Consider the following 57,074-nt stretch of genomic DNA (forward strand, 5'->3'; position numbering starts at 1 on the left):
GTGATTCGCGTGGATCGTGTCGCGCTGCGCGGCCTCAAGGCCCGTGGGTACCACGGTGTCTTCCCCCGGGAGCGGGAGGAGGGCCAGACCTTCATCGTGGACCTGGTCCTCGGCCTGGACACCCGCCCCGCGGCAGCCGCCGACGACCTGACGAAGACCGTGCACTACGGCGTGGTCGCGGAAGAGGTCGTCGCCGTCGTCGAGGGTGAACCGGTCGACCTGATAGAGACCCTCGCGGAACGTATCGCGCAGCGGTGCCTCACGCACGACGGGGTCGAAGAGGTCGAGGTCGTCGTGCACAAGCCGGACGCCCCGATCACGGTCCCCTTCGACGACGTGACCATCACCATCACCCGGAGCCGAGCATGAGTGCGTTTCCCGAGGGTCAGAGCGATCCGACCGTCCAGCCGGTTCCCGCCGCCGTGGTCGAGCAGGTGGACGCGGCGGACATCACCCTGTCCAACCCCAAACGGGCCGTGATCTCCCTCGGCTCCAACCTCGGCAACCGGCTGGAGACCCTCCAGGGCGCCATCGACGCCCTGGAGGACACTCCCGGGCTGCGGGTCAAAGCCGTCTCCCCGGTCTACGAGACGGAGCCCTGGGGCGTGACCCCCGGCTCCCAGCCGTCGTACTTCAACGCCGTGGTCGTCGTGAAGACGACCCTGCCCCCGTCCTCCCTCCTGGAACGCGGCCAGGCCATCGAGGAGGCCTTCGACCGGGTCCGTGAGGAGCGTTGGGGCCCCCGCACCCTCGACGTCGACATCGTGGCGTACGCCGACGTGGTCTCCGACGACCCACTGCTCACCCTGCCCCACCCACGCGCCCACGAGCGGGCCTTCGTCCTCGCCCCCTGGCACGACGTGGACCCCGACGCCCAGCTGCCCGGCTCCGGGCCGATCGGTGAACTCCTCGCGGGCGTCGGACGTGACGGGGTGCTTCCCCGGGCCGACCTGGAACTCCGTCTCCCCGAGTAGTCGTTAGGCTCGATGACGAACGAGACGACATGGGCGGCGGAGAAGGGCGGCACTCTCGGTGAAGCAACTACGGCTCGGGCCACTGGCCGGCCTCTTCGCCGGAGCCGGCGTCATCTCCTGGGGCGGATCCCGCCTCTGGGACTCCCTGGGCACCCTGCCGAGCGTGCCGCTCGCCGCACCCGTCGTCCTGGCGGTGATCGCCGTCGTCCTGCTCGCCACCGCCCTGTCGATCCGGGCCCGCCTCCGTGCCCAGCGTGAGCGTCGCCCGGGAGCCAAGGGCGTCGAGCCCCTCATGGCGGCCAGGGCGGTGGTCTTCGGCCAGGCCAGTGCCCTCGTCGCGGCACTGGTCGCCGGGATGTACGGCGGCACGGGAGTCTTCCTGCTCAGCTACCTCGATGTACCGCCCCGGCGTGACCAGGCCATCTACGCCGGCTGCGCGGTGCTGGCCGGGGCGGCGGTGATCGCGGCCGCGATGTTCCTCGAGCGCGTCTGCAAGCTCCCGGAGGACAAGAACGACCGCGGGAACGCCGCCACCGCGGCCTGACGCCCGCCGCTGCCGGCGGACGGCCCCTCCCGCCGCCGTCTGCGGGTGATCCGCGCGCTCAGCGGGCCATGATGAGGCTCATCGCCTCCGCGCGGGTGGCGGGGTCGCGCAGTTGGCCGCGTACGGCGGACGTCAGCGTCTTGGCTCCGGGCTTGCGGATTCCCCGCATCGACATGCACATGTGCTCGCACTCGATGACGACGATGACACCGCGCGGCTCCAGGATCGCCATCAGCGACTCGGCGATCTGCGTGGTGAGCCGCTCCTGCACCTGCGGACGCCGGGCGTAGACGTCGACCAGCCGCGCCAGCTTCGACAGCCCCGTGATCTTGCCGCTGGTCGCCGGGATGTACCCGACGTGCGCGACCCCGCGGAACGGCACCAGGTGGTGCTCGCACGTGCTGTACACCTCGATGTCCTTCACCAGGACCATCTCGTCGTGACCGAGGTCGAAGGTGGTCGTCAGGACGTCCTCGGGCTCCTGGTAGAGGCCCGCGAATATCTCCTTGTAGGCACGCGCCACCCGGCCCGGGGTCTCGCGCAGCCCCTCGCGGTCCGGGTCCTCGCCGACTGCGATGAGGAGCTCCCGTACGGCGGACTCGGCCCGCTTCTGGTCGAACACGCCGATGGACGTCTGTCCGTCGAGCGTTACGGGGTCGGTCATCTGTGCCTCGTTCCTCTGTGCTGTCGCGTGCGCGGGGCCGGCCCGGGAATCGCGGAAAAAGGCAGGTCCGGCGCAGGCGTACGGAAAAGCCGCGCCCCCACAGGCTAGAACCTGGGGGGCGCGGCATCCATTCCGGAACCTGTGGTGTGCCCGTGACGGAGGACACACCGGGCGGGACGGGACGGACCTCAGCTTTCGGGACGCTCCTCCGGGGAGCTGCCGAGGTCCTTCTTCGTGATGTCCGGCGGGGCGATCTCCGGAGAGGTACCCGAACCGTTGGCGGTGTTCGTGCCGTTGGTGAGGGCGAGCTCCTTCGGGGAGAGCACCGGCGGACGGGTCGACGGAGTCCGCCGGGCGGAGCCGGTCCACGCCGGACGGGCCGGACGCTTCACGATCGGGGCGAAGATCTCGGCGATCTGCTCCTTGCCGAGCGTCTCCTTCTCGAGGAGCTCCAGGACCAGGGCGTCGAGGATGTCGCGGTTCTCGACGAGGATCTCCCACGCGTCGTTGTGCGCGGTCTCGATGAGCTTCTTGACCTCCTCGTCGACGAGCGCCGCGACCTCTTCCGAGTAGTCGCGCTGGTGGCCCATCTCCCGGCCCACGAAGGGCTCGGTGTTGTCGCCGCCGAACTTGATCGCACCGAGCCGCTCGGTCATGCCGTACTGCGTGACCATCGCGCGAGCCGTGGCAGTGGCCTTCTCGATGTCGTTCGCCGCACCGGTCGTCGGGTCGTGGAAGACCAGCTCCTCGGCCGCGCGCCCGCCCAGCATGTACGCCAGCTGGTCGAGCATCTCGTTACGCGTCGTGGAGTACTTGTCCTCCTCCGGGAGCACCATCGTGTAACCGAGGGCACGGCCGCGGGAGAGGATAGTGATCTTGTGGACCGGGTCCGACTGGGGGGAAGCAGCCGCGACCAGGGCGTGTCCGCCCTCGTGGTACGCGGTGATCTTCTTCTCCTTCTCGGACATGATCCGGGTCCGCTTCTGCGGGCCCGCCACGACGCGGTCGATGGCCTCGTCGAGCATGTGGTTGTCGATCAGCTTCTTGTTGCTGCGCGCCGTGAGGAGCGCCGCTTCGTTCAGCACGTTCGACAGGTCGGCACCGGTGAAGCCGGGCGTACGACGGGCGACCGCGTTGAGGTCGACGTCGGGGGCCACAGGCTTCCCCTTCTGGTGCACCTTGAGGATCTCCAGGCGGCCCTGCATGTCCGGCCGGTCGACGGCGATCTGCCGGTCGAACCGTCCGGGACGCAGCAGCGCCGGGTCCAGGATGTCCGGCCGGTTGGTGGCGGCGATCAGGATGACGCCGCCCTTCACGTCGAAGCCGTCCATCTCGACGAGGAGCTGGTTGAGCGTCTGCTCGCGCTCGTCGTGACCGCCGCCCATGCCCGCACCGCGGTGCCGGCCCACGGCGTCGATCTCGTCGACGAAGACGATCGCCGGAGCGTTCGCCTTGGCCTGCTCGAAGAGGTCACGGACCCGGGAGGCACCGACACCGACGAACATCTCGACGAAGTCGGAACCGGAGATCGAGTAGAAGGGCACGCCCGCCTCGCCCGCGACGGCGCGGGCGAGCAGGGTCTTGCCCGTACCGGGCGGCCCGTAGAGCAGGACACCCTTCGGAATCTTCGCGCCGACGGCCTGGAACTTCGCCGGCTCCTGGAGGAATTCCTTGATCTCGTACAGTTCCTCGACGGCCTCGTCCGACCCCGCCACGTCGGCGAAGGTCGTCTTCGGCGTGTCCTTGGTGATCAGCTTCGCCTTGGACTTGCCGAACTGCATGACCTTGGAGCCGCCGCCCTGCATCTGATTCATCAGAAACAGGAACACGACCACGATCAGGACGAAGGGCAGCAGGGAGAGGAGGATCGAGACGAACGGGGACTGCTTCGACGGCGAGACGGTGTAACCCTTCTCGATGTCACCGCTCTCGAACTTCTTCTGCAGCGTGTCGGCCAGCTCGACGCCCTGGTTGCCGATGTAACTGGCCTGGAACTTGCTGCCGGACTCGCCCTTGAGCTTTTCCTTGGCCTTCAGCTCGATCTTGAGAATCTGTTCGTCACCGGTGGTGAGCTTGGCCTGCTCCACCTGGTTGTTGCTGATCGCCTGGATCACCTTGCCGGTGTCCACCGTCTTGTAGCCGCCCGACGAGCCGACGACCTGCATCAACACGACCACGGCGAGGACGGCCAGCACGATCCACATGACCGGCCCACGGAAGTATCGCTTCACGTCCATCCATACGGAGCGAAGTCGCCCCGTCCCTCCTGCCCGTAGGTAAATGCTGCTGTGAGAAAAGACTGTTCTTCGGACGGTACCCCAGCATTGTCACCCGCGACCGCAGGGGACGTCTGTCGAACCCGCCTCCGAAGGCTCAACGGCGGGAGAACGGTCAGGGTTCCCCGGAGCCGGCCCCGGTTCGGCGGTTTCCGCCGGGCAGGGTGTCAGCCGCCGTAGACGTGCGGGGCGAGCGTGCCGACGAAGGGGAGGTTGCGATACTTCTCCGCGTAGTCCAGCCCGTAGCCGACGACGAACTCGTTGGGAATGTCGAAGCCGACCCACTTCACGTCGATCGCGACCTTCGCCGCGTCGGGCTTGCGGAGCAGCGTGCAGACCTCCAGGCTGGCGGGTTCCCGGGAGCCGAGGTTGGTCAGCAGCCAGGACAGCGTCAGGCCGGAGTCGATGATGTCCTCGACGATCAGGACATCCCTGCCCTTGATGTCGGTGTCGAGGTCCTTCAGGATCCGGACGACGCCGGAGGACTGGGTGCCCGCTCCGTACGAGGAGACGGCCATCCAGTCCATCGTGACGGGGGTGGACAGCGCGCGCGCCAGGTCCGCCATGACCATCACCGCACCCTTGAGCACGCCGACGATGAGCAGATCCCTGCCCGCGTACTCCGCGTCGATCTTCGCGGCCAGTTCGACGAGCTTCGCGTCGATCTCTTCCTTGGTGAGGAGCACCGACTGGAGGTCGGCGCCCATGTCCTTCTCGTTCACCCGCGTCTCTTTCTCTGCCTGCCGGACCCGGACTCTTCCCCGGGACGGGCCGGCCGTTTCGCCTGCACTTCAGCCGCTTGCGCTTCAGCTCTGCCGAATGACCAGTCTGCCACCCTGCCGCAGCGCCTCGACGCGGCCGGGCAGGTTGATGGCGCCCTGGCCGCGCCAGCCGGTGATGAGCCGGTCGACCTCCTCGATGTGGCGGGCGAAGAGCGATCCGGCGGGGGATCCGGCGTCCATGACGGCACGGCGCAGCACCCGGCGGCGTACCGCGGGCGGCAGGACGGAGAGCTTGGCGCATTCCAGCCGCCCGTCGTCGTCGAACACCGAACGGGCGGCCTCGGCGGCCCAGGTGTCCAGCGCGTCGGCGTCGTCCCGGGACAGCTGTGCCGTACGGGCGAGGGCCTCCACCACACCTTTGCCCAGGGCCTTCTCCAGGGCGGGCAGACCCTCGTGGCGCAGGCGGGAGCGGGTGTAGGCGGGGTCGGCGTTGTGGGGGTCGTCCCAGACGGGGAGCGACTGGACCAGGCAGGCCTTGCGCGCGGTCTGCCGGTCGAGCTGCAGGAAGGGGCGGCGGTAGCGGCCGGCGGGCCCGGAGGCGGCCGCCATCCCGGAGAGCGAGCGGATACCTGACCCGCGGGCGAGGCCCAGCAGGACGGTCTCGGCCTGGTCGTCGCGGGTGTGGCCGAGGAGGACGGCGGCGGCGCCGTGGCGCTCCGCGGCGGCGTCCAGCGCGGCGTACCGCGCCTCCCGGGCCGCGGCCTCGGGCCCGCCCTCGCGGCCGACATGCACGGCGACGGCCTCGACCGGGTCGAGCCGCATGCCGGCGAGGCGGGTGACGACCTCATCGGCGCGGAGACCGGAGCCGGGCTGGAGGTTGTGGTCGACGGTGATGCCGCCGGCCCGGACGGGGAGCTTGCGGGATTCGAAGGCGAGGGCGGAGGCGAGCGCCATGGAGTCGGCGCCTCCCGAGCAGGCCACGAGCACCAGCGGGGTCTCCGGGCGGTCGGGGAGCGGCGCGCGCCGGCCACCCGCCCCGGCTTCCGCGAGCTCGGCACGGCCGGCCTGTCCGGGGTGGCGGTTGTATTCGGTGACGACGTCGTGGAGTACGCGGCGGACCGCCAGGCGTATCGCCGCGACCGCAGGATGGGGACCCATGTCCGGTGCCCTTCGGTGAAGTTGTGGGAAGGTGCCTCGGAGTGCCGGAACCCGGTGGTTCCCTCACTCAGAGTGCGTCGATGGTGACAGAGACGAGCTGTTCACCGAGCATTGCACGCCTTCCCATGCCCCTACGCTCCCTCGGATGGGTGATTGGAGGGGCAATCTTCTGCCGTCGGTGAGGCCGTGATCATGAATCGGTCCTGCGGTGCACACGGGCCACCCAGTCCGCGGGAGCGGCGATCTCCGCCTTCGTGGGGAGGGTGTTGGGCGAGGTCCACACCCGGTTGAAGCCGTCCATACCGACCTCCTCGACCACGGCGCGCACGAACTTCTCGCCGTCGCGGTACTGCCGCAGCTTGGCGTCCAGGCCCAGCAGCTTGCGCAGGGCCAGGTCCAGGCGGCTCGCGCCACGCGCCCTGCGCTGCTGGAACTTCTCCCGGATCTCGGCGACGGAACCCACCACCTCGGGGCCCACCCCGTCCATCACGAAGTCCGCGTGGCCTTCGAGAAGGGACATCACCGCGGTGAGGCGGCCGAGGATCTCGCGCTGGGCGGGCGTCTGGACCACGTCGACGAGGCTGCGCCCGCCGTTCTCACCCTCCTCCCCCTCGGGACGGCTGCCTCCGGCGAAGGTCTGGGCCGCCTCACGGAGGCGTTCCAGAACGGTCATCGGGTCGACGTCCGTCTCGTCGAGGAACGACTGGATCTCGCCCCGCAGGTGGTCGCGGAGCCAGGGGACGCCGGTGAACTGGGTGCGGTGGGTCTCCTCGTGGAGAGCCACCCAGAGCCTGAAGTCGTGAGGTTCGACGTCGAGTTCGCGCTCGACGTGCACGATGTTGGGGGCGACCAGCAGCAGCCTGCCGCCCCCCTCGGCCGACGCGGGGAGTTCCCTGGTCGCGGGCGCGAAGGTCTCGTACTGCCCCAGGACACGGGAGGCCAGGAACGACAGCAGCATGCCCAGCTCCACGCCGGTCACCTTGCCGCCGACCGCGCCGAGCACCATGCCGCCGGGGCCGTTGCCGCGGCGGTCCTGCATCTTGCCCAGGAGAGGGCGCAGCAGTTCGCGGAAGCCGGCCACGTTGGCCCGGACCCAGCCCGCCCGGTCGACCACCAGGACCGGAGTGTCCTCGGGTTCGTGCCCCTCCGGAATCATCCGGGTGAAGGAACGGACGTGTTCCTCCGAGGCCTTGGCATGCCGGCGGAGCTCCGCGACGACGGCGCGGGCCCCCTCGCGGCTGATCTCGGGACCCGGCCGCACGAACCGTGTCGCGGTCGCGACCGCGAGATTCCAGTCGACCATCTCGGCACCACCGATGCTCGTCATGCGTCAACCGTACGTGAGGCCGCCCTCTCGCGGTGGGGTGTCAGCCGCTCACCCGGTGCCCCGGATGAGCGCCGTGGCCAGAGCGTCGAGAGTGGCCTCCGCCTCCTGCGGTGAGGTGGTGCCCGAGGCCAGGAAGGCGAAGGCGAGCAGCCTGCCCCGGGCGTCGACCGCCGTCCCTGCGAGGGCGTTCACCCCGGTGAGCGTGCCGGTCTTGGCCCGGATCAGGCCGGTGCCCCGGGACGTCACGGTGTAGCGGCTGCCGAGTGTCCCGCTGAATCCGGCCACCGGCAGGCCGGTGAGGACCGGACGCAGTTCGGGGTGGTCCGGGCCTGCGGCGAGTGCGAGCAGCCCGGTGAGGAGACCGGCGGTGACCTTGTCCGCCCGGTCGAGGCCGCTACCGTCGGCGAGGTGGGCGCCGGCGACCGGAAGGCCCAGCTTCCTGAGCCGTTCGGTGACGGCGAGCCGGGCTCCGGCGAAGGAGGCCGGCTTGCCCGCCTTCAGGGCGGTCTGCCGGGCCAGGGCCTCGGCGATGTCGTTGTCGCTGTTGGTCAGGGCGCGTTCGACCAGGGCGGAGAGCGGCGGGGACAGATGGGTGGCCACGGTCGTGGAGCCGGCCGCGGCCCGACCGGCGGAGGGGGCCGGACGGGTGGTGACGCCGGCGTCGCCGAGCAGGTCCGCGAAGGTGCGGGCCGCCTCCTTCGCCGGGTCGCCGGTGCGGGGCGCCGGCCCCTTGTCGCTGTCGTCGAGGCGCCCTTCGTCGACCATGAGCGCGCTGACGGGCGCGATGTTCTCGTTGGGGCCGATGCGGTGCAGGGCGGGGCCCGAGTAGCGGGAGGTGTCGTACGTCAGGGCTACGGCGCCGGTGCCGCTCCCGCGCAGGGCGCGTGCGGTGCCGGCGGCGAGGCCGCGCAGGGCGGCCTCGCCGAGGGTGGGGTCGCCGCCGCCGACGAGGGTGAGCGTCTTCGCGTCCTTCGACAGCCGGACGGTGGTGGCGATGCGGTGGCCGGGCCCCAGCGCGGAGAGCGCGGCGGCGGCGGTGGCGAGCTTCACCGTGGAGGCGGGGGTCATGGGCCTGGTGGCGCCGCGCGCGTACACCTGCTTGCCGGTGGCCGTGTCGACGACGGCGGCGGTGCGCAGGGAGCCGAGGCCCGGCCCGTCCAGCAGGGGCGTGAGGGCGGCCTCCAGGCCGCCGCCGCCCACGGGCTCCTTCAGGCCCCGTGCGGCCCCCAGGGCGGTCAGGACCGCGGGGGCACTCGCCGCGGGCTCGGGGCCCCGGGGCGCCGCCGCTTGGTGATGTGCGCCACCTGAGCGCATACCGGCGGCCGCCCGGTGCTGCTCGGCCTTACGCTGACCGGAGTCCCAGGGACCGGCGGCGAGGACGGCCCCGGCGGCGACCACCAGGCCGAGCACCGCGGAGCCTGCGACGAACCGCCGGTCGTCCGGAGCGCCGCCCCGCAGCGGGCGCATCGGTCCTTTCCACCCGCCCCACCGGCTCAACGGTTCGTCCGTCGGTCCATCCACCGGCTCGGCCACCGTTGACCAGCCCCTTTCGCGAGCACTCGTCTGCGTGAGGGACACTTAACCACCAGTCGTATGTGTTGATCATGGAGGAGCCACCCGTGGAGTTCGACGTCACCATCGAGATCCCGAAGGGTTCGCGGAACAAGTACGAGGTGGACCACGAGACCGGTCGGATCCGCCTGGACCGTCGACTCTTCACCTCGACCAGCTACCCGGCCGACTACGGCTTCGTCGAGAACACCCTCGGCGAGGACGGCGACCCGCTGGACGCGCTGGTCATCCTCGACGAGCCGACCTTCCCCGGATGCCTCATCAAGTGCCGCGCCATCGGCATGTTCCGGATGACCGACGAGGCCGGCGGCGACGACAAGCTGCTGTGCGTCCCGGCGTCCGACCCCCGGGTGGAGCACCTGCGCGACATCCACCACGTGTCGGAGTTCGACCGCCTCGAGATCCAGCACTTCTTCGAGGTCTACAAGGACCTGGAGCCGGGCAAGTCCGTCGAGGGCGCCGACTGGGTCGGCCGCGCCGAGGCCGAGGCCGAGATCGAGGCCTCCTACAAGCGCCTCGAGGCCAAGGGCGGCGCACACTGACGTGATCCCGTTCCCTTCCGCTTCCGGGCGGACGGCGCGGGTCGCGGCACTCCGGGCCCATGGGCCCCGCTGACCGTACGCAGGACGGGCGGCGCATCCTCACCGGATGCGCCGCCCTTCGCGCGTGGCGAGCCATGCCCGTGCCCATACTGGGCAGAAGCGCTCCCAGGACGCGTGGTCGAGCAAGGAACGAGGTCGAGTGGTGGCGGAACAGGGCGGTCCGGAGGACCAGAAGCCCCAGTCCGACGAGGCACGCAGCGCGTTCGTCCCACCGGCCGGTGTGGAGCAGCCCGCCGCCCAGTCGGAGGACGACCACCCCACGTCGGAGTTCGCCCTTCCGGCCGGTCTGCACACCGATCCGCCGGCGGCGTCCGGTCCGGGGCAGGGTTCCGCTTCCGGCTCGGGCGGGGGTCAGGGCGGCGAGCCGCTCGCCTCCGCCTTCGTTCCGCCGAGCGGGTACAACGTGCAGCACCAGCCACCCGCCTTCACCCCCGCACAGGGCATTCCCATGGTCCGGCTGACCAAGGAAGCGCCCTGGCAGGACCGGATGCGGACCATGCTGCGCATGCCCGTGTTCGAGCGGCCGGCGCCCGAGAGCATGCAGAAGACCGACGACTCGGGCCCGGCCGTACCGCGCGTGCTCGACCTGACGCTGCGTATCGGGGAACTGCTGCTGGCGGGCGGGGAGGGCGCCGAGGACGTGGAGGCGGCCATGTTCGCGGTGTCGCGCTCCTACGGGCTCGACCGCTGCGAACCGACGGTCACCTTCACGCTGCTGTCCATCTCGCACCAGCCGTCCCTGGTGGACGACCCCGTCACCGCGAGCCGCACCGTACGCCGCCGGGGCACGGACTACACCCGGCTGGCCGCGGTGTTCCGGCTCATCGACGACATCACCAGCATCGAGCACGTCGAGGTTTCCCTGGAGGAGGCCTACCGCCGCCTCGCCGAGATCCGCCGCAACCGGCACCCGTATCCCGGCTGGGCTCTGACGGCAGCCGCCGGACTCCTTGCCGGCTCGGCGTCGGTGCTGGTCGGCGGCGGCGTCCTGGTCTTCATGGTGGCGGCGGCGGGCGCCATGCTCGGGGACCGGCTGGCCTGGCTCTGCGCGGGCCGGGGACTTCCCGAGTTCTACCAGTTCATGGCCGCGGCGATGCCGCCCGCGGCCATAGGCATCGCGCTGACGCTCACCCATTCGACCGATGTCCGGCCGTCCGCGGTCATCACCGGTGGGCTGTTCGCCCTGCTCCCCGGGCGGGCCCTGGTCGCCGGTGTGCAGGACGGACTGACCGGCTACTACATCACCGCGGGGGCCCGGCTCCTGGAAGTCATGTACTTCTTCATCGGCATCGTCGGCGGGGTGCTGCTGATGCTGTACCTGGGGGTACAACTCGGCGCCCAGCTGAACCCGGAGGCACGGTTCGTGGCCAACGACCGGCCGGTGCTGCAGATCCTGGTGTCGATGACGCTGACGCTCGCCTTCGCGGTCCTGCTCCAGCAGGAGCGCTCCACGGTGCTGGCGGTGACGCTCAACGGGGGCGTGGCCTGGGTCGTCTTCGGTGCGATGGCCCGGACGGGGAACATCTCCCCGGTGGCCGCTACGGCGGTGGCGGCCGGCCTGGTGGGCTTGTTCGGCCAGCTGTTCTCGCGTTACCGCTACACCTCGTCGCTGCCCTACATCACGGCGGCGATCGGTCCGCTGCTGCCCGGTTCGGCGACGTACTTCGGTCTGCTGGGTGTGGCACAGAACGAGGTGACCACCGGGCTCGCCTCGCTCAGCACCGCCGTGGCGACGGCACTGGCCATCGCCATCGGGGTGAACCTGGGGAGCGAGATCTCGCGGCTGTTCATGCGAGTGCCGGGCGGTGTCGAGGGCGGCCCGTCCCGCCGGGCGGCCAAGAGGACGCGCGGCTTCTGACACGCGAACGGCGCCCCACCCCCGCGAGCGAGGGGACGGGGCGCCGTCGAGCGGCTGCGCGACTAGGGCGTGTGTCGAAAGTAGCGCCGTCTGCCCGAAGGGCAGGCTCGGCGGTGTCCGGTGCGTGCGATCGCAAGGCGGAGGGTCGCCCCGATACTGGATGTATCGGGGCGATCCCGACAACGCGGCGAGTGTGCGTGCCGGGCGCCGCCGGGCAGGCGGGACTTTCGATACACGCCCTCGGTCAGCGCCTGTCCTGCCAGCCGTACGAGCCGGCGTCGCCCTCCTGGTCGTCGCCGTACGGAGCGGCCTGGCCGTTTCCGTACTGCCCCTGGCCGCCGTGGCCGTTTCCGTACTGCCCCTGGCCGCCGTGGCCGTTTCCGTACTGCTCCTGGCCGTACCGGCCCTGGTCACCGCCGTACTGGCCCTGGCCGCTGCCGTACTGCCCGTGCCCCTGGCCGTTTCCGTACGGGGCCGCCGGGGTGTTGCCGTACGGGTCCTGGCCGTTGCCGTACTGCCCCTGACCCTGGCCGTACTGGCCCTGCGCCTGGCCCTGGGTGTTTCCGTACGCGTTCGGCCCGCCGTTGCCGTACGGGTCCTGCTGGTACTGCCCACCGTTCCCGTACGGCCCCTGCCCACCGCTGCCGTACGGGGGCTGAGCGTTGCCGTACTGCGGGCCCTCGCCGTACGGAGCGGCCTGACCGGCGCCGTACGGTCCTGCCTCCGGGCCGGCCTGGTACGGACCGGCGTCGTACGCCGCGCCCTGCCCGCCGTCGTACGGGTCACCGTCCCGGCCGTGAACGGCGGGGCCGGCGTCCGTCTCCCGCTGCTCCCCGGCGGCCGCCGCCTTCTTCGACCTTCCGCGGGCCCGCAGGAACTCGATCAGGATCGGCACCACCGAGATCAGGACGATCAGGATGAGGATCAGCTCGATGTGCTCGTTCACGAAGGCGATCTTGCCGAGCGCCGCTCCGAGCAGCGTCACGCCGACGCCCCAGAGCACACCACCGATGATGTTGAACGTGATGAACGAGCGGTAGTTCATCCGGCTCACACCGGCGATGATCGGTGTGAACGTCCGGACGATGGGCACGAAGCGGGCCAGCACCAGCGACTTCGGGCCGTACTTCTCGAAGAAATCGTGGGCCTTCTCGACGTTCTCCTGTTTGAAGAGCCGGGAATCAGGGCGCCTGAAGAGGGCCGGGCCCACCTTGCGCCCGAAGAGGTAGCCGACCTGGTCACCGATGATCGCGGCCAGCGCGACCAGGGTGCAGACCAGCCAGAGCGGGTATTTCAGGTCTCCCGTCGTCACCAGGAGGCCCGTGGTGAACAGCAGGGAGTCACCGGGCAGGAAGAAGCCGATCAGCAGTCCGGACTCGGCGAAGACGATGAGCAGCAGGCCGGGAAGCCCGAAGGTGTTGAGCAGGTAATCCGGGTCCAGCCAGCTCGGTCCGAGCGCAAGCGTATTCAAGGGTCCGGGCTCCAGGATCGATCGATGGCGGCTGCGTGGCCGCCCCAAGCTATCAACGCCCAGGAACGGCTCTGGGTTCCAGTGGCGTAGCCAATGATGCGCACGGCCTGAAGCGGGGTGAGGCTGACCCCAGGAGGTGCCACGTCATGGGCATTGAGGATTACGGCGGCGGCCAGCAACCGCAGGCGGACGTGCTGGTCGTCACGACGAACGACATCCCCGGTTACCAGGTGACCCAGGTCATCGGCGAGGTCTTCGGGCTGACCGTACGGTCGCGGCATATCGGCAGCCAGATCGGCGCCGGCCTGAAGTCCATGGTCGGCGGTGAGCTGAAGGGCCTGACCAAGACCCTGGTCGAGACCCGCAACCAGGCCGTGCAGCGGCTCGTCGAGCAGGCCAGGGCGCGCGGCGCCAACGCGGTGCTGATGACGCGCTTCGACGTCAGCGAGGCGGCCGACGTGGGCACGGAGATCTGCGCCTACGGGACGGCGGCCGTCGTCAGCAGGTCCTGACCCTCCCGCGCCTCGGCCCGCCGTCCCCCACCTCGCCCGGAGGCTCCCATGCCCACGTCCGTGAACGTCGCCGTCGTCCACTACTCGTCCACCGGCACCATCTCCCCGATCGCCCACAGCTCACCGACAAGGTGTACAGCGGCTTCACCTCCAGCAGCACGGTGCACGGCGGCCAGGAGTCCACGCCGCTCGCCCTCTCCAACACGGTCCACCACTTCGGCGGCATCCTGGTCACCCCCGGTTACACCGACCCGTCGACGTTCACCGACGGCAACCCCTACGGCACCTCCCACGTCTCGGGTCAGGGCGACGTCCCGGTCGGCGAGGTGACCCTGACCGCCGCCCGCGTCCAGGCCGAGCGGGTCGTGACAATCACCCGGGCCCTCACGGCAGGCCTCACGGCCGGAAACTGAAGGGAACCCTCCGATGCCGCTCCACCAGGGATCGCACGGTCGCGCACGGTCCGAGGAACACCGGAAACTCGCCCTCAACCCCTTCTTCGGGGAGGCGGACCCGACCGCGCCGATGTCCGCGGCTCCGCCCACCCACCGCCTTCCCGACGGCCCCCTGCCGCCCTCTACCGCCTATCGGCTCGTCCACGACGAGCTGATGCTCGACGGCAACGCCCGGCTCAACCTGGCGACGTTCGTCACCACCTGGATGGAGCCGCAGGCCGGTGTGCTGATGGCCGAGTGCCGTGACAAGAACATGATCGACAAGGACGAGTACCCGCGTACCGCCGAGCTGGAACGGCGCTGTGTGGCGATGCTCGCCGACCTCTGGAACGCCCCCGACCCGGCGTCCGCGGTCGGCTGCTCGACCACAGGATCCAGCGAGGCCTGCATGCTGGCGGGCCTGGCGCTCAAGCGGCGCTGGTCGGCCAGGAACGCCGACCGCTACCCGGCGACCGCCCGGCCGAACCTCGTCATGGGCATCAACGTCCAGGTGTGCTGGGACAAGTTCTGCACGTACTGGGAGGTGGAGCCCCGCCAGGTGCCGATGGAGGGTGATCGCTTCCATCTGGACCCGCAGGCGGCCGCCGACCTCTGCGACGAGAACACCATCGGTGTCGTCGGCGTCCTCGGCTCGACCTTCGACGGCTCCTACGAGCCCATCGCCGACCTCTGCGCCGTTCTCGACGAGCTCCAGGAGCGCACCGGGCTCGACATCCCCGTCCATGTGGACGGGGCGTCCGGGGCGATGATCGCCCCCTTCCTCGACGAGGAACTGGCCTGGGACTTCCGGCTCCCCCGGGTCTCCTCGATCAACACGTCGGGCCACAAGTACGGCCTCGTCTACCCGGGCGTGGGGTGGGCCCTGTGGCGCTCACCGGCCGAACTCCCCGAGGAGCTGGTCTTCCGGGTCAACTACCTGGGCGGCGACATGCCGACCTTCGCGCTGAACTTCTCCCGGCCCGGCGCACAGGTGGTGGCGCAGTACTACACGTTCCTGCGACTCGGACGGAACGGCTACCGGGCCGTCCAGCAGGCCTCCCGGGACATCGCGGTCGGACTCGCCCGCAGGATCGAGGCCCTGGGCGACTTCCGGCTGCTGAGCCGGGGCGACGAACTTCCGGTGTTCACCCTGACGACCGACCCCGGCGTCCGGGCCTACGACGTCTTCGACGTGTCGAGGCGGCTGCGAGAACACGGCTGGCTGGTGCCCGCCTACACCTTCCCCGCCAACCGCCAGGACCTCTCGGTCCTGCGGGTGGTGTGCCGCAACGGGTTCTCCTCGGACCTCGCGGAACTCCTGCTGGAGGATCTGGGCAGGCTCCTGCCCGAACTGCGCTCGCAACCCCACCCCATGACGAGCAACCGGTCGGCGCAGACGGCCTTCCACCACTGACCTCCGGCCGACGACGGGGGACGCGGGTCAGCCGTCGTCCCCCGGATCGGGGACACCCGTCGCGTAGGGGTTCTCCCGGCCCTCCGGGAGAACCCCTACGAACGGCTCACCCTCCCCCGCGAACGTGTACGCCCCCGCCTCGATCCGGGCGATCAGGCCCCGGGTCCACTCGGCTCCCGCGTCCGCCGTGTGGACCCACAGGCGCATGATCTCGCCGATGTGCCCGAGCGCCTCCGGGCCGCCGGTGGGCGTGTAGTGCTCCGTGACCGAGGCCCGCCAGCCCTCGATGGCGGCGACCCTCTCCCGGAGCAGGGACACCGACTCGGCGCGCTCCAGGTCGACGATGAACCCGATGCCTGCCGAGAGCACGTCCATGCCCTGGTCGTAGGAGGTCAGGGCCGTGCGCAGCAGGGCAAGGAACTCCTCGTGGCCCTTCCGGGTGATCTCGTACTCCGTGCGGGGCGGGCCCCCGGCCGTGGAAGGGGCGGTCTCGTGCGCCACCAGCAGCCCCTGCCGGGCCATCTGCTTGAGCGCGTGGTAGATCGAACCCGGCTTGGCGTTGGACCACTCGTGGGCGCCCCAGTACTCCAGGTCGTTACGGACCTGGTAGCCGTGCGCACGGCCGTGCTGACGTACGGCGCCGAGGACGAGGAGCCGGATCGCGGACATGCCACCCCCACCCTTGTCAACAAGTGCGCTCAGGGTATCCCGCGTCCTCGGCGACCAGCTCGAAGTCCGTCCTCCCGTCCAGCGACTCGCGGACGACGTCGGCATGCCCCGCGTGCCGGGCGGTCTCCTCGACGAGGTGGACGGGCAGCCGGCATCGAGCGGTTCTCCTCCGGGAACCAGGGCGCTTCGGGCAGGGGGAGGTGTCGTCCATGCTCCGGACGTCCTGACCTCGACGCCGGCTTTCAGAAGGGGAATTCCGTCCGCCCGTGCTGGACCGAGATCCATTGCCGGGTGGTGAAGGCCTCCACGGCGGCCTCGCCGTTCAACCGGCCCATGCCGGACATCTTCTCGCCGCCGAACGCGGCCAGCGGGTCGTCCTGGACGGTGGCGTCGTTGACGTGGAACATCCCGCTCGTGATGCGCCGGGCGAACCGCACACCCCGTTCGGTGTTCGCCGTGTGCACGGCCCCGCTCAGGCCGTAGGGGCTGTCGTTGACGATGCGTACGGCGTCGTCCTCGCCGTCGAACGGCATCAGCAGCGCCACCGGGCCGAATATCTCCTGCGTCAGCAGCGGCGAGCCGTCGGGCAGTCCGGTCAGCACCGTCGGCTCGACGAGACTGCCGCGGGTACGTCCCCGCACGAGTGCGGTGGCGCCCGACGCCAGAGCCTCGTCGACCAGCGCCGTGAGCACGTCGGCCTGGAACTCGCTGATGACCGGGCCGATCCTGGTGTCCGGGTCGCGCGGGTCGCCGGCTTTGAGGGCGGCCACCTCTGCGGTGAACCGCCCGGTGAACTCCTCCTCCACGGAACGGTCCACCAGGATGCGGTTGGCGGCCATGCCGACCTGCCCCTGGCACAGGAAACGGCTGAAGACGGCCGCCCGGACCGCGTAGTCGATGTCGGCGTCCTCCAGCACGACCAGCGCGCTGTTGCCGCTCAGTTCGAGGACGGTCTTCTTGAACAGGCCGGCGGCGGTCGCGGCGATGTGCCGGCCGACCCGGTCCGAACCGGTGAAGGAGATGACCTTGGGTACCGGGTGGGCGATGAACGTGTCACCGATCTCGGCGCTGTCGGTGATCAGGACGTTCAGCAGTCCGGCAGGCAGCCCGGCGTCCTCGAATATCCTGGCGGCCAGCCCGCCGCCGACGACCGGGGCGTTCTGGTGGGGTTTCACCACCACCGCGTTGCCGAGCGCCAGAGCGGGGGCCACGGTCTTCATGGTGACCAGGAAAGGGAAGTTGAAGGCGCTGATGACGCCCACGACACCGACGGGCAACCGGTAGAGCCGGTTCTCCTTTCCGTCCACGGCAGAGGGCAGCAGAAGACCTTCCGGACGGAGTGCCAGCCCGGCCGCGACACGGAGGAATTCCCGGGCGGCCCGCACCTCGTACTCGGCCCGGAAACGGGTACCGCCGAGTTCGTCGATGATCATCTCGACGATCTCCTCCGCACGTTCCCCTACGAGACGCTCGGCGTTCTCGAGGACGCGCCGGCGCCGGTGGGGGGCGACCACGGCCCACTCGCGCTGCGCGCGTTCGGCGGCGCGGTAGGCGAGGTCGGCCTCCGCGGCCGTGGCCACGGTCACGGAGCAGAGCTTTTCCCCATTGTAGGGATTGAAATCGATGATGTCCCACGAGCCGCTACCGTTCAGCCACTCGCCGTCGATGTACTGGTGGGCCAGTTCATTGAAGAAGGACATGCAATCCCTTCAATCCCTCACTGCAGGCACGGACTCCTGTAGGTACGTCATCGTACTGGCGAATCAGCTCAGTTGAAGAAGTCCACGGAGAAGATCCCGGCTCTCTTCGGGGCCGGGGCTGTCTTCGTGGAGCCGGGTCATGGCCTGTTCGTACTGGGCGACTTCCTCCGCCTTGTCCACATAGAGCGCACTTGTCAGCTGCTCCAGATAGACAATGTCCGACAGATCGGATTCCGGAAAACGCAGCATCGTGAATGCCCCGCTCTCTCCCGCATGGCCGCCGAAACTGAAGGGCATCACCTGGAGGACGATGTTGGGGTGCTCCGACATGTCGATGAGATGCCGCAACTGCGCGCGCATCACCGCACGATTCCCGTAAGGGCGGCGCAGGGCGGCCTCGTCGAGCACCGCGTGGAAGCGGGGGGCCCGTTCGGAGACCAGCACCTTCTGGCGCTCCAGCCGCAGCGCGACGCGGCGGTCGATCTCGGCCGCCGGGGCTCCACGCATTCCGCGCTCCACGACGGCATGGGCGTACGCCTCGGTCTGCAACAGGCCGTGGATGAACTGGACTTCGTAGGTCCGGATGAGCGAGGCCGCTCCCTCCAGACCGATGTACGTCTGGAACCAGCCGGGCAGCACGTCGCCGTAACTGTGCCACCAGCCCGCCACGTTGGCCTCACGGGCCAGACCGAGGAGAGACTCCCGCTCCGTCTCGTCCGTGACTCCGTACAGCGTGAGCAGGTCCTCGACGTCCCTGGCCTTGAAACTCACGCGTCCCAACTCCATGCGGCTGATCTTCGATTCGGAGGCACGGATGGAGTAGCCGGCCGCCTCACGCGTGATGCCGCGCGACTCGCGCAGCCGCCTGAGCTGTGAGCCCAGCAGGATGCGCCGCACCACAGATCCACTCGACTCGCCTGCCGGCACTGGTCCCACCCTCCCCATCGCTTCCCGTGCACCGGGGTCCCCCCGAACCCCGGTGCCGGATTCTGCCACCAAAACGCTTCAGCGCGTACTCATTCGATTACGGAAATGGCAAGAGTTCCGGAAAGCTTCCCATACGATCACCGGAATATATGAGTCAGAACCCCACGCTACCGGGCACGTCCGGCGCCTGCACGTGCATCTGCCCTTGCATCTGCTCTGCGCATTCGGAACCATGGCCCTCGCGCACCTGCGTGCTCGATCGTGTTGTGCCGCTGTACCCCCTCGCGGTGCCGCTACCAGCAGTGCCGCCACAGCCGCGATTCCCGGGAGTGCCTCGTATGGGGACGAATGGATCGACGATGCTCGAGCCGTTAAGGCGAGGGCTCCCACCCATCGACCCCTCCGCGGTCGCCGCCTCGGCCACCTGCGCGCTGCCGTCCCGGTACGAAGCGGTGGGCGGTGCCAGGAAGTTCACCCGCGCCACACTGACCTCGTGGGATCTGTGCGACCGCTTCGACGACGTCGCCCTGGTGGTGTCCGAACTGGTCACCAACGCGCTGCGGCACGCCCGGCCGGCCGACCCCGCGCGGGAGCGCCAGGACCGCTCGGTGCGCCTGCATCTGATGCGCTGGACCTCACGGCTCGTATGCGCCGTGCGTGACCCCAGCGAGGACGGCCCGGTGGCCGGCCATGCCGCGGATTCCGCCGAGTCCGGCCGGGGGCTGTTCCTCGTGGAGGCATTCAGCGACTCCTGGGGCTGGCACCCGTCGCCCGCACCGGCCGGGGACGCTTGCGCCACGCCGCGCGGGAAGGTGGTGTGGGCGCTGTTCCGGCTGACGGACGCGGCCGAGGGCGTGAGCGCGGGCGGTCCGGCCGGAGAGCTCGTGCCCTGACGTGATCGTCACCCTCGAGGGTGGAACCGGCTCCGGGAGGCCGACCGTCCGGTCGGCGGCCCGGCGGGGGCGGCCTGGGCACCGCGCCGCCGTACGGGCAGCCGGTACCGCCTGCGCGGTGCGGGCCTGCGGTGCGCGCGCCGCGCGCGAGTGCGGTCAGCCGTCGATGGCCAGGTGGTCGAACTCCCCGTCCTTGACGCCCAGCAGCAGCGCCTCTATCTCCGCCGGCGTATAGACGAGGGCGGGTCCGTCGGGGTGGCGCGAGTTCCTCATCGCCACATTTCCGCCGGGCAGTTTCGCGAACTCCACGCAGGAGCCTTGGGAGTTGCTGTGTCTGCTCTTCTGCCAGACGACTCCGCGAAGCTCTGTGGCCGCCATGCCGTTGTACACGTGGTGCACAGGACGCTCCCCGAGTTGCAAGGTGCAAGTGTCAACTAGCTCGGATCATAGCTGTGTTCATATGCAGATGCAGAAGCAGATGCACGTGCACGCGGGGTGCCCGAATGGTTACAGCTTTTCCGTGATCTGCCCGCCCCTTCCCGGCCCCCATGGAAGAGAGACGAGCGTGACGCCTATTCGGCTCCCGTACAAGGGTGTTATTCCGTCACGCCGGGAGTGCCGTCGGCCTTTCCGCCATGGATCAGGGCACCGGCCGAAGGCGCCACCTCGGCTGTACCGACGGTAACACCGACGGCTTTACCCGGCACCCCGCAGACCGGGCCGGCCGTGACGGTCCCTCAGGACGAGCCGCTCTCCCGCCGGCCCGGGCCCGCCGTGCCCTCCAGTCCGCGGGAGAAGTCCTCCAGCGCCCGGAGGAGCATGCCCGCACCTCTCCGTACGAAGGGATCGGGAACGGGCACCGCGTCCGGGCCGTCTTCCGGCGCATCCCAGTCGGCGATCACCCGGCGGACCGGCTCCCAGTCCGGCACACGGCGCTCCCGCACCGCCTTCGCACCCTGCTCGGTGGCCTTGCGCAGGGCGTCCGCCAGCCCTGCCGCCCCGGGCACGGGGTCGGCGGAGCGGGCGGGCAGGTGGGCCTCCATGAGCATCGCGACGCGGCCGAGCTGGGCGAGCGCCTGCTCGCCGTCGTCGGCCGCCGCTCTGGAGATGCCGCGGTGCCGTACCGGCTCGTGCCGGGCCGTCTCCAGGGCCTCCTGCCAGGCCACCCGGCTCTCGCGGGTGGTGAGCAGGGCGGAGCGCACGTCCTCCAGGTCGGCGGCGGCCGGATCGGCGTAGTGGTCCAGGACCGTGGCCGCGTAACGGCCGTCCGTGGTCAGCCAGTCGGCGAGCCGGTTCCGCAGCCGCGGGGTCTCCCAGGCCGGGTACAGGGCGTACGCCACCATCGCGAGCAGCCCGCCGATCAGGGTGAGGACGACCCGTTCGGGTACGGTCTGCGACCAGTCGTCGCCCGCCATGCCGAGCAGGAACACGACATAGGCGGAGACGCACACCTGACCGACCGCGTACCCGGTGTTCGTCAGCATGTACAGAAGGAAGGCGCAGCCGACCGCGAGGCCCGCGGCGACCGTGACGCCAGGGCTGACCGCCTGGACGACGCCGGTGGCGAGGGCGACCCCGACGACGGTGCCGCCGAACCGGGCCACGGACCGGGAGTAGGTCTGGGAGAAATCCGGGCGCATCACCATGACGGCCGCCATCGGCGCCCAGTAGCCGTGCCCGAACGGCAGCGCGGCGCCCAGGAGATATCCCACGGCGGCGACCGCCGAGACCCGGACTGCATGCCGGAAGATCGGTGACCTGCGGTGCAGCTCCCGCCGCATCTCCGCCAGCACCACGGGGACCATCCGCAGCAGACCGGGGCGGCGGCGGGTCTGCGCGGTGTGGTCCGCCGGGGCACGGGTGCCCGCGCCCTCGGCGATCTCGATGACGTCGGCGAGCAGCACGTTGAGCCGGTCGGCCGCACGCCGGGCGGGTCCGACGAGGATCACCTCGTTGTCGGGGGTCCGCAGGACACCGAGGTCGGTCGCGGCGATGCGCACCGGCTCACCGTGCCGCACCGCGGTGGCCGCCGCGTCCAGCACGGAGCCGGCGGCGGCCAGCATCTCGCGCACCCAGGCACGCTCCAGCCCTTCGGCGGGCACGCCCAGGGCCGGGTCGGCCAGCGAGGCCAGCACCGGCCGCAGGCGTTCGGCGACGCCACGGGCCCCGTGCAGTTCGGCGGGACGCCGGCGGGCCTGGCGGGGGGTGACGGCAGCCGCGCTGCGGGCCGTCATCAGCGGAACGGGATCGAAGTGCACGGTCGGGTCGTGGCGCAGACGGCGGGCGTAGTCGGCCTCGGCGGCCAGGGCGTCGGCGAGCGCGTCGCGCTGGGCGCCCCACCTGCGTACCGGGAAGAGGACGATCAGCGCCGCCTGGACCAGCCCGCCGAGCGCCATCACGGCGCCGTGCACCGCGGCGTCGGCGACGGAGGTGGGGAGGGTGATCGTGACGAGCATGATCGCCACGTTGGAGGCGGCGATGATGCCGCCCGTCGGGCCCGCGGCCCAGCACATCCCGGCGGCGAACGTCCACACCACCAGCACCGCCAGGAACAGCACGGTGTGGGAGACGGTGACGTAACCGACGAACGTCGACACGGCGAGGCTGCTACCGGAGACCAGCGCGAGCACCGGCCGCGGGCGCCAGCTGCGCTGGAAGCCGGCAGTGGCCGCCTGGAACGCGCCGAACGCCGAACCGGCCGCGATGACGGGGCCGAACAAGGCCAGGCTCACCCCGACGACAAGGGCGAGGCCCGCCGCGCCCCGCAGCGCGACGAGCGGTTCCAGCCGCTGCCGCTCGACCGTCAGCCCCGAGCGGGCGGTCTCCTTCAGCGCCCGGACCCAGCCCATGGGCCGAGCGTACGGGCCGGGCCGCCCTCGGCGGGGGATGGGCACGCGGCGCGGGGCCCTGCCCGCGAGGCGAAGGCCGGACCGCCGCCACCGGCCGGGGGCCTCCGTCACGCCGTCGGTCACCGTCCCGCGAAGCGGGCCACCGAACCGCCACCACCGCCGTAGTCCTCCGGGCCCGCACCGCCCGACACCACCCCGCCGATCACGGCACGGCACCGCCGCCCGGGCCGTCGTCCGCCAGCACCCGTCCCCGTAGCCGCGCCGCCAGGACCACGCCCTACCGGCCGATCCGCGGACCCCCACCGCCCATCCGGGCCCGGTCCGCCGCGTCCGTCCCGTGGGCCCAGCCCTGGGCGTCCGTGGCCCCGCGTACCCGGGCGGTGGTGGTCCGCGGGAACATCCGCTCCGCGGTGTCGGTGACGGCGACGTCCCGGGCCGCCAGCACCGGCAGCAGACCGCCGGCGGCTCCGCGCCCGTCCTCACCCCCCGCACCGGCACCGGAGCCGGCCTCCGCGGTGACGCGTGCGGTGTCCGCGGCGAGCCGGCTGCCGAGACGCTGGGCGTACGCCAGCAGGAAGGACTGCCGGAACGTCTTCGTCCTCCTGCGGCCACCGGCCCGCTGACCGGCCTCCGCCTTCGTCATCGCGGCGGTGCCCTGCACCAGCAGGGAGGTGAACAGCAGCTCCACGGCCTCCAGGTCCGGTTCGAAACCGACCACCGTGGTGAAGCCGAGGTCGCTGTTCCACACGGCCCGGCACCGGTTGGCCGAGGCGACCGAGTCGAGCAGGATCGCCTTGGCGCTCTCGTACGGGGCGTCGATCCCGATCCGGCAGGCGCCCGGGGTCTCGGCACTGTGGGTACGGGCGGCGAGCAGGGCCTCGTCGATGCTGTGCCGGGCCATCAGCTCCTGTGCCTTGGTGGTGAGCGCCTCCGCCTCCTCCGGGAAGCCCGTCGCCTCCGCCTTGGCGAGCAGGGCGCGGATCCGGGTGAGCATGCGGGGCTCGCCGTGGGCGGGCGGCCGGTGCCGGTCGTCGGCCGCCGTGCCGGGCGGCGGGCCGACCGGCTCGAGGGCGGGCAGCCGCAGCAGCAGGCGGTACAGCCGCAGCAGCGCGGAGGCGTACGTGAAGCGGTCGGGCCGGTTGCGGGGCGCCGGGGAAGGCAGCTCGGCGAGCTGGCCGGCCCAGCGGGGCGGCAGCTGCCCGTACCGGGCGGTCTCCGCGGTGATCAGCGCGGCGGCGAGCGCGGCCCCGGTCTCGTCCAGCTCGCGCCGGACGATCCGTACGACGTCGGCCGGCTGCCAGCCGCGCGCCCAGGCGCGGCGGACGAACTCCTCACCCCGGCGGTGCAGCTCCTCGTCGGCCGCGGGGTCGGCGGCGAGCAGGGAGGCGCCCGTGTCGAGACCCGCGTCGTCCTCCGTGTAGAGGGCCGCCGCGCATGCCTGGTCGATCACCGGTTCCATCAGGTCAGGGTAGGCGGCGGGCAGCCCGTACCGCGCCCGCCCGAGGCGCCCTGGGTCAGGGGCGTTGTCGGTGCCGGATGCCAGACTCGGACCATGACCGGACGCTGGGCTCTGGCCCCCGCCGAGACGGGCGCCGCACTCCTCGTGCCGCTGGGGCAGGACGGTCTGCCCGGCGGCCCGGTCCTGACCGAGCCCGATCTCGTCGAGTCCGTCCGCTCCCGCCCCGACGTGACCCGCTGGGTCTGGCGGTCGACGGCGGAGGTCTACCCCCGCCTCCTCGCCGCGGGCGTGCGCGTCGAGCGGTGCTACGACATCGAGTGCGCCGAACTCCTGCTGCTCGGCCACGAGGGCCGCCTCGGGGAACCCCGTTCCGCCGCGGCCGCCTGGGCGCGGCTGCGCAACGCGCCGGTACCGGCCGACCCGCCGCCCCGCTCGGCGGAGCCCGGCGCCCAGTCCTCCCTCTTCGAGCCGCCGTCCGGCACGGACCTGCCTTTCGACGCGCTGCTCGACGTCTACGCGGAGCAGCTGCGCCGCCATGACGCGACCACCCACCCGGACAGGATGCGCCTGCTCACGGCGGCCGAGTCGGCCGGAATGCTGGTCGCCGCCGAAATGAACAGGTCGGGCCTGCCGTGGCGGGCCGACGTGCACCGTGAGGTGCTGGACGGTCTGCTGGGCGAGCGGTACGCGGGCGGGGGCGAGCCGCGCAGGCTGGCCGAGGCGGCGGAGGAGGTGTCGGCGGCGTTCGGCAGACGGGTGCGCCCCGATCTGCCCGCCGATGTGGTGAAGGCCTTCGCACAGGCCGGGATCAGGGTGAAATCGACCCGGCGGTGGGAGCTGGAGGGAATCGACCACCCCGCGGTCGAGCCGCTGATCCGCTACAAGAAGCTGTACCGCATATGGACCGCGCACGGCTGGAGCTGGCTCCAGGACTGGGTGCGTGAGGGCCGCTTCCGCCCCGAGTACCTGCCGGGGGGCACCGTCAGCGGCCGCTGGACGACCAACGGCGGCGGCGCCCTGCAGATCCCCAAGGTGATACGGCAGGCGGTCGTCGCCGACGCGGGCTGGCGCCTCGTCGTGGCGGACGCCGACCAGATGGAGCCGCGCGTGCTGGCGGCGATCTCACGCGACCGGGGGCTGATGGAGGTGGCGGGCCATGAGGGCGACCTCTACACCGCCCTGTCGGACCGGGCGTTCCACGGCGACCGCGACCACGCCAAGCTGGCGCTGCTGGGCGCCGTCTACGGGCAGACGTCCGGCGACGGCCTGAAGAACCTCGCGGCGCTGCGGCGGCGCTTCCCACAGGCCGTCGCCTACGTCGACGACGCGGCGAAGGCGGGCGAGGAGGGCCGGCTGGTCCGCACCTGGCTCGGCCGCACCAGCCCGCCCGCGGCCGGGACCGGAGACGACGGGGAAGCGGGCATCCCGCAGGAGAGCGAGGACCCGTCGTCCGGCGAGGGCTCCGGGACGTACGGGTTCACACCTGGCTACGCCTCGACGGACGCCCGGGCCCGCGGCCGCTTCACACGGAACTTCGTCGTCCAGGGCAGCGCGGCCGACTGGGCGCTGCTGCTCCTGGCGGCGCTGCGGCGGACGCTGTTCACCGCGGGGATGCGGGCCGAGCTGGTGTTCTTCCAGCACGACGAGGTGATCGTGCACTGTCCGGCCGAGGAGGCGGAAGCGGTCGTGGAGGCGATCCGGGAGGCGGGGGAGCTGGCGGGGCGGGTGGTGTTCGGGCGGACGCCGGTGCGGTTCCCGTTCACCACAGCGGTCGTCGAGCGCTATGCGGAGGCCACATGACGCCCCCAGCCGCGGGGACGCCTTCCGCGCGGCGCCGTCGGCCTGCGTCCCTCACCGGAGAACCCGGGCGGCATCCGCACGTCCGTCGCCACGACGTCCCGGCCGTGCCGGGTCTGTCCGGACGGGCCCTCCGCCGTACGATCGCACGCGTCGGACGCCGCCGGTCCGAGGCACCGATGCCGGCCCCATCGGGGTGGTCCCGACCATGCGTCGCGTGTGCGTGCCGGGCGTCGCGGGCAGGCGGGACTTTCGAAGCACGCCCCGAACCGCCGGCACACGCCCGCCCGCCCCGCGAGACGCATACCCTTCCGGCACCGTTCGTCGTACCCCCGGGAATCCCGCGCCGCAGCGCCGGGAGACGGCTCGCCGAGCAGGACCGCGACCGGTGGGACACCGCGCTGATCGCCGAGGGCGTCGGGATCCTCCAGGGGCCCTCGCCCGCGACCGGCTGGGCGAATTCCAGGCCCAGGCGGCCATCGCGGCACTCCACGCCGACGCGCCCACCGCCGAGGAGACCGACTGGATCCAGATCGTCGAGTGGTACGACGAACACACGCGCCTGAGCGACAGCGTCGTGGGACGACGTGAACTGATCGGGTACACGGGCCGGGCAGTCGGCGGTCCACCCTGGGACACGGCTGTACCTCGCGCACACGTCGGCCGGTGCGTCGTTCACGGTCAGGGGTGACGACACGCGCCCGCAGGAGGCCTCCGGCCGCAGGACGCCGTGGAAGGATCTCGGCGGGCCGGACGGCCGACGGGGTCGGATCGGTTCGGGCCGGTTCGGGCCGGACGGCCGACCGGGTCGGGTCGGGTCGAATCGGGTCGAGAACACGGTACGTGGGAGAAGAGATGTCCCTTCCGGATCCGGACAGGGAGGCTGAGGCCGCGGCTGCCCTCGGCTTCGACCTCAGCGCATGCGACCAGGAACCCATTCACCTGCTGAACCGGGTCCAGTCCCACGGCACCCTGCTCGCGGTGGAGGCCGCCACCGGCACCGTGGACATCGCAGCCCTGAACACCGGCCGCCTGCTGGGATTCGAGGCCCAGGAGCTGGTCGGGGGACCGGTCTCACGGGTACTCGCCCCGGAAGCCTGGGCGGAGGCTCTCGAGACCAGCGCGTGGCAGGAGACGGCGAGCATGGTGCTCCCCGTCTCGATCGACGTGGGGGGCGTGCCCCGGTCGTTCGACGTGACCGCACACCGTCAGGGAAGCCACGTCATCCTGGAGTACGAGCCCCGAACCGTCGCGTTGCCGCACTTCGCGGGCTACTACCAGGCGGTGCGGCGTGCCCTGACCAGGCTTCGGACGGCGACGACGGTGGCCGAGTGCTGCCAGGCGGCCACTCAGGAGGTCCAGGCGCTGACCGGCTTCGACCGAGTGGTCGCGTACCGCTTCGAGGAGGAGGACGGGCCGGGCGAGGTGGTCGCGGAGGTGATCACCGACGGTCACGAGCCCTGGCTGGGGCTCTGGTTCCCCGCCAGTGACATCCCGCCCCAGGCGAGGCGGCTCTACCGCGACAACTGGATCCGGGTGATCGCCGACGTGGACGACACCGGTGTGGACCTGCACCCCTGCCGACGGGCGGACTCAGGCCTGCCGCTGGACCTGTCGCACTCCGTCCTGCGCACCGTGTCCGGCTTTCATCTGGAGTACCTGCGGAACCTCGGGGTGCGGTCCTCGATGTCGGTGAGTGTCCTCCGCGAGGGCGAACTCTGGGGGCTGATCGCCTGCCATGGTGACGCCGCCGTCACGTTTCCCCCCGAACTGCGTGCGGCGTGCGAATTCTTCGGCGTCGCCTTCTCCCTGCAGCTGGCGGTCATCGAGGAACGGGAGCGCGCCGAGGCCCTCCGCGCCTCCCGGGAGCGCCGCGACCAGATGCTCTCCCGGCTCACCTCCGACCTGGAGCGCTCGCTCCTGGCGAGCGACGACGCCCTCAGGGCCCTGCTCGACGCCGACGGTGCGGTGCTCCTCCGCAACGGCCGCAGCACCACCAGCGGGATGGGTGGTCCGCCCGCCCTGCTGGAGTACCTCCAGGCCCGTGCGGCGGACCTGACCCCGGGCGCGGTCTGGGACACGGACCGCCTGTCCGAGGAACCGTACCGAACCGGCGGCGACGGAACGGCGGAAGGCGGACCGGCGGGAGCCCTGATGGTGACGCTGAGCCGCTCCGGTGACTTCCTCGCCTGGTTCCGCAGGGAGCGTCCCACCGCCCGCCGCTGGGCCACCGATCCCTCCCGGCCCGTCCGGGTCGGCCCGCGCGGCGAACGGCTGACCCCCCGCGGGTCGGGTGCCGCCTTCCGCGCGGTGACACGCGGAAGGAGCCTCCCCTGGACACCGGCCGACCGCGCCACGGCGCTGGAGCTCTGGCGCACGCTGACCGGCCTCGTCCTCCGGCACGAGGCACGACTCGCTTCCCTGAACGAACAGTTGCGCGTCATCAACTCCGACCTCGACTCGTTCGCCCATGTGGCGGCCCACGACCTCAAGGAGCCACTGCGGGGTATCTCCAACGCCGCGGCCTTCGTCCTCGAGGACGCCGCAGGGGACCTCGACGAGACGACCGTCCGCCGGCTTCTCACCATGCGCAGACTGGCCGGCCGGATGGACGGCCTGCTCGACTCGCTGCTGCACTTCGCCCGGCTCGGCCGGGGCGGGCTGCACCGCGCCCGCGTCCCACTGGACCGGGTGCTGGACTCGGCACTGGACGTGGCGGGGGAACGCCTGGCCGAGGCCCACGTCAGGATCGTCCGAGGCGACCTGCCCGAGGTCTACGCCGATGAGGACCGGCTCGACGAGGTCCTGGTCAACCTCTTGGTGAACGCCGCCAAGTACGCCGCCGACCGAGAGGACCGTACGGTCGAGATCCTGGCCGAGACGGTCCACCCGCCGGCCGGTGGAGATCCCCGGCAGGCCGTCGTGGTCCGCGACAACGGCATCGGCGTACCGGCCGACTTCCAGCGTGAGGTGTTCGAGCTGTTCCGCAGGCTGCACGGCCACGACGAACGCGGTGGAGGCTCCGGCGTGGGCCTCGCGATCGTCAGGCGGATCATCGAACGGCACGGCGGAGAGGTGTGGCTCGAAAGTGAGCCGGGCCGTGGGACCAGCGTCTACTTCACCCTGGGTCAGGAGGGCGGCGACTGAGCGGGAGGGTCCTCACCCGCGTCCTTGGCCCTGCTCTGCCAGTAGTCGACGGCCCCCTTCAGCACCGTCCGGAAGAGCTCGAAGTTGACCGGTTTGTAGATGTAACTGTCTGCGCCCGCCTCGTAGGTCGCGTCGACCTCCGCCGGTGCGGTGGAGGACGTGAAGGCAACCACGGTCACGCCGTTCAGCTCGGGCAGGGCCCGGATGGAGCGGAGCACCGCGGCTCCACTGAGACCGGGCAGGTTCAGGTCCAGGAGGACGAGCCCCGGCCGCCGGGTGGCCTCCAGCAGCCGCTCGGCGACTCCGGCCCCCCTGTCGGTGAACAGCAGGGTCAGCTCCGGATGAGTGCCGCCGAGTGCCCGCCGGATCGCCTCCGCGTCCTCCGGCGAGTCCTCGACCACCCAGACGAAGTCCTGATCGATCCGCGGATCGATCACCGGCCCGCTCGTGCGCCCGCCTCGGCCGGTGCGATCGCCTCCGCCCGTCCGGCTGCCCGAGCCGCCCGTGGGGCTGCCGTCGGTGCGGCCGTCCACGGCCCTACCGCTGCTCCGGTCGTCGCCGCGGTCGTCCCCGCTCATGTGGCTGCCCCCACCGGTGCAGTCGTCTCCGCCCGTGCGACGAGCACGGCGATGTCGTCCGCATCCATCGCCCGGAACGCGACGACGGCTGCCGCCAGCCGCTCGGCGAACCCCCGGGACGCGCCGGCCCCCTGCTGCGTCACCGCGTCCGCCAGGCAGGATTCGAAGAACGTCCCGTCGGACGCTCTCGCCTCGGTCACCCCGTCGGTGAACAGCACGAGCGCGTCGCCCGGCGCCAGGTACGCCGCTCCCGATCCGTACTCGATGTCCTCCAGGACCCCCAGCAGATCCCCGTGTTCCGCAAGCTCCTCGACCTCGCCACTCCCGCGGCGCAGCAGTGGAGCCACGTGCCCGGCACTCCAATAACGCACCTGGAATCCCCTCCCCTCCGGCACCAGCACCGACACGAGCGCCGTCACGAAGCGGGACGTCCCCTCTCTCATCAGGGCCCGGTTCAGCCGCCCGAGCGCGTGCTCCGGCGTACTGCCGTCCTCGATCAGGGTGCGCAGGGTATGGCGGGCCAGACCGGTGAGGGCGGCGGCCTCCGCCCCGCGACCGCAGACGTCACCGATGAGCAGCGTCACACCGCCCTCCGCCCCAGGGACGGCGTCGTAGAAGTCACCGCCCACATCGAGCGCGATATCGCCCACCTCGTATGCCGCACTCAGCGTGAGGCCCGCGATCCGCGGGAGTGCTCTGGGCAGCAGATGCCGCTGGAGCGAGACCACGTGCCGGCGCCGCTGCTCGTACAGGACGCTGGTGTCGATGGCCAGGGCGGCCCGGTCCGCAAGGTCGGCGAGGAACCGTGACGCCGTCTCGGCGAGATCAGGCCGGCGATAGAGGAACGTCAGCGTGCCCAGGGCACGTCCTCGCGCCGTGAGCGGATTCACGCTGAGCGCCCGCACGGCATGCCCCGTCCCGGACGAGGACGGGTCGAAGGGTCCGCCGGCCAGTTCCTCGCCGTGGAGCACCAGTCCCTCCCCGCGGTCGGCGGCCCGCCGCAGCACGTCCATGAGCCAGTGGTCCTCGGCCGCGACCATACGGAGCCACTGCTGCTCGGCCGCGTCCATGTGCGACGAGGCGACGGGAGTCAGCCTGCCTGAAAGATCAAGATGGACGACGCATCCGTCGGCGACAGCGGGTACGGCTGTCCGGGCGACTCGCCGCACCGTACGCTCCACATCGAGGCTCGCATCCATCTGCAACGACGCCTCCGCCAGAAAGGCGTCGCTCACCTGGCGCAACTCGTCCTTGCGCCGGGCCAGGAGGCGCCGTTCGCACACCATGGTGACCTCGGCCACCTGCTTCAACCGGGTACGAAGCGTCACGTCGGCCGCCTCCCGGTCCGCGACCCCGACCGAGAACGACGCCCAGCTGCCCTGCCCCAGCGGCACGGCACACTCGGCCACACTCCGTGCCCCGGCTGCCGCCATGATCCCCACGTGCGGCATGCCGCCGTCCAGTTCCGACACCTCGCGAACCGTGACGGCAGGATCGCCGCCAGGCGCCCCGGCGGCGGACGCGCCGAAGTCCCGTTCGCAGGTGAGGGACTTCGGTCTCGGATCCGCAAGGGTGACGCTGCGCAGGGAGTGCAGCAGCCCACCGCTCCAGCGGGTGCTCACGACGGCCAGCACACCGGGCATTGCGAGCAGCCCGCCGGAGAGGGAATCGGCCGGCCCGGTGACGTCCTGCGCCGTGTCGGCGTCACGCCAGACCTCGTGCAGCCGGCTGGACCACCCATCGTCGTCCGCCTGCCCTGCAGTTCCGCCCTCGTGCTGTTCCACCGCTGATCCGCCGTTCCGTACGACAACTGTCGGTCCCGGCCATCACGCGACACGCCGGGCCACGCCCGCCCGAGCGCCCGCTGGCGCGGTCGGTGCCGGATTGCCCACGCCGTGAAGAGCGGGACTCCCCGGCATCGCGCTTCTCGGACCGTGCGCGGGACGCCTGGCCGGCTTCCCGCGCACGGTGCCGGGGCGGCTGTCGACGCGGAGCGTAGGCCGCCGCCCCGATCGGCGTGGGTCCCCCTCCGTCGAGGAGCACCGGTAGCGCCCTGCCCCTGGTGGTGGGTGGGCGGCGGTGATCGCTGCCCACCCACCGTGCCCGCTACTTGGGCATCAGGACGGTGTCGATGAGCTCCACCGTCGCGTTCGCGGTCGGGATGCCTCCACAGACGATCTTCGCGGAGTTGTTCACCGTGAAGGAGTCACCCGAGCCGGAGGTGGTGAGGCTACTGCCCTCCAGAGTCTTGAAGCTGCCATTCGCGAGCTCGTTCTGCGTGATCTTCTTGTCCACCACGTGGTAGGTGAGGACCTTCTTCAGCTGGGCCTGGTTGGCCAGCAGGGCGTCGAGATCCGACTTCGGGATCTTCTCGAACGCAGCGTTGGTCGGCGCGAACACCGTGATGTCCGTGGACTGGTTCAGGGTGTCGGTCAGCCCGGCGGCCTTCACCGCGGCGGCGAGCGTCGCCAGTTCGGGGTTCTTGGCGGCCGCCGTGGCCACCGGGTCGTTGGCCATGTCGTTCAGGCCGCCGGTGCCTTCTTTCGGCACGGACGAACAGCCCGGACCGAACGGCTGCGAGCCGCTGCTGGCGGACGGCGTCGGCGTGGCGCTGTCGGCGGACGCCGTCGGCGCGGCGATTCCCAGTGCTACAGGAAAGACCACCGACGCCGAGGCGGCGAGGACGGAGCGGCGGATTCGAGTGATGTTCATGGATCGTCTCCTCCGTGGAGGGCTCTGCCTGGACTGGTCCGGCGCCCGGCCGGCGAAGGGTCTGACCCGACCGGGTCGGCGAAGAGGTCGTTTCCGACCGGTGTTCGCGGGCGCCGCGAGCGGGTGCCCTGCGCTCCCGCAGGGCACGGCATCCAGCGTCACACAGATATCTCGTCATCGCTCAGGGAGCCTGCCGGGTTGCGTGTTCGCGGAATGTCCTGTCCGGCCCGGGAAGCCCCGAGCTCGTCACCTTCCGTCACCCTGTGCTGCGCCGTCCGGAGGCGTCCGTCCACCGGCGAGGCCCGTCGCCCTCGCATCCCGGGCCGCATGGCTCTCGACGAGAGTTCGGCACGTGTGGGCGGAGGCACAAGGGCCACTGTCCCCTTCCCGCAAAGCCCGGCCGTCAGCAGCGCCGCAGGGCTCTTCGCGCGGGAGGCGTGCGGGGCCCGGCGCCTGCGGGCCACCGGTCCAGGGCCGGCTCCGTCGCCGCCCTTCGATGATCCTGGCTTCGCAATTCCACCGCCGCACCGTCCTGCATCCTGCAACTGGATTCCTGCCCACAGCAGTTCACGCCCGATGATCCCGCTCGCTTTTGCGGCTACGGCAGAACACCGATCGCAGCGACTCCATATCTCTACTCCCATCATGATAGATTTTCTACGGAAGCAGAATCTGAAGTCCTACTGCGCACATCGCCGACCTGGCGCGCCGGAACGCTCGGACCAAGGTGTAATGATTGCCCAAAACGGGCAGGCGGCCCAGCTACGGCGCAAGCGTCACAATCGACGACAGGTGGGGTGTACGCGCATGAACAGCACGAAGAACGCCATCTCGGAGACGGGGCCAGTACCGACAACGGTCCGGGGCGACAGTGCAGCCGGCATCAGCCGGGCCCGCCGAGCAGCCCGGGCCTTCACCGATCGCTTGATCCCGAAGCCCTGTCCGGACGAGGCGGACGACCTCGCCCCGGTCGTCTCCGAGCTCGTCACCAACGCCCTGCGTCACGGCGACGGCGCCTTCACGCTCCGTATGAACGCTCACCCCAACGCCGTCGAAGTCGCTGTCGAGGACACGAGTCCGCGGTGGCCGCGTATGCGGACCCCCGACCTGACCGGTTCCGGGGGCGGCTTCGGCCGGCCCGTGATCAACCGCCTCGCCCGCACGATCGCGGTCACACCGTGGGCAGCCGGAGGCAAGACCGTCACAGCGTTCCTCCCCTCATGACGTCTTCCGCCCCCCGTCACCCGGGTTCCGGGCCGCTGCCGGTGATCGCCCCTCGCGGAGAATTCGACTTCGAGTCCCTGCCGTCGCTGCAGGCGCAGATCGAATCCGCCATCGCGGCCCACGGAGGAGTGATTCTTGACGCCAGCGGCATCACATTCGCCGATTCGATGTTCCTCGTGCTGATCCTCACCACCCACCAGCACGCCGACCTGCGCATCGTCAGCCCTTCTCCCAGGCTCGCACGCCTGTTCGGTGTCCGTGGCATCGACGCAGTCCTGGACATCTACCCGACCCTCGACGCGGCTCAGATCAGCTGAGCCCCCTGCACGCACGGCCGATCCCCTCGCCGCCGCTCCGCCCCGAGGACAGGGACGGAACAGCTGTCCGGCGGCGCACCGCGACCGGAGCTGCCGAGGCAGGCGTGCCGGGGCCGACCGGCGTTGCGGTGGGGTATCAGCTTCCCCGGCAGGGGGGCCTGCTCAAGCTCTCAGTACGTACTGGGCCATGGGTCGGCTGTGACGAGGACGATGGTGAGCACCTCGACCCGGCCGGTCTTCTCGTCGCGGCCGTAACGCGTGCTGACGTGCGTGACCGTCACGTCCCTGTCGTGCAGTCCGATCTCCTCTCCCACGCGGGGAGTCGGGAGCGACCCGGGCACGTCCAGGCAGACGAGTTCCGTTCCGTCGGGGGCGATGAAGGTCATGGCGTGCGATGGCGCGGCTTCGGCCTCGGGCCGGGTCCATGTGGCGTCTTCAGTGGCGCCGATGGCGTCGTAGATCGTTTGCGTCATACGGATCTCCCTAGGTCTGATGGTGGTTGGGCACGGTGGGTCCGGGTGCCGGAGATCCTGCTCTTCCCAGGTCCTCCGGCGACCTGGCCGTCCGGCTCATGCGGCGCTGTGCGCCGGGTGCGCGTGCCGGCCGGATCGACACGCCCGGCGGACTCGTCCCCCCTCCGGGCGGGAGGCCGCAGAGGGAAAGGGCTTGGCTGCCGTGCCACTCGGCGGGTCGTTCCGCGTCGTCGACGACGGGGTCTCAGTGCGGTCCTCCCTGACCGGCGCCACGGGAACGCAGCCGGGTGGCCGCCGAACATGATCGGCCTCCTGCCGAGGCCTGACGCGCTGCCTGTTGACGTTGCCGCCCTGGTGGAGTCCGGGCGCGGCGATCAGATGCCTCTCACCGTGGTCGGGGGTGGAGCTGTCGTCACGGGTCGGCCGGCACCCGGAGCCGTGCGGAGGCAACGGGTGTCGGAAGTCCTTGCGGACTCGGCCCAGCCGAGCGACTCTTCCGCCGTGTTGGCCACTGCCGCACCCGAGGAAGGGCCGCCCCCGCATCCGCGCTTTCACCTGGCCCGGACTTTGCAGGGCCCGGCGGGAATCCCGAGGACGGGCGGGATGTACCGGGCCGCGATCGAGGACGTCAGTTCCTGGACGACGGGGACTTCGGCTGCTCCGGCCGCTGACCCGCTGCCTCGCCGGGAGACCCAGGTACGCGGTGAGGGGCCGGCCGGAGTGCTCCGGCCGACCCCTCACCCATGCTTGCCGACAGCCGGCGTCTGCCCGTCCGTCAGTCGGCCACAGGTGCCCCGAGCATCGCAGATGCCTGCTGCACCGGGTCGAGAAGCCGTTTGGGTGCGCGGGCCGGGGCCAGGTCGCGACAGGTGAAGCCGAGCTGGGTCATGGCCCGCAGGACTTCCCCTGCACTGAAGTCACGGCGGTCCTGGCGTGTGACGACCTGTCCGACCTGCTTGACAGGGTAGGTGCGTCGTCCGATGATCACCGATTCACCGGAGGCGTGCTCGGGCTTGACGCCCTTCATCGACTCCAGGACGCCGCTCTTGGTCAGGTCGAACGGGAAGCGGGCGATGACACAGCGCATGATGCCTCACAGGGAGAGAAACGGCGATGGAGTGGTCCTGTCACGGATGGGACGGCTCAGCGCGCGAGAGCGAGTATGCCCAGGGCACTGCCGTGTTCGTCGATCACGGGCAGGGCATCGACATCGCTGTGGCGCATCATGTGCCCGGCTTCGGCCACGGTGGTCAACGGTGAGGTGAACGGTCCTCGGTCGCGGAGGATGTCCCGCAGCTGGACCCTGTCCGAGTACGCCGAGCTCTCACGAACTGCTGCAAGGCGGGCGTGGGTGACCAGTCCGATGCACAGGCCGCTGTCGTCGCAGACCAGCAGACGCCCGGTACGGGCACCGGCCATGACGGACAAGGCCACCTCGACGGTCATGTCGTCGCAGACCTGCGGCCCGGCGGTGTCCATGGCGTCGGCCACCGTCCTGCCCACGGCAGTGGCGTGCGTCGTGTGCGGCTGGACCTGGACGAGCGTCAAGAGGTGCCTCCTGCAGTGGTGGGTGAGTTCCCGGATCACGGAGCTCTCAGGCTGCGGCGTCGAAGGAGGACTGGTGTGCGGTCACGCGCCGGGCTGCGGAGGCGGAGCCGCGCCGGCCTCGTGAGGACGCGCTGCGCTGACGCCGCTCGACCACCGGCGCGGTGATCGTCACGGGAATGCCCGAGGGGGCCTGAGCTCCGGTGATGCGGCCGAGCGCCTCTTCGCCGGAGCGGACCCGGGTGGTCTGGGGCACGATGCCGGCGGCGGTCATGAGGCGGGTCATGTCGTGGCGCTGGCTGGGGGTGACGAGGGTGACCACGCTGCCGGACTCCCCTGCCCGGGCGGTTCGGCCGCCGCGGTGGAGGTAGTCCTTGTGGTCGGTCGGCGGGTCGACGTTGACCACGAGGTCGAGGTTGTCGACGTGGATGCCCCGTGCGGCGACGTTGGTGGCCACGAGTACGGTGACGTGCCCGGTCTTGAACTGGGTCAGGGTCCGGGTGCGTTGCGACTGCGCCTTCCCGCCGTGCAGAGCCGCCGCCCGCACACCGCTGGCCAGCAGATGCTCGGTGAGCTTGTCCACGGCCCGCTTGGTGTCCAGGAACATGATGACCCGGCCCTCGCGAGCGGCGATCTCGGTCGTCGTACGGTGCTTGTCGGTACCGTGGACGTGCAGCACGTGGTGCTCCATCGTCGTGACCGCTCCGGCGGAGGGGTCGACGGAGTGGACGACCGGGTCACTGAGGTAGCGGCGGACCAGGCGGTCGACGTTGCGGTCCAGAGTGGCGGAGAACAGCATCCGCTGCCCTTCGGGGCGGACCTGGTCGAGAAGTGCGGTGACCTGGGGCATGAAGCCCATGTCAGCCATCTGATCGGCCTCGTCGAGGACGGTGATCGCGACCTGGTCGAGCCGGCAGTCACCACGCTCGATGAGGTCCTTGAGCCGACCCGGCGTCGCCACGACGACCTCGGCGCCACCGCGCAGCGCGTTGGCCTGCCTGCCGATCGACATTCCCCCGACCACGGTGGCCAGCCGCAGCCTGACCGAACGGGCGTACGGGGCCAGTGCGTCGGTCACCTGCTGGGCCAGCTCGCGCGTCGGCACGAGGACCAGCGCCAACGGCTGTCGCGGCTCGGCCCGCTGACCGGCGGTACGGGCCAGCAGGGCGAGGCCGAAGGCAAGGGTCTTGCCGGAGCCGGTGCGCCCTCGGCCCAGGACATCACGGCCCGCGAGTGTGTTGGGCAGGGTCGCCCCCTGGATCGGGAACGGAACGGTCACACCCTGGGTGGTCAGCGCCGCCAGCAACTGCCCCGGCATGTCGAGGGCGGCGAACGTCTCGACCGCGGGAACCGCGGGAGTGACCGTGACCGGCAGGGCGAACTCGCCCTGGACCGCGACGGGTCGCCGCCCCTGGCCACCCGAGCGGCTCGAACCGCCGGAACGAGCCGGGCCGGCCGAACGGGCCGCGGTGGTCGAGCCGAAGCGGCTGCCGGCCCGACCGGAGTCGGCGGTACGGCTACGTGCGCGGGTAGAGCGGTCGTTCGTACGAGTGGGGTTCATTCAGAACCTTCCTTGATACGGCACGCATCAAGGAATTCCCGCAGCGGAAGAACAGCGCAAGGAATCACAAGAACGGGCCGAGCAAAATGCAGAAATGAGATGTGGCCGGTGTTTCATCTCGTATCGGGACGCAGGCCGTGGAATGAGTGACACCGCAGGGCGAGGAATCTCTCACCGACGAACAGGAATCCATGGACGGGACGGCGGCTCTGCGGGCAGAGGTACTGCCACAGGCGGCACCGGGCCGGGAGGATGCCCGTAGCCGGGTCCCGCACCCCGAAGGATGCGGGACCCAGCTACGCAGTGGGCGTCAGCGTCAGGCGGGAAGGATGTTCTCTGCCGTCGGGCCCTTCGGGCTCGGCGCGATGTCGAAAGTGACCTTCTGGCCTTCGACCAGCTCACGGAAGCCCTCGGCGGCGATGTTCGAGAAGTGGGCGAACACGTCAGCGCCGCCACCGTCCTGCTCGATGAAGCCGAAACCCTTGGCCGGGTGGAACCACTTCACAGTGCCTGACGCCATGTCGCATCTCCTTCAGGGAGCAGGTACGCCGAGACCCGTGAGGTACGGATCCCGCGTCGCCGCGATGATGCCCCGACCGGGAGAGAACCGGAAATACAATGAAACTTCCACTGGTCGAAATACCCACGCAGAAGCCTGAAGTTCTGGGAACCACAACTGCAACCGAGATCGACAGTAGCATGCCGTAATGATCCACGTACGAAATATGTCTGCACTCTCCGGGCCACCGCGATAACACTCCCGGCGCGGCACGACAGACCCTCACGCCGCGGCCACAGATATGGGACGCCCTGCACGAAGCGTTTTCAAGAAAGGGCGCTCACTCCTCACCGTCCGGATGCCGACCACGCGCAGGTTCGGCGTACCCCTCACCAGCCGAAGGAGTGGGGAGGGCGCACCGGACAGAGCCCCCCTGGAGCTGAGCAGTGAGCCTCCGGGCGCCGTTGGCGATCCGGCGCCCTTGACCGCGCTGAAGTCCACACCTTCGGGCTGTCCCGCAGTTGCCGGTGGATCGGTGCGCGGCGTCGGATGCGGTGCGTCGCAGGGCGGAGGAGCGTCGGCATACTGGAGGTACGCGGACGTTCCCACAACGCGGCGAGGTGCCGTAGCTGTCGTCGCGTGCCCGCCGGGGATTGCGGGACAGCCCTTGGACACCGCCGCGACCAGCCGATGGTCCTCCTGCGCGGACGAGCAGCGGCACGACAGGGCGGCCACACCATCGGGCACGACAGCCGCAGCTGGAGACAGCTTCAGTGAACTCCCGTCAGGGGGACGGCTTCTGCGGGACCTGCCTCGGCCTCGACGGATCTTCAGGCGGCGGGTGGCGCGCTGCGCGACCTGGCGTCTCGGTGGAGTTCGGCGTTGATGCGCTGGGCTTCTTCGAGCTGGTCCTCAAGGATGACGATGCGGCAAGCGGCCTCGATCGGGGTGCCTGCGTCGACGAGCTCGCGAGCGCGGGCGGCGATACGGAGCTGGTAGCGGGAGTAGCGACGGTGGCCGCCCGGGGAGCGCAGGGGGGTGATGAGACGGGCTTCGCCGATGGCGCGGAGAAAGCCCTGGGTGGTGTTGAGCAGCTCGGCGGCCCGGCCCATGGTGTAGGCGGGGTAGTCGTCATCGTCGAGACGGCCGTACGAGTCGTCTGCTGTCATCTGTACCTTCCTGTGGAACACGCGTCGGAGGGGCCCGGGTGCCATGTGGCACCCGGGCCCCGAAGGAACTGCTACACCATCAGCCGGCCTTGATCAGCCAAGCCGGCTCTGTGTTTCCGCATACCTGCCAGGACGAGGCCCGGGGGCTGCGGGGATCGCGGTTGCTTGACCGGAGACCACCTCACTGTCGATGTCCTGCGGTACCCGGGCCCACGTCGTTCACCCGGGCGATCCTGATGGCGCTCAACTCCTCCGTTCTTCCCTCTGGACAACACACTTCCGTACTTCTGGCGGCCTCTCACAGCGCCACTCCGGCAGCCAGCCCCGTCGCCCACCCTGCACTCACTCCGGGCTTGGAACCCCACTGCCGAACCTCCCGGCACGCGCGTCGCAGCCTGACGCCATTTACCGAGGAACCACTTGCACGACGACTGCACTTACCTACTGCGGCACTGCTCATGGCAGCCCCTGAAGACCGCGGGCCACCCGGTCCGGCCGTCAGTCCCGTCACCTTGCTGCTACAACCCTGGCTTCGGAACTCCACCACCGGACCGACCTGCACACTGCAACTGCTAGGTACTGCTGCCTGGCAGTTCATCTCTGCCAAACTCCGCTGTCCTTCTTGACTACGAGAGAAACCATAACGACCCCGCACGCCAATGTCTACCTCCAACAGGATAGATTTTGAGATCCTGGTCGGGGAGATTATCGTCCCGGGCTGCTCCTGCCGACGGTCTGTGCGACCGATTCGCCCACCCGCTGCCTCAGCGGTGAAGCCCACCGGCGACTGGGGCGACTCGAACCGCAGCGCACCGGTCGGCAGTGGCAGGCGCGGAGTCGGCCCTCGCCTTCCGGGCACCAGTGCTCATCCTGCACCTCGCCCTCTCCGCTTCCGGTGGCTCGCGGCTGGCAGAACGACCATGGGCAGGTTCTCCTGAGGCGTCACCAGCAGACGGGGCTCTCGGCAAGGAAGGCACGTGCAGGGACCAGGGCGCCTCCGCCGCACCACCTGCACACCGGCGTCGACCGGCACGTCGGGGGCGGACGGCTGCGGGTGACGTGGGTGCGGTGGTCAATCTGCGGGGCAGAGCGCGTCCTTCGTGGGCATCCTGCCCTCGACGAGGTAGCGCGTGGTGGTGTTCAGCGCGCAGGAGTTCCTGCCCAGTACGTAGACGCCGTGCCCGCTGTCGTCGACGCTGACCAGCCGGGCGCGGTCGCCGAACTTCTCGCGCAGCATCTTCCCGCCCGTGTGCGGGGTCGACGCGTCCCTGAGGTTCTGGAGGAGCAACACGTTGCGCGGGCCTTCGGTGTCGACCTCCACCGGCGGTTCGGAGGGGGCGTACGGCCAGAAGGCGCAGGGTGTGATGTTGGCGGTGGCAGCGCCGTACAGCGGATAGCGCTCACGGTCCTCGGCGACGCCCCGCCGGTAGGTGTCGACGTTTTCCGGCCACTCGACGTCGTTGCACGTGGCGGCGAGGAAGACGGTCAGGGCGTTGTCGGTCGGCGATACCGGCCCGTCCGCCCCTTCATCCTGCGGGGGCTGCAGACCGCGGACCGCAGCCTCGTCGCCTTCGAGCAGCCTCTGCCAGGTCTGTGCCAGCGCGGGGTACTGCGTCTGCTTGAACAGGTGGCCGAACGTGAGGAGCCGGAACAGGTTGCCGTCGATTCCTGCGACGGGAGTCTTGTCGAGTCTCCCTGCGATGGTGAGGTAGGACGCCCGGACCTGACTGGGTGTGCGGCCCAGGCCGTAGCTGTCGTGCCGGCCGGCGGCCCACTTCGCGAAGTCCGGCAGGGTCTGCTCCATGCCGAGCGCGTACCGGCGCATGCCGTCGCGGTCGAGGTGGGTGTCTCCGATGTTGCTGTCGAGCACCATCCGGTCGGAGCGCTCGGGGAACATCGAGGCATAGGCGGCGCCGAGTGCCGTGCCGTAGGAATAGCCCAGGTAGCTGGTCTTCTCCTCGCCGAGCGCGGCCCGGATCCGGTCCAGGTCGCGGGCGGTGTTCGCGGTGGTGAGGTGACGCAGCCGACCGCCGTCGTCGTTCTCCGCGCACTGCTCAGCTGCCCGCTCGGCAACCTCGGCCTGTGCGGTGACCGCGGCGTCGTCGACCGCATAGGGCGGGATGTTGGAGTAGTAGGGGCTGTCCGAGGTGAAGCCGCAGCTGACCGGTGTGGAATGACCGATCCCGCGGGTGTCCATGCCGATCAGGTCGTAGCGGTCGGTGACGCTGCTGGGCAGGCCCTGGGCCACCAGCAGCGCGGACAGCGCCAGCCCGGATCCGCCGGGACCGCCCGGGTTGAGCATGAGGACGCCGCGCCTCTTGTCCGGGTCGGTGGCGGCCAGCCGGGAGACCGTGAGGTCGATCTGCTCGCCCTCCGGACGGGCGTAGTCCAGCGGGACGGGCACGGTGGCGCACTGCAGTACGGTCGGAGCGGCTTCTGCCACGACGTCGTCGGGGCACTGACCCCAGTTCACCTGAGGCTTCTTCGCCGCCTCGGCGGCGGCGGGCGCGGTGGTCAGCGACGCGCCCAGGCCGATGACGGCCAGGAGGGTCAGGCTTCGGCCGACACTGCTCTGTCGTTTCATGTCCGGTCTCCGCATAACGGTGTGTGGGGCGTGGTCGCGACCATCCCACTCCCTGCCCCTGGGGCACGGTCAACCGGTGGCGGGGGAACCGGGCGGAGTTGACTGTGCCCCAGGGGCAGGCTTTTCAATGGCGGCCGGGCACGATCCTGGAGAGGGGCTCCTGGTGGCGTGGAGTACCCGTCAGCTGGCGGAACTCGCGGGAACGACGGCCAAGGCCGTCCGGCACTACCACGAGATCGGCCTGCTCGACGAGCCGGAACGGGCGTCCAACGGCTACAAGCGGTATGGCGTCAGCCATCTGGTGCGCCTGCTGCGTATCCGCAGACTGACCGACCTCGGCGTGGCCCTCGCGGATGTCCCTTCGGTCGAGAGCGGTGACGAGAAGGCGCGGCAGATCCTTCGGGACCTGGACGCCGAACTCGCGGCGGACGTGGGGCGCGTGGACCGCACGGGCTCCGGTTCGCTGGTGCCCGGGCGGTCGTTACCGTGCCAAGGGTTCCGCCGCCCGCCCGTCACACCATCAGCGCACATCGGGGCCCACCCGCCAGATCGCGAAGCGGCGTTCAGAGAGCGGTCACCTCGGGGCATCCACATCGGACAGGAGCCCGTCGAGCCGCTTCATGACGTCCACCTGGGCTGGATTGTAGAGATCTTTGATGGCTTTACCGAGGGTGCGGGCAGTGTGCTGTCGGCCGCGCGGGGCGTCTGAAGCAAGGTCGCCGAGCCCGGGATGGCGGGCCCGGAGGCCTAGGACATAGGGCACGAGACGCTCGGCGAGACTCTGGCGGGTCAGCTCGTCGGCATCGGCGGAAAGCTCGTTGAGTTCGCGTGCCACGGGCTGCGGCTCCTGATGGAGCAGGTCGGCATAGGCATCCATCCCGCTGGGGCCGAGGACCGTACCGAGGACGGTGACGAAAGAGCGGTCCGGGTCAGGAAGCTCGGCTGCCCTGTCCACAGAGGCCAAGCGGAGGGGGAGATCGCTCGCGGCTCGTCCGCGCAGGAGGGCGCCCACCTCGGCGCGGGCGTGCTGCAGGCGTTCGATGGTGGCGGCCAGCTCAGCGTCGAGGGCCCGCAGATCACGCGGATCAGGGTCCGCAGCCGGGTCGTCGTCCATGTCCGCGATCTGGGAGAGGGAGAGGGAGAGGCCCAGAGCGCTGAGGCGCTTGATCCGGAGGAGCCGGACGAGGTGGCTGACGCCGTACTGCTTGTATCCGTTGGAGCGGCGCTCCGGCTCGTCGAGCAGCCCGATGCCGTGGTAGTGCCGTACGGCCCTGAGGCTGACGCCGGCCAGCTCCGCCATCTCCCGGGTGCTCCACGCCATGATCGAAATCTCCCCCACCGTCCGGTGCCGCCGACGCGGTCACGTCGTGAGCCCCATTGAAAACCATGACGCAACGGCTGGCCGGCACAGGGGAGGAGTGCGCGTCCCCCTGTGCTCTCGCACCCCACACCGTCGGGGAAGCCGGTGCAGAGGGGTGGCCGGTCGGGTTCACGGCCGAGTCGGCCCGGCGGATGGTGCGGGTCCGGTGGAGAGGACGTGGTCGACGGCGGCGTCGAGCGTCTCGGTCTCGGCGATGAGGACGGATTCGCGCGTGGGCAGGGCGCGTTCGACCGACAGTCCGTTGAGGACGGTGAGAAGGAACCTGACGTTGCGGGTGTGGTCTCCGGGGGGTAGTGCGCCGTCCTCGGCGAGCACGGTCAGCCAGTGTTCGACCCGGCGCTCCGCCTCCCGCTCAAGGCCGAGGTACGCGGTGCGTACCGGTTCGGTCGGCTCGGGTTCGATGAAGGTCCGGTACATCCTGCCCCATGCGGTTCGCGCGTCCTCGCTGGTGCCGAGCGGTGCGAGAACCTGCCGCATACAGTTCAGCAGCCGTTCGCGGGGCGGCAGCGTCCGGTCCAGGATCGGGTCGCCGGGCAGCAGGTCCTCGTAGATCCGCGCGAGCAAGCTGTCCTGCAGAGCGCGCTGGGTGGGGAAGTGGAACCTCAGCGAGCCGGTACTCACTCCCGCACGCGCGGCGACCGCCCGCACGCTCAGCTTCGCCGCCATGTCCTCGGCGAGCATTTCCGCAGCAGCCCGGAGGATCTTCTCGCGTGTTCCCATGCCCGCTCTCCTTCGTTTCTCCCGAATTCCTCAACTGTACTGGCACATCGTACTAGCACGCCGTACTAGTACATCGTGCTAGCGTGTGCACTAACACGCCGTACTAGTGAGGGTGCGGCTGATGCGCGAAGGAGGGGGCGAAGCATGGCCTGGAAGCAGTGGGCGGCATCGAGGCGCCTCAAGCCGGGAGACGGCAGGGCACTGCAGCCGTTCCGCTGGTGGCAGCTCCCCTTCCGCTCGCTGTTCCGGCTACGGCTTCCCGGTGCCGGCGGGCAGGTGCGCCTGCACGCCGTCGACGTACGGCACTGGGCGCGGTTGGACAGCAGCAGGATTCGGGCGCATCTGTTCCTGGACGGCAGGCACGTGGCCGAGTCGAAGCTACCCGCGATCTTCCCTGTCGACGGCGGTGTCATCGAGGTGGCGATGAGCAGCTACGGCATCAGGCGCTGCCACTACCGTCCCCTGAACGGGCTGCCGTCCCAGCTCACGCCCGACCCGGCCTCGGCGGAAGGGCGGCGGGCACGCTTCGGCGCCCGCCATCCCGGCTTGAGCCGGGCGATCGCCATCGGATCGGTGTTGCTGCTTGCCATCGGTGTGGGCCTGAACCTGTTGCAGCTCGCTGAACCCGTCTCTCAGATTCCTCCCGTCGCACAGCGGGTCGGAACGTTCGTATCGCCGGTACACCTGCCGATCTGGCTGAACCTCGCACTGGGGGGCGGGGCCGTTCTCGCGAGCATGGAGCGCGCGCTCCGCCTGCGGTACTCCTCCCTGCTCGACGCGGCCGGTCGCTGACCCCTCGACGCGAGCAGGGGACGACCACGCCGGCTCTCCTCGGCCGCCTTCTCTTGCGACCGGCACAGCCCGGCCGCACGCAACGACGCAAGCAGGACGAAAGGAAGATGATCATGATCCATCCGAGGTCACGGGCCGCCGCCCGGTACGGGGCGGCGTTCGCCGCAACCCTCATGGCCCTGACGGGGTGTTCGTCCGGCGCCTCGGAGCTGCGCAGCACGTCCGCAGCGGGTGCGGCGGCCTCCGTGCCACCTCCGGAGCCGCTCACGTGGAGCGCGTGCGGGGAGAACCTGGAATGCGCCACACTCGAGGTGCCGCAGGAATACACCGAGCCCGAGGGTGCGCAGATCCCGCTCGCGGTCATGCGGCACCGGGCCACTGATCCCGGCCGCCGCATCGGCAGCCTGATCTTCAACCCGGGCGGGCCCGGGGTCCCCGCCACCGAAACCCTGCGCAATCTGCCCAAGACAGCCGGCACTCCGGGCGCCTTCTCGCCCGCGGTGCTCGCCAGATTCGACATCATCGCGATGGACCCGCGCGGTGTCGGCGCATCGCAGGCCGTTCACTGCCTGACCGACGAGCAGCGAGCCGAGGCCGCCGGCACCGACTTCGCCCCTTCCGTCCCCGGAGGCAAGCCTCTGCCGCAGCTGCTGGCCGATGCCGCCGCGTTCACCGACGGCTGCGCCGAGCACCAGAGCAAGAAGTTCCTGGCCAGCCTGTCCACCGACAACGTGGCCCGCGACATCGACCAGGTTCGCTCCGCGCTCGGCGAGGACAAGATCACGTACTACGGCCTGTCCTACGGCACCGTGGTCGGCCCGATGTACGCCACCCTCTTCCCTCACCGCGTCCGCCGGATGGTGCTCGACGCGCCCGTCGACACCGACCAGTGGTTCGGCAACCCCCTCCCCTTCCAGAACGACGTCGCCGTGGCAAGCGAACGGACCCTCGACGCCTGGTTCACGACCTGCCGCACCGAGGGGACCGCAGTGTGCCCCTTCGGAGCGGGAGACCCCCAGACGGCGTTCGACACACTGATCGACACACTGGAAGCGAAGCCGCTGAAGATCGCACCCGCCGAGGGCGCCACCCAGGGCGGCGAACTCGACGGTGCCATGGCCCTGGAGGCCACCCGAGCCCTGGCCGGCGACCAGAACACCTGGCCCTTGCTGACCTCGGCACTGCTGGCCGCTCAGAAGGGCAACGGCGCGCCCCTGTACACCCTGTGGACCGCCGTCACGGTGTCCCCCTTCCCGGTGCCCACCGCGATGTTCGAAACCCACACCGCAGTGCGCTGCGCCGACTGGAAGACCCCGCCCGGCATCGCCGCACACAAGGCCGCGGCCACCAAGGCAGTTACCGAGGCCAGGCGGATCGGGACCCGGGCCGCCTACTCCGCCCTGAACTGCGCACGGTGGCCTGCACCGAACAAGGACCGCGTCACCGAGCCGCTCACCGGCGCCGGCGCACCACCGACCCTGTTGATCGCCGGCCGACTGGACCCCGTCACTCCCCACCACTGGGCCGAGAACATGACCCGAACCCTGGACTCCGCGGTCCTGCTCACGCGTGAAGGAGTCGGACACGGCTCCTACGGCATCAACTCGTGCGTCAACACAGCAGTTGACGCCGCCCTCATCCACGGCACCCACCCTGCCGACGGCACCGTATGCACGACGGACAAGCCCGCCACCACCCGACCCCTCATCCCCGCGAACCGTTGAGTCACCGCCGGTCTTCACCCGCGTACCCGTACGCACGACATGGCCGTGGAGCGAGCGGAAGGGCTACTTACGGGCTGACTGACGCGCAAGGCCACAGCTGAGGATTGTCCCGCGATTCCGCCGGGAACGCGACGAGAGCACGGCACCTCGCCGTATTGTCGGGGCGTCCCCACGCATCCAGCACGCGGACGCACCTGCGCCTTGCAATGCACCGCACCGGACGCCACGTGCTTGGTCTACCGGAAATTGCGGGACAGTCCCCAGGAACCCTGTTTCAGGGCCCCGCCCGTGCCTGAATCTGCGCCGGATCGGTGAACTGGCCCGCCGCAAGAACGCGCAGACAATACCCACCGTTCCGCGGCAACCCCAGTCTCCGCACCACCGCGCCCCCGGCCCACCCCCGCTCGGGCCAGACCCGGCTGCACGAGCAGGATCCGCCAGGAGCCCGGCGCGAGAACCGTCATGGCCTCGCATCGGTCACGACGGTGGTCTCGACGCGCACGATACAGAAGGTCACGAAATATTCGCTTTTCGGGGAGTGTACAACTATGCCGTAACGTCACCAGTTTCACGGCTCGAACCGGAGGTAGGAGTCCCGCTGAAAGGCAACGCAATCGCGAAGACATGGCAGTTGATCCCTGACGACTGGGCGAACGCCCACTTCCACCTCGCCCCTCGGCAGCTATCCGAGGAACGGAGGGTGAGACCGACGAGTCTTTCCACTGCGAGCATTTCACTTTTTTATCGACGGTAAAAATCTTGCCCACTTCGGCTAACGCGCTGGGGAGTTATCATGCCCACGACTCTCGCTCAGAAGCTGTATCTGCGCTGTTACACCGTCAAGAAGGAGAAGTTCCAGCTCGACAACATCCAGGGGCGCGGCCAGTTGCTGCGGGCCGGGGCGATGACCGAGCTGGCCCGTGGCGGTCTGCTGGACGCCACCGGGGGCAAGGTTCGACGACTTGGCGGCAGTCCGCCCGAGGACCCGTTCACCGCCTCGGAACCGTGTTCACGGTCAGGCTGCCCACCTGATCATCCGCAGGGGCCCTTGTCCCCGCACGTCGTGGCAGGCTCGTTTCCTCAGGTGGTCCTCGGGTGGGACGAGGCCGACCAGTTCTCGGGTGCGGAGGGGCGAATGCAGGTGAGGACGCCCATCGACGCCATGAGTTGCCCGGGCGGCCCCCACCGGGGCGGCTTCCTTTCCTGGCGGATCGCCCCCGCTCGTCGAGGGCTGAGCTGCACCGGAACAGCGGGTCAGAGGTTCGCCGAAGCTCACACGCGACAGCGAGACAAACCTGCGACCTCCGCAGGAGGGCGAACAGATCGCAAGTGAGCGATCTATCGTGACAGCGCGGGCACCAAAAGGAATAACCCCAGGTCACGGCGAGTGAGTCCTGGGGTTAATCCGAGCCGCCTTCGGGATTCGAACCCGAGACCTACGCATTACGAGTGCGTTGCTCTGGCCAACTGAGCTAAGGCGGCACGCTCTGTCACACCGTGGTGCGGTCAGCAGCGACGCCAAGTCTACACAGTTCCCGAGGGTGCTTCGTACCACCGCCTCCCGGAGACCTACCCGCAGGTCAGGAGCACTTCTTCCCGTCCTTGGGCGGAGTTCCGTCGAGCAGGTACGTGTTGATCGCCGTATCGACACAGTCGCTGCCCCGGCCGTACGCGGTGTGCCCGTCGCCCTCGTAGGTGAGGAGCGTGCCCGAGGAGAGCTGGGCCGCCAGGGACTTCGCCCACTTGTAGGGGGTGGCCGGATCCCGGGTGGTGCCCACCACGACGATCGGATCGGCCCCCTCCGCCTCGGTGCTGTGGGCGGTGCCGGTGGGATCGACGGGCCAGGACGCGCAGTTCAGTGCCGCCCACGCGAAGCCCCTGCCGAAGACGGGGGACGCCTTCTCGAAAGCGGGCAGAGCCTTCTCGACTGCCGGGGAACCGGAGAAGGCGGGGGCCAGGTCCAAGCAGTTCACGGCCGCGTTGGCGAACATGAGGTTCGCGTACTTCCCGTTGGGCCCGCGCTCGTAGTAGCTGTCGGCCAGGGCGAGGAGGCCGGAGCCGTCACCGCGCCTCGCGCCGGCGAGGGCCTCGTGGAGCTGAGGCCAGGCGCCCTCGTCGTACATGGCCGCGATCACGCCCGTGGTCGCCAGGGACTCGCCCAGCTGCCGGGACTCGCCGGTTTCCACGGGCCGGGCGTCAAGGTCGTCGAAGAGCCTCTTCAAAGCCTTCGCCGCCTCGTCCGTGGACTTCGTGCCGAGCGGGCAGTCCGGCTTCTTCACACAGTCGGCGGCGAACGACTGGAACGCCGTCTCGAAGCCTGCGGTCTGGTCGCGGTTGATGTCGACCGCGGAGAGCGAGGGATCCATCGCCCCGTCGAGGACCAGCCGCCCCACTCGGTCCGGGAAGAGATCGGCGTACGTAGCACCGAGGAAGGTGCCGTACGAGGCGCCCACGTAGTGCAGCTTCTCGTCGCCGAGCAGAGCGCGGAGGATGTCCATGTCGCGGGCCGTCTCCACCGTGGAGACGTGCGGGAGGGCCTCGCCGGAGCGCTTCTCGCAGCCCTGGGCGAACTTCTCGTACGCCGACTTCAGTGCGGCGACCTCCCCGTTGTCGTCGGGGGTCTGGTCCACCTGGGTGTAGGCGTCCATCTCCTTGGCGGTGAGGCAGGTGACGGGTTCGCTGCGGGCGACCCCGCGCGGGTCGACGGCCACCATGTCGTACCGGGCGCGGACGGGGGCCGGGTATCCGACGGCCGCGTACCCCTGGAGGTAGTCGACGGCCGAACCGCCGGGCCCGCCGGGATTCACCAGGAGGGAGCCGATCCGCTGGCCCGGGCCCGTGGCCTTCTTCCGGGAGACGGCCAGCTTCACGTCCCCGTCGTCGGGCTTGGCGTAGTCCAGCGGGGCCTTCATCGTGGCGCACTGGAAGCCCTCCACACCGCAGTCCCGCCAGCGCAGCTTCTGCCCGTAGTACGGCTGGAGGTCCTCGGATACGGCCGACCCCGTCGTCGACGCGCTCGGCGCCGAACCGCCGCCACTGCAGCCGGAGACGAGGAGGCCGGCCGTGCCGAGCGCGGTGGCGAGGGTGCGGAGCAGGCGCCTGGTATCCATCCCCGGAGCGTAGCCGCAGGGGGACGACTCAACCGATTCCCTGCTCGTACGGGTGAATTCACACGCCGTCCCGCTGCCCCCGCGACGGTGTCGGTCCGCCCTCGGCCCGTACGGTGCCTCCTGAGCTCAGCCGGCCCGCAGGGCCATGGTCATCGCCTCCACCGCCAGCAGAGGCGCGACGTTACGGTCGAGGGCGGTGCGGCAGGCGATCACCGCTTCTATGCGCCGCAGGGTGCGTTCGGGGGTGGACGACTCGGCGATCCGGTCGACGGCGTCACGCACGTCGGTGTTGGCGAGCGCCAGCTGCGAACCCAGCTGCAGCGCCAGTACATCGCGGTAGAAGCCGATGAGCTCCGTGAGCGCGAGATCGAGGCTGTCGCGCTGCGTACGCGTCTTGCGGCGCTTCTGCCTGTCCTCCAGTTCCTTCATGGCGCCGGCCGTGCCGCGCGGCATCCGGCCGCCGGCGACGCCCCCGAGCGCCGCCTTCATGTCCTCGGTCTCCTTGACGTCGACCTCTTCGGCGATCTGCCTGGCGTCGTCGGTGGCCGTGTCGATCAGCTCCTGGGCCGCCTTGAGGCAGCCGCCGACGTCATGGACGCGCAGCGGGAGCTTGAGTACGGCGGCACGCCGGGCGCGCGCCCGCTCGTCGGTGGCGAGGCGGCGGGCGCGGCCGATGTGGCCCTGGGTGGCCCGGGCGGCGAAGGCGGCGCGCTGCGGGTCGATGCCGTCACGGCGGATCAGCACGTCGGCGACGGCCTCGACGGACGGAGTACGCAGCGTGAGGTGGCGGCACCGGGAGCGGATGGTGGGCAGGACGTCCTCGAGGGAGGGCGCACACAGCAGCCACACCGTGCGGGGCGCGGGCTCCTCCACCGCCTTCAGCAGGACGTTGCCGGCGCCCTCGGTGAGGCGGTCGGCGTCCTCCATGACGATGACCTGCCAGCGGCCGACGGCCGGGGACAGCTGGGCGCGGCGGACCAGCTCCCGGGTCTCCTTGACGCCGATGGACAGCAGATCCGTGCGGATCACCTCGACGTCCGCGTGGGTCCCGATCAGCGCCGTGTGGCAGCCGTCGCAGAACCCGCAGCCCGGTGCCCCGCCCAGGGCCCGGTCCGGGCTGGTGCACTGCAGCGCCGCGGCGAAGGCACGGGCGGCGGTGGACCGGCCGGAGCCCGGCGGGCCGGTGAACAGCCAGGCATGGGTCATCTTCGACCCCGGGGGCACCGAGCCTCCCATGGAATGCGCGGTGACCAGCGCGTCGGCGTCCCGGGCGGCGGCAGCGAGCTGCTCCTGCACCCGGTCCTGTCCGACCAGGTCGTCCCATACGGTCACGGGTCACCGCCCTTCCGGTGGTGTGGTGCGGGGAAAGCCGGATTCCCATTGTGCGGGACGGGTCTGACAATCCCGGCCTTCCGGCCGTCCCGGCCGGAAGGCCCTCCCGCGCTCCGTGAGCGGTCGCTCCCCGGTCAGCCCCGCGGCCGGCGGCCACCGCGGCCGGATGTTCCCGGGTCCTCGTCCTCCTGGCCGCCGAGAAGTTCGTCGGCCAGGGTCGGGAGATCGTCGAGCGGTGTCTCCTCGGCCCAGTCGGGCCGCGGGCGCTGCCGGCCGCCCGCACGGTCCTGCCCTGCCTGCGGCTCCTGGCCGACCTGGGGGAGTTCACGCGTGCGCTCGTTCTCGCTCTCCCCCTCGCCGGCGGCGGGACGCCCGTCGCGGAAGGTGCCCGGCGGCACCCGGTCCGAGGGACCCTCGTCCCGCACGGACGGCAGGACGGCCGTCTCGTCGGCGTCACGCGGCTCCGGGCGGTCCGACGGACGGGTAAGGGGCACCGGCTGCGTGATCTCGTTCGGATTCACGACCGGGGTGGGCACCGTGAGCTCGTTGTCCGGCACGGACGGCGAGCTCGAGGCCGACGGGGACGGCGATGACGCCTCGGACCGTCGCGCGGCGGCCGCCGCGGCTTCCGCGCGGGCTGCCGCGTCCTCCTCCGCCCGGCGTCGCGCCTCCTCGGCCCGTACGAGCGCCTCCTCGGCCCTGCGCTGCTTCTCCAGGCGGAGCTCCTCCGCCTCCTTGCGCAGCCTTGCCTCTTCCTGGGCCTGCTTGCGCAGCCGCTCCTGCTCGGCCTCGCGCACGCGCTCCTCGGCCTCGAGGCGTGCCCGCTCCTCCTCGGCACGGCGGCGGGCGTCCTCGGCGCGCTGCCGTGCCTCCTCCGCCTGCCGTTCGGCCTCGCGCCGACGCGCCTCTTCCTCCTCGCGGCGCCTGCGCTCCTCCTCCTCGGCGCGGAGCTTGGCGAGCTGAGCCTGACGCTCACGCTCCAGCCGCTCTTCCTCGGCCTTGCGGGCGGCCTCTTCCTCGGCCCTGCGCCGCGCCTCCTCCTCGGCCGCCCTGCGGGCCTCCTCCCGCGCCTTGATCTCGGCGTCGGAGAGGGGCAGGAGCTGGTCGAGCCGGTGACGTACGGCGGTGGTCACCGACTCGGGGTCCTGGCCTGCGTCCACCACCAGGTACCGGGACGGGTCGGCAGCCGCGAGGGTGAGGAACCCGGTCCGTACCCGGGTGTGGAACTCCGCGGGCTCCGACTCCAGCCGGTCGGGCGCCTCGGTGAAGCGTTCCCGTGCCGTACCGGGGTCGACGTCCAGCAGCACCGTCAGGTGCGGGACGAGTCCGCTCGTCGCCCACCGCGAGATCCGGGCGATCTCGGTCGGGGAGAGGTCGCGGCCCGCCCCCTGGTAGGCGACGGACGAGTCGATGTAACGGTCGGAGATGACGATCGCGCCGCGCTCCAGCGCCGGCCTGACGACCGAGTCGACGTGCTCGGCACGGTCGGCGGCGTACAGCAGGGCTTCGGCCCGGTTCGAGAGCCCGGCCGAGGACACGTCGAGCAGGATCGAACGCAGGCGTTTGCCGACGGGGGTCGCCCCCGGCTCACGGGTGACGACGACCTCGTGGCCCTTGCCCCGGATCCACTCGGCGAGTGCCTCGACCTGGGTGGACTTGCCCGCCCCGTCGCCGCCCTCGAGTACGAGGAAGAAGCCGGTGGCGGCGGGTGCGACCGCGGGGTCGCCGCCGCGCAGGGCTTCCCGCAGGTCCCGGCGGAGCGGCACTCCGGAGCGGTCGTCCGTCCTGGCGAGGACGATCACGGCCACGGGCAGCAGCAGGGCGCCGATGAGCATGAGCGCGAAGGCCGCTCCACCGTGGGCGAAGACGAAGTCGCCCGAGCCGAGACGGTGCCGTCCGATGGCGGCGGCGAGCACCGGGCCCCCCACCGCGCCGAGTGCGATCAGCACCCGGACGACCGCTTGGAGGTGGTCCGCCGTCCTGCTCTGACGGGACGGCTCGGTCTCCTGGTCGAGGATCGTGTGCCCGATGCGGGCGGTGACACCGGCCGCGTATCCGGCGAGCAGTGCGATCAGCACACCGGTCGCCGTGTCCGGCACCAGGCCGAGGGCGAGGAGCGCGATCCCGGTGACGGCGGTCGCGAGGGACAGCAGCCGGCGCCGCGACAGGGTGGGCAGCACCTTGCCGGCCGTGCGGATACCGATCGCGGTGCCACCGGTCAGGGCGAGGACGAGGAGGGCGAACGTGGCCGGTCCACCGCCGAGGTCGGCCGCGTGCAGCACGGAGACGGCGGCCGCGGCGGCGACCGCTCCGGCGACCGCCGCGCACACGCCGACGACCAACGGGAGGCTGCCGGTCCGCCCCTTGTCCGGACCCGCCGCGCTGGAGGGCCTGCGCAGGCCCTCCAGGGGTGAACGCGGACGGGGCGTCGGGGTGCCGGGAAGTTCGAGGAAGTACAGGGTCGAGACCGACGCCGAGAAGAGCCCCGCGGCGACGTACGAGCCGAGTGCGGCCTGGTGGAAGGAGAACCAGTCCAGCCCTGAGCCCAGCAGTTCGCCGATGATCGCGGTGACCAGGAGTATGACCGCGGCAGCGGGGATCGCCAGGAAGTTCGTGCGCAGGGACAGCCGGCGCAGTGCGTCATGGTGGTCGGGCAGCGGGCGAACGGCGGCACCCCCCGGGGGCGGGCCCGGAAGCAGCGCGGGGGCGGCGCTCTCCTTGGCCACCGTCCACAGGCGTTCGGCGGCACCGGCCACGAAGACGGTCACGAGGATCATCAGGAGCGCCTTGTCGGGCAGCCAGTCGATCCAGAGGGGCGCAATGACGAGCAGGGCGAGCCTCAGGCCGTCCGTCCCGATCATCAGCCAGCGCCGGTCCACGGGCCCGCCGGGCGCCGTGAGCGCGGTCAGGGGCCCCAGGAGTACGGCTCCGAAGAGCACGGTGGAGAGAATCCGGGCCCCGAACACGGCGGCGACAGCGAAGGCCGCCCCGCGGTATCCGGCTCCGAACGAGCCCTCCAGGACCGCCGCCTGCAGCGACAACAGCACAAGCACGAGAAGGGCGAGTGCATCGCCGATACTGCCGACGAGCTGGGCGCTCCACAGCCGCCTGAGCTGGGGAACGCGCAACAATGCCCGCACGGCGCGCTCGCGTGAGTCTGCGGCAAGTGGGTCGGAGGTGGGGCTCACGACCAATGGCTGCTCGGCTCGCGTCATCCGCCCAGCCTATCGGGGACCGTACGGTGACCGGGGGCCGCGTCCGAACAAACGGCCGCCGGGCTTGCGCGGACCGGGTCGGTGACCGTCTGTGCGCGGCGCGCACGGGTCCCCGCGCGCTCTCGCGGAGACCCGGCCGGCGAGGCCGCCATCGGCCGTACGCGGGGTCCGGACTCAAGAGGTTTCCTCGGCAGGACCGGGGACCGGCCGGACCCCCGGCCGGCCCTCGGGCGCCCGCGGCACCGGCCGCCGCCCACGAGCGGGGTCGGTCAGTCCTCCGTGGGCGCGGCCGAGGCGGCCTTCTCCGCCGTGGTCTTCTTGGCCGTCGTCTTCTTGGCCGTCGTCGTCTTCTTCGCCGCGGTCTTCTTCGTGGCCGTCTTCTTCGCCGCCGTGGCCTTCTTGGCGGGCGCCTTCCTGGCCGGGGCCTTCTTCGCCGTCTTCTTCGCGGGCCCCTTGGCCCGCTTCTCGGCGAGCAGCTCGTAGCCGCGCTCCGGCGTGATGGCCTCGACACTGTCGTCGGTCCGCAGGGTCGCGTTCGTCTCGCCGTCCGTGACGTACGCGCCGAACCGGCCGTCCTTCACGACCACCGGCGCCCCGCTCACCGGGTCGGTGCCCAGTTCCTTCAACGGCGGCTTGGCGGCTGCCCGGCCGCGCTGCTTCGGCTGGGCGTAGATGGCGAGGGCCTCCTCGAGCGTGATGTCGAAGAGCTGCTCCTCCGACGTCAGCGAACGCGAGTCCGTGCCCTTCTTGAGGTAGGGGCCGTATCGACCGTTCTGCGCGGTGATCTCGACGCCGTCGGCGTCCTCACCGACGACCCGCGGCAGGGACATCAGCTTGAGCGCGTCGGCCAGCGTCACCGTGTCCAGCGACATGGACTTGAAGAGCGACGCGGTACGCGGCTTCACCGCGTTCTTGCCGGTCTTGGGCGTGCCCTCGGGCAGCACCTCGGTGACGTACGGGCCGTAGCGCCCGTCCTTCGCGACGATCTGGTGCCCGGTGACCGGATCGGCACCGAGTTCGAAATCGCCGCTCGGCTTCGCCAGCAGCTCCTCGGCGTGCTCCACGGACAGCTCGTCGGGTGCCAGGTCCTCCGGCACGTCGGCGCGCTGGTGACCTTCGGAGTCCTTCTCGCCGCGCTCGATGTACGGTCCGTACCTGCCGACCCGGAGCTTGATGCCGTTGCCGACGGGGAAGGAGGAGATCTCGCGGGCGTCGATCGCCCCGAGGTCGGTGACGAGCTCCTTCAGGCCGCCGAGGTGGTCCCCGTCGCCGTTGCCCGCGTCGGAGGCCGTGCCCGCGCCGGTGGTGTCGTCGCCTGCGCCGAAGTAGAAGCGCCGCAGCCACGGCACCGACTGGGCCTCGCCCCGCGCGATGCGGTCGAGGTCGTCCTCCATGCGCGCCGTGAAGTCGTAGTCGACGAGCCGGCCGAAGTGCTTCTCGAGCAGGTTGACCACGGCGAACGAGAGGAACGACGGCACGAGGGCCGTCCCCTTCTTGAACACATAGCCGCGGTCCAGGATGGTCCCGATGATCGAGGCGTACGTCGACGGACGGCCGATCTCGCGCTCTTCGAGCTCCTTGACCAGCGAGGCCTCGGTGTAGCGGGCCGGCGGCTTGGTGGCGTGGCCGTCGACCGTGATCTCGTCTGCGGTGAGCGCGTCGCCCTCGGCGACCTGCGGCAGGCGCCGCTCGCGGTCGTCCAGCTCGGCGTTCGGGTCGTCGGCGCCCTCGACGTACGCCTTCATGAAGCCGTGGAAGGTGATCGTCTTGCCGGACGCGGAGAATTCTGCGTCCCGGCCGTCGTTCGCCCGGCCACCGATCTTGACGGTGACGGAGTTGCCGACGGCGTCCTTCATCTGGGACGCGACGGTGCGCTTCCAGATCAGCTCGTACAGCCGGAACTGATCGCCGGTGAGACCCGTCTCGGCCGGGGTACGGAAGCGGTCGCCGGAGGGACGGATCGCCTCGTGCGCTTCCTGGGCGTTCTTGACCTTCCCGGCGTACGTGCGGGGCTTCTCCGGCAGGTAATCGGCTCCGTACAGCTGCGTGACCTGCGCCCGGGCCGCGGAGACGGCGGTGTCCGAGAGGGTCGTGGAGTCCGTACGCATGTAGGTGATGAAGCCGTTCTCGTACAGCTTCTGCGCCACCTGCATCGTGGCCTTGGCCCCGAAGCCCAGCTTGCGGCTCGCCTCCTGCTGGAGGGTCGTCGTACGGAACGGGGCGTACGGGGAGCGGCGGTAGGGCTTCGACTCGACCGAGCGGACCGCGAAGGAGGAGTCGGCGAGGGCCGCGGCCAGGGCGCGGGCGTTCGCCTCGTCCAGGTGCAGTGTCTGGCCGGAGGAGGACTTGAGCTGCCCGTCCGGGCCGAAGTCACGGCCCTGGGCGATACGGCGTCCGTCGACCGCGCTGAGGCGGGCGGTGAGCGTCGAGGGGTCCGAGGCGTCACCGGCGCGGCCAGTGGCGAAGGTGCCGGTGAGGTCCCAGTACTCGGCGGAGCGGAAGGCGATGCGCTCGCGCTCCCGCTCGACGACGAGACGGGTCGCGACGGACTGGACACGGCCCGCGGAGAGCCGCGGCATGACCTTCTTCCACAGGACCGGCGAGACCTCGTAGCCGTAGAGGCGGTCGAGGATGCGGCGGGTTTCCTGGGCGTCGACCATGCGCTGGTTGAGCTCGCGCGGATTGGCGACGGCGGCCCGGATCGCGTCCTTGGTGATCTCGTGGAAGACCATCCGGTGCACCGGGACCTTGGGCTTGAGCACTTCCTGCAGATGCCACGCGATGGCTTCGCCCTCGCGGTCCTCATCGGTGGCGAGGAAGAGTTCGTCGGATTCGGCAAGAAGCTGCTTGAGCTTCCTGACCTGGGACTTCTTGTCGGCGTTGACGACGTAGACGGGCTGGAAGTCGTTCTCGACGTCGACGCCGAGACGACGTACCTCACCTGTGTACTCGTCCGGCACCTCGGCCGCGCCGTTCGGCAGGTCGCGGATGTGCCCGACGCTCGCCTCGACGACGTATCCGGGGCCGAGGTAGCCCTTGATCGTCTTCGCCTTGGCAGGCGACTCGACAATGACGAGTCGGCGGCCTGCGGTTTCGCTGGTCGGGGACAACTTCGCTCTTCTCTCCGGTCGGCACTCGTGGGGCATCCGGACAGCGCTGTGACGCTGCC

45 protein-coding genes, 1 tRNA gene and 4 pseudogenes are annotated in these 57,074 nt (G+C 70.7%); 19 read left to right on the top strand and 31 right to left on the bottom strand.

Annotated elements, in window-relative coordinates; genetic code table 11:
* The first annotated feature begins 9 nt into the window (after nt 1-9).
* The 3 genes from folB to ACH4VO_RS24135 are packed head-to-tail and all read left to right on the top strand — an operon-like array spanning nt 10 to nt 1,518.
* The gene (folB, locus tag ACH4VO_RS24125) at nt 10-369 is read left to right on the top strand and encodes a dihydroneopterin aldolase (RefSeq protein WP_360991164.1); all 360 of its coding nucleotides are present in this window, start codon (nt 10-12) and stop codon (nt 367-369) included.
* On the top strand, nt 366-974 hold the full coding sequence (folK, locus tag ACH4VO_RS24130) for a 2-amino-4-hydroxy-6-hydroxymethyldihydropteridine diphosphokinase (RefSeq protein ID WP_360991166.1): 609 nt from the start codon (nt 366-368) through the stop codon (nt 972-974). Before folB ends, folK begins: the two co-directional genes overlap by 4 nt.
* 58 nt (nt 975-1,032) lie before the next feature.
* Nucleotides 1,033-1,518 (top strand): DUF3180 domain-containing protein, encoded by a 486-nt coding sequence (locus tag ACH4VO_RS24135; RefSeq protein ID WP_360991169.1) that lies wholly within the window; start codon nt 1,033-1,035, stop codon nt 1,516-1,518.
* Nucleotides 1,519-1,576: 58 nt separating this feature from the next.
* Here the strand turns inward: ACH4VO_RS24135 and folE are convergent, their stop codons facing one another.
* The 6 genes from folE to dacB form a co-directional block, all read right to left on the bottom strand.
* Complete coding sequence (folE, locus tag ACH4VO_RS24140; RefSeq protein ID WP_069171936.1) at nt 1,577-2,182, bottom strand: GTP cyclohydrolase I FolE; 606 nt, start codon at nt 2,180-2,182, stop codon at nt 1,577-1,579.
* A 188-nt stretch (nt 2,183-2,370) separates the two neighbouring features.
* The gene (ftsH, locus tag ACH4VO_RS24145) at nt 2,371-4,419 is read right to left on the bottom strand and encodes an ATP-dependent zinc metalloprotease FtsH (protein ID WP_360991172.1); all 2,049 of its coding nucleotides are present in this window, start codon (nt 4,417-4,419) and stop codon (nt 2,371-2,373) included.
* 206 nt (nt 4,420-4,625) lie between these two features.
* Nucleotides 4,626-5,165: a hypoxanthine phosphoribosyltransferase gene (gene hpt / locus ACH4VO_RS24150; protein WP_069172153.1), complete on the bottom strand. Its 540-nt coding sequence runs from the start codon at nt 5,163-5,165 to the stop codon at nt 4,626-4,628.
* A gap of 99 nt (nt 5,166-5,264) precedes the next feature.
* Nucleotides 5,265-6,338 carry a tRNA lysidine(34) synthetase TilS gene (tilS, locus tag ACH4VO_RS24155; protein ID WP_360991175.1) on the bottom strand — a complete coding sequence of 358 codons (1,074 nt, stop codon included), beginning with the start codon at nt 6,336-6,338 and terminating at the stop codon, nt 5,265-5,267.
* A 190-nt stretch (nt 6,339-6,528) separates the two neighbouring features.
* A complete protein-coding gene (locus ACH4VO_RS24160) occupies nt 6,529-7,665 on the bottom strand; it encodes a zinc-dependent metalloprotease (protein WP_360991178.1) in 1,137 nt (378 codons plus the stop codon).
* 48 nt (nt 7,666-7,713) lie between these two features.
* Complete coding sequence (dacB, locus tag ACH4VO_RS24165) at nt 7,714-9,198, bottom strand: D-alanyl-D-alanine carboxypeptidase/D-alanyl-D-alanine-endopeptidase (protein ID WP_398441345.1); 1,485 nt, start codon at nt 9,196-9,198, stop codon at nt 7,714-7,716.
* Between the two features lie 86 nt (nt 9,199-9,284).
* Between dacB and ACH4VO_RS24170 the strand changes: the two genes are divergently transcribed.
* Nucleotides 9,285-9,779, top strand: a complete 495-nt coding sequence (locus ACH4VO_RS24170; protein ID WP_030750974.1) for an inorganic diphosphatase — start codon at nt 9,285-9,287, stop codon at nt 9,777-9,779.
* A gap of 199 nt (nt 9,780-9,978) precedes the next feature.
* Nucleotides 9,979-11,697 (top strand): threonine/serine exporter family protein, encoded by a 1,719-nt coding sequence (locus tag ACH4VO_RS24175; RefSeq protein WP_360991184.1) that lies wholly within the window; start codon nt 9,979-9,981, stop codon nt 11,695-11,697.
* A gap of 244 nt (nt 11,698-11,941) precedes the next feature.
* On the opposite strand, the gene ACH4VO_RS24180 is transcribed toward ACH4VO_RS24175, so the two are convergent.
* Nucleotides 11,942-13,168 (bottom strand): VTT domain-containing protein, encoded by a 1,227-nt coding sequence (locus ACH4VO_RS24180; RefSeq protein WP_360991186.1) that lies wholly within the window; start codon nt 13,166-13,168, stop codon nt 11,942-11,944.
* A 146-nt stretch (nt 13,169-13,314) separates the two neighbouring features.
* Here ACH4VO_RS24180 and ACH4VO_RS24185 point away from each other — a divergent pair, with 146 nt between their 5' ends.
* The 3 genes and pseudogenes from ACH4VO_RS24185 to ACH4VO_RS24195 all read left to right on the top strand — a co-directional run bounded on the left by ACH4VO_RS24185 (nt 13,315) and on the right by ACH4VO_RS24195 (nt 15,528).
* Nucleotides 13,315-13,680 carry a YbjQ family protein gene (locus ACH4VO_RS24185; RefSeq protein ID WP_360991189.1) on the top strand — a complete coding sequence of 122 codons (366 nt, stop codon included), beginning with the start codon at nt 13,315-13,317 and terminating at the stop codon, nt 13,678-13,680.
* A 116-nt stretch (nt 13,681-13,796) separates the two neighbouring features.
* A pseudogene (locus ACH4VO_RS24190) lies at nt 13,797-14,093 on the top strand (NAD(P)H dehydrogenase); the annotation flags it as partial.
* Between the two features lie 13 nt (nt 14,094-14,106).
* Complete coding sequence (locus ACH4VO_RS24195) at nt 14,107-15,528, top strand: glutamate decarboxylase (RefSeq protein WP_360991192.1); 1,422 nt, start codon at nt 14,107-14,109, stop codon at nt 15,526-15,528.
* A 27-nt stretch (nt 15,529-15,555) separates the two neighbouring features.
* On the opposite strand, the gene ACH4VO_RS24200 is transcribed toward ACH4VO_RS24195, so the two are convergent.
* From ACH4VO_RS24200 to ACH4VO_RS24215, 4 genes are all read right to left on the bottom strand, one after another.
* Complete coding sequence (locus ACH4VO_RS24200) at nt 15,556-16,197, bottom strand: PadR family transcriptional regulator (protein WP_360991195.1); 642 nt, start codon at nt 16,195-16,197, stop codon at nt 15,556-15,558.
* Nucleotides 16,198-16,213: 16 nt separating this feature from the next.
* The gene (locus ACH4VO_RS24205; RefSeq protein WP_360991197.1) at nt 16,214-16,408 is read right to left on the bottom strand and encodes a DUF664 domain-containing protein; all 195 of its coding nucleotides are present in this window, start codon (nt 16,406-16,408) and stop codon (nt 16,214-16,216) included.
* Nucleotides 16,409-16,439: 31 nt separating this feature from the next.
* On the bottom strand, nt 16,440-17,897 hold the full coding sequence (locus tag ACH4VO_RS24210) for an aldehyde dehydrogenase family protein (RefSeq protein WP_360991200.1): 1,458 nt from the start codon (nt 17,895-17,897) through the stop codon (nt 16,440-16,442).
* Between the two features lie 63 nt (nt 17,898-17,960).
* On the bottom strand, nt 17,961-18,842 hold the full coding sequence (locus ACH4VO_RS24215) for a helix-turn-helix transcriptional regulator (RefSeq protein WP_360991203.1): 882 nt from the start codon (nt 18,840-18,842) through the stop codon (nt 17,961-17,963).
* 341 nt (nt 18,843-19,183) lie between these two features.
* Between ACH4VO_RS24215 and ACH4VO_RS24220 the strand changes: the two genes are divergently transcribed.
* Nucleotides 19,184-19,717 (top strand): ATP-binding protein, encoded by a 534-nt coding sequence (locus ACH4VO_RS24220; RefSeq protein ID WP_360991205.1) that lies wholly within the window; start codon nt 19,184-19,186, stop codon nt 19,715-19,717.
* 156 nt (nt 19,718-19,873) lie between these two features.
* On the opposite strand, the gene ACH4VO_RS24225 is transcribed toward ACH4VO_RS24220, so the two are convergent.
* The 3 genes from ACH4VO_RS24225 to ACH4VO_RS24235 all read right to left on the bottom strand — a co-directional run bounded on the left by ACH4VO_RS24225 (nt 19,874) and on the right by ACH4VO_RS24235 (nt 24,025).
* A complete protein-coding gene (locus ACH4VO_RS24225) occupies nt 19,874-20,116 on the bottom strand; it encodes a DUF397 domain-containing protein (protein ID WP_360991208.1) in 243 nt (80 codons plus the stop codon).
* A 338-nt stretch (nt 20,117-20,454) separates the two neighbouring features.
* Nucleotides 20,455-22,566 (bottom strand): FUSC family protein, encoded by a 2,112-nt coding sequence (locus tag ACH4VO_RS24230; protein WP_360991211.1) that lies wholly within the window; start codon nt 22,564-22,566, stop codon nt 20,455-20,457.
* A 277-nt stretch (nt 22,567-22,843) separates the two neighbouring features.
* Nucleotides 22,844-24,025, bottom strand: coding sequence for a DUF2786 domain-containing protein (locus ACH4VO_RS24235; RefSeq protein WP_360991213.1), 1,182 nt, complete (start codon nt 24,023-24,025; stop codon nt 22,844-22,846).
* Between the two features lie 93 nt (nt 24,026-24,118).
* Here ACH4VO_RS24235 and ACH4VO_RS24240 point away from each other — a divergent pair, with 93 nt between their 5' ends.
* The 3 genes and pseudogenes from ACH4VO_RS24240 (at nt 24,119) to ACH4VO_RS24250 (ending at nt 28,969) form a co-directional block, all read left to right on the top strand.
* Nucleotides 24,119-25,825, top strand: a complete 1,707-nt coding sequence (locus tag ACH4VO_RS24240; RefSeq protein ID WP_360991215.1) for a bifunctional 3'-5' exonuclease/DNA polymerase — start codon at nt 24,119-24,121, stop codon at nt 25,823-25,825.
* A gap of 275 nt (nt 25,826-26,100) precedes the next feature.
* A pseudogene (locus tag ACH4VO_RS24245) lies at nt 26,101-26,444 on the top strand (hypothetical protein); the annotation flags it as partial.
* A 233-nt stretch (nt 26,445-26,677) separates the two neighbouring features.
* Nucleotides 26,678-28,969, top strand: coding sequence for an ATP-binding protein (locus ACH4VO_RS24250; protein ID WP_360991218.1), 2,292 nt, complete (start codon nt 26,678-26,680; stop codon nt 28,967-28,969).
* On the opposite strand, the gene ACH4VO_RS24255 is transcribed toward ACH4VO_RS24250, so the two are convergent.
* The 3 genes from ACH4VO_RS24255 to ACH4VO_RS24265 form a co-directional block, all read right to left on the bottom strand.
* Complete coding sequence (locus ACH4VO_RS24255) at nt 28,951-29,391, bottom strand: response regulator (protein ID WP_360991469.1); 441 nt, start codon at nt 29,389-29,391, stop codon at nt 28,951-28,953. The two genes, ACH4VO_RS24250 and ACH4VO_RS24255, sit on opposite strands and share 19 nt — an antisense overlap.
* Nucleotides 29,392-29,543: 152 nt before the next feature.
* On the bottom strand, nt 29,544-31,331 hold the full coding sequence (locus ACH4VO_RS24260) for a PP2C family protein-serine/threonine phosphatase (protein WP_360991221.1): 1,788 nt from the start codon (nt 31,329-31,331) through the stop codon (nt 29,544-29,546).
* A gap of 322 nt (nt 31,332-31,653) precedes the next feature.
* Complete coding sequence (locus ACH4VO_RS24265; protein WP_360991224.1) at nt 31,654-32,259, bottom strand: fasciclin domain-containing protein; 606 nt, start codon at nt 32,257-32,259, stop codon at nt 31,654-31,656.
* Between the two features lie 807 nt (nt 32,260-33,066).
* Between ACH4VO_RS24265 and ACH4VO_RS24270 the strand changes: the two genes are divergently transcribed.
* Both ACH4VO_RS24270 and ACH4VO_RS24275 read left to right on the top strand, forming a co-directional pair.
* A complete protein-coding gene (locus tag ACH4VO_RS24270; protein ID WP_360991226.1) occupies nt 33,067-33,483 on the top strand; it encodes an ATP-binding protein in 417 nt (138 codons plus the stop codon).
* Complete coding sequence (locus tag ACH4VO_RS24275) at nt 33,480-33,800, top strand: STAS domain-containing protein (protein ID WP_360991229.1); 321 nt, start codon at nt 33,480-33,482, stop codon at nt 33,798-33,800. Before ACH4VO_RS24270 ends, ACH4VO_RS24275 begins: the two co-directional genes overlap by 4 nt.
* 170 nt (nt 33,801-33,970) lie before the next feature.
* Here ACH4VO_RS24275 and ACH4VO_RS24280 read toward each other — a convergent pair whose 3' ends face one another.
* Nucleotides 33,971-34,273, bottom strand: a complete 303-nt coding sequence (locus ACH4VO_RS24280) for a hypothetical protein (RefSeq protein WP_360991232.1) — start codon at nt 34,271-34,273, stop codon at nt 33,971-33,973.
* 312 nt (nt 34,274-34,585) lie between these two features.
* On the opposite strand from ACH4VO_RS24280, the pseudogene ACH4VO_RS24285 reads away from it, so the two are divergent.
* A pseudogene (locus ACH4VO_RS24285) lies at nt 34,586-34,921 on the top strand (hypothetical protein); the annotation flags it as partial.
* A 127-nt stretch (nt 34,922-35,048) separates the two neighbouring features.
* Here the strand turns inward: ACH4VO_RS24285 and ACH4VO_RS24290 are convergent.
* The 6 genes from ACH4VO_RS24290 to ACH4VO_RS24315 all read right to left on the bottom strand — a co-directional run bounded on the left by ACH4VO_RS24290 (nt 35,049) and on the right by ACH4VO_RS24315 (nt 41,631).
* Nucleotides 35,049-35,360 carry an SCO5918 family protein gene (locus ACH4VO_RS24290; RefSeq protein ID WP_360991234.1) on the bottom strand — a complete coding sequence of 104 codons (312 nt, stop codon included), beginning with the start codon at nt 35,358-35,360 and terminating at the stop codon, nt 35,049-35,051.
* 56 nt (nt 35,361-35,416) lie between these two features.
* A complete protein-coding gene (locus tag ACH4VO_RS24295) occupies nt 35,417-35,821 on the bottom strand; it encodes a CBS domain-containing protein (protein WP_360991237.1) in 405 nt (134 codons plus the stop codon).
* Between the two features lie 46 nt (nt 35,822-35,867).
* On the bottom strand, nt 35,868-37,379 hold the full coding sequence (locus ACH4VO_RS24300) for a DEAD/DEAH box helicase (protein ID WP_360991240.1): 1,512 nt from the start codon (nt 37,377-37,379) through the stop codon (nt 35,868-35,870).
* 316 nt (nt 37,380-37,695) lie between these two features.
* Entirely contained in the window at nt 37,696-37,899 is a 204-nt protein-coding gene (locus ACH4VO_RS24305) for a cold-shock protein (RefSeq protein ID WP_360991243.1), read from the bottom strand.
* An 809-nt stretch (nt 37,900-38,708) separates the two neighbouring features.
* Complete coding sequence (locus ACH4VO_RS24310) at nt 38,709-39,047, bottom strand: MerR family transcriptional regulator (protein ID WP_360991246.1); 339 nt, start codon at nt 39,045-39,047, stop codon at nt 38,709-38,711.
* A gap of 1,072 nt (nt 39,048-40,119) precedes the next feature.
* Nucleotides 40,120-41,631 (bottom strand): alpha/beta hydrolase, encoded by a 1,512-nt coding sequence (locus tag ACH4VO_RS24315; protein WP_360991248.1) that lies wholly within the window; start codon nt 41,629-41,631, stop codon nt 40,120-40,122.
* Between the two features lie 163 nt (nt 41,632-41,794).
* On the opposite strand from ACH4VO_RS24315, the pseudogene ACH4VO_RS24320 reads away from it, so the two are divergent.
* Nucleotides 41,795-42,070 (top strand): annotated as a pseudogene (locus ACH4VO_RS24320) (MerR family transcriptional regulator); the annotation flags it as partial.
* A gap of 135 nt (nt 42,071-42,205) precedes the next feature.
* Here ACH4VO_RS24320 and ACH4VO_RS24325 read toward each other — a convergent pair.
* Both ACH4VO_RS24325 and ACH4VO_RS24330 read right to left on the bottom strand, forming a co-directional pair.
* The gene (locus tag ACH4VO_RS24325; RefSeq protein ID WP_360991251.1) at nt 42,206-42,952 is read right to left on the bottom strand and encodes a MerR family transcriptional regulator; all 747 of its coding nucleotides are present in this window, start codon (nt 42,950-42,952) and stop codon (nt 42,206-42,208) included.
* Nucleotides 42,953-43,120: 168 nt separating this feature from the next.
* Complete coding sequence (locus ACH4VO_RS24330; protein WP_360991254.1) at nt 43,121-43,732, bottom strand: TetR/AcrR family transcriptional regulator; 612 nt, start codon at nt 43,730-43,732, stop codon at nt 43,121-43,123.
* Nucleotides 43,733-43,876: 144 nt separating this feature from the next.
* On the opposite strand from ACH4VO_RS24330, the gene ACH4VO_RS24335 reads away from it, so the two are divergent.
* From ACH4VO_RS24335 to ACH4VO_RS24345, 3 genes are all read left to right on the top strand, one after another.
* Nucleotides 43,877-44,524 carry a hypothetical protein gene (locus tag ACH4VO_RS24335; RefSeq protein WP_360991256.1) on the top strand — a complete coding sequence of 216 codons (648 nt, stop codon included), beginning with the start codon at nt 43,877-43,879 and terminating at the stop codon, nt 44,522-44,524.
* A gap of 113 nt (nt 44,525-44,637) precedes the next feature.
* Nucleotides 44,638-46,248 (top strand): alpha/beta hydrolase, encoded by a 1,611-nt coding sequence (locus tag ACH4VO_RS24340; RefSeq protein WP_360991259.1) that lies wholly within the window; start codon nt 44,638-44,640, stop codon nt 46,246-46,248.
* A gap of 793 nt (nt 46,249-47,041) precedes the next feature.
* Nucleotides 47,042-47,581 (top strand): hypothetical protein, encoded by a 540-nt coding sequence (locus tag ACH4VO_RS24345; protein ID WP_360991262.1) that lies wholly within the window; start codon nt 47,042-47,044, stop codon nt 47,579-47,581.
* A 75-nt stretch (nt 47,582-47,656) separates the two neighbouring features.
* Here the strand turns inward: ACH4VO_RS24345 and ACH4VO_RS24350 are convergent.
* From ACH4VO_RS24350 to topA, 5 genes are all read right to left on the bottom strand, one after another.
* A tRNA-Thr gene (locus ACH4VO_RS24350) sits at nt 47,657-47,730 on the bottom strand.
* A 98-nt stretch (nt 47,731-47,828) separates the two neighbouring features.
* Nucleotides 47,829-49,358, bottom strand: coding sequence for an alpha/beta hydrolase (locus ACH4VO_RS24355; protein WP_360991264.1), 1,530 nt, complete (start codon nt 49,356-49,358; stop codon nt 47,829-47,831).
* A 126-nt stretch (nt 49,359-49,484) separates the two neighbouring features.
* On the bottom strand, nt 49,485-50,690 hold the full coding sequence (locus ACH4VO_RS24360) for a DNA polymerase III subunit delta' (RefSeq protein WP_360991267.1): 1,206 nt from the start codon (nt 50,688-50,690) through the stop codon (nt 49,485-49,487).
* Between the two features lie 134 nt (nt 50,691-50,824).
* On the bottom strand, nt 50,825-53,905 hold the full coding sequence (tmk, locus tag ACH4VO_RS24365; protein WP_360991270.1) for a dTMP kinase: 3,081 nt from the start codon (nt 53,903-53,905) through the stop codon (nt 50,825-50,827).
* Nucleotides 53,906-54,174: 269 nt separating this feature from the next.
* On the bottom strand, nt 54,175-57,015 hold the full coding sequence (gene topA / locus ACH4VO_RS24370; protein ID WP_360991272.1) for a type I DNA topoisomerase: 2,841 nt from the start codon (nt 57,013-57,015) through the stop codon (nt 54,175-54,177).
* Nucleotides 57,016-57,074: the final 59 nt, after the last annotated feature.

Origin of the sequence: Streptomyces sp. NPDC020780 (assembly GCF_044334475.1) — a bacterium.
GTDB lineage: Bacteria > Actinomycetota > Actinomycetes > Streptomycetales > Streptomycetaceae > Streptomyces.

What these genes read in the sequence shown, in the direction of transcription:
- folK (WP_360991166.1), top strand. Translation starts at nt 366, where the DNA reads ATGAGTGCGTTTCCCGAGGGTCAGAGCGATCCGACCGTCCAGCCGGTT.
- folE (WP_069171936.1), bottom strand. Translation starts at nt 2,182, where the DNA reads ATGACCGACCCCGTAACGCTCGACGGACAGACGTCCATCGGCGTGTTC.
- ftsH (WP_360991172.1), bottom strand. Translation starts at nt 4,419, where the DNA reads ATGGACGTGAAGCGATACTTCCGTGGGCCGGTCATGTGGATCGTGCTG.
- hpt (WP_069172153.1), bottom strand. Translation starts at nt 5,165, where the DNA reads ATGGGCGCCGACCTCCAGTCGGTGCTCCTCACCAAGGAAGAGATCGAC.
- tilS (WP_360991175.1), bottom strand. Translation starts at nt 6,338, where the DNA reads ATGGGTCCCCATCCTGCGGTCGCGGCGATACGCCTGGCGGTCCGCCGC.
- ACH4VO_RS24160 (WP_360991178.1), bottom strand. Translation starts at nt 7,665, where the DNA reads ATGACGAGCATCGGTGGTGCCGAGATGGTCGACTGGAATCTCGCGGTC.
- ACH4VO_RS24185 (WP_360991189.1), top strand. Translation starts at nt 13,315, where the DNA reads ATGGGCATTGAGGATTACGGCGGCGGCCAGCAACCGCAGGCGGACGTG.
- ACH4VO_RS24195 (WP_360991192.1), top strand. Translation starts at nt 14,107, where the DNA reads ATGCCGCTCCACCAGGGATCGCACGGTCGCGCACGGTCCGAGGAACAC.
- ACH4VO_RS24200 (WP_360991195.1), bottom strand. Translation starts at nt 16,197, where the DNA reads ATGTCCGCGATCCGGCTCCTCGTCCTCGGCGCCGTACGTCAGCACGGC.
- ACH4VO_RS24205 (WP_360991197.1), bottom strand. Translation starts at nt 16,408, where the DNA reads ATGGACGACACCTCCCCCTGCCCGAAGCGCCCTGGTTCCCGGAGGAGA.
- ACH4VO_RS24210 (WP_360991200.1), bottom strand. Translation starts at nt 17,897, where the DNA reads ATGTCCTTCTTCAATGAACTGGCCCACCAGTACATCGACGGCGAGTGG.
- ACH4VO_RS24215 (WP_360991203.1), bottom strand. Translation starts at nt 18,842, where the DNA reads ATGGGGAGGGTGGGACCAGTGCCGGCAGGCGAGTCGAGTGGATCTGTG.
- ACH4VO_RS24220 (WP_360991205.1), top strand. Translation starts at nt 19,184, where the DNA reads ATGCTCGAGCCGTTAAGGCGAGGGCTCCCACCCATCGACCCCTCCGCG.
- ACH4VO_RS24230 (WP_360991211.1), bottom strand. Translation starts at nt 22,566, where the DNA reads ATGGGCTGGGTCCGGGCGCTGAAGGAGACCGCCCGCTCGGGGCTGACG.
- ACH4VO_RS24235 (WP_360991213.1), bottom strand. Translation starts at nt 24,025, where the DNA reads ATGGAACCGGTGATCGACCAGGCATGCGCGGCGGCCCTCTACACGGAG.
- ACH4VO_RS24240 (WP_360991215.1), top strand. Translation starts at nt 24,119, where the DNA reads ATGACCGGACGCTGGGCTCTGGCCCCCGCCGAGACGGGCGCCGCACTC.
- ACH4VO_RS24250 (WP_360991218.1), top strand. Translation starts at nt 26,678, where the DNA reads ATGTCCCTTCCGGATCCGGACAGGGAGGCTGAGGCCGCGGCTGCCCTC.
- ACH4VO_RS24265 (WP_360991224.1), bottom strand. Translation starts at nt 32,259, where the DNA reads ATGAACATCACTCGAATCCGCCGCTCCGTCCTCGCCGCCTCGGCGTCG.
- ACH4VO_RS24270 (WP_360991226.1), top strand. Translation starts at nt 33,067, where the DNA reads ATGAACAGCACGAAGAACGCCATCTCGGAGACGGGGCCAGTACCGACA.
- ACH4VO_RS24275 (WP_360991229.1), top strand. Translation starts at nt 33,480, where the DNA reads ATGACGTCTTCCGCCCCCCGTCACCCGGGTTCCGGGCCGCTGCCGGTG.
- ACH4VO_RS24280 (WP_360991232.1), bottom strand. Translation starts at nt 34,273, where the DNA reads ATGACGCAAACGATCTACGACGCCATCGGCGCCACTGAAGACGCCACA.
- ACH4VO_RS24290 (WP_360991234.1), bottom strand. Translation starts at nt 35,360, where the DNA reads ATGCGCTGTGTCATCGCCCGCTTCCCGTTCGACCTGACCAAGAGCGGC.
- ACH4VO_RS24300 (WP_360991240.1), bottom strand. Translation starts at nt 37,379, where the DNA reads ATGAACCCCACTCGTACGAACGACCGCTCTACCCGCGCACGTAGCCGT.
- ACH4VO_RS24305 (WP_360991243.1), bottom strand. Translation starts at nt 37,899, where the DNA reads ATGGCGTCAGGCACTGTGAAGTGGTTCCACCCGGCCAAGGGTTTCGGC.
- ACH4VO_RS24310 (WP_360991246.1), bottom strand. Translation starts at nt 39,047, where the DNA reads ATGACAGCAGACGACTCGTACGGCCGTCTCGACGATGACGACTACCCC.
- ACH4VO_RS24315 (WP_360991248.1), bottom strand. Translation starts at nt 41,631, where the DNA reads ATGAAACGACAGAGCAGTGTCGGCCGAAGCCTGACCCTCCTGGCCGTC.
- ACH4VO_RS24325 (WP_360991251.1), bottom strand. Translation starts at nt 42,952, where the DNA reads ATGGCGTGGAGCACCCGGGAGATGGCGGAGCTGGCCGGCGTCAGCCTC.
- ACH4VO_RS24330 (WP_360991254.1), bottom strand. Translation starts at nt 43,732, where the DNA reads ATGGGAACACGCGAGAAGATCCTCCGGGCTGCTGCGGAAATGCTCGCC.
- ACH4VO_RS24335 (WP_360991256.1), top strand. Translation starts at nt 43,877, where the DNA reads ATGGCCTGGAAGCAGTGGGCGGCATCGAGGCGCCTCAAGCCGGGAGAC.
- ACH4VO_RS24340 (WP_360991259.1), top strand. Translation starts at nt 44,638, where the DNA reads ATGATCCATCCGAGGTCACGGGCCGCCGCCCGGTACGGGGCGGCGTTC.
- ACH4VO_RS24345 (WP_360991262.1), top strand. Translation starts at nt 47,042, where the DNA reads ATGCCCACGACTCTCGCTCAGAAGCTGTATCTGCGCTGTTACACCGTC.
- ACH4VO_RS24355 (WP_360991264.1), bottom strand. Translation starts at nt 49,358, where the DNA reads ATGGATACCAGGCGCCTGCTCCGCACCCTCGCCACCGCGCTCGGCACG.
- tmk (WP_360991270.1), bottom strand. Translation starts at nt 53,905, where the DNA reads ATGACGCGAGCCGAGCAGCCATTGGTCGTGAGCCCCACCTCCGACCCA.